General features: G+C 67.4%; 47 protein-coding genes and 1 pseudogene (2 of these 48 running past the window's edge). 34 read left to right on the top strand and 14 right to left on the bottom strand.

Annotation, left to right across the window (positions count from 1 at the left end):
* On the top strand, positions 1–775 hold the 3' portion of the coding sequence (sucD, locus tag DFO63_RS07480) for a succinate--CoA ligase subunit alpha (protein WP_005410793.1). Its footprint begins 101 nt before the window's first position; only the last 775 of its 876 coding nucleotides appear in the window; the start codon falls outside the window, past its left edge; its stop codon occupies positions 773–775.
* A gap of 203 nt (positions 776–978) precedes the next feature.
* Positions 979–2,613, top strand: a complete 1,635-nt coding sequence (locus DFO63_RS07475; protein WP_101766443.1) for an NAD+ synthase — start codon at positions 979–981, stop codon at positions 2,611–2,613.
* Positions 2,614–2,963: 350 nt separating this feature from the next.
* Here the strand turns inward: DFO63_RS07475 and DFO63_RS07470 are convergent, their stop codons facing one another.
* A complete protein-coding gene (locus DFO63_RS07470) occupies positions 2,964–4,166 on the bottom strand; it encodes a lipase family protein (RefSeq protein ID WP_119006710.1) in 1,203 nt (400 codons plus the stop codon).
* A gap of 189 nt (positions 4,167–4,355) precedes the next feature.
* Positions 4,356–5,243, bottom strand: a complete 888-nt coding sequence (locus tag DFO63_RS07465; RefSeq protein WP_101765979.1) for an outer membrane protein assembly factor BamD — start codon at positions 5,241–5,243, stop codon at positions 4,356–4,358.
* Positions 5,244–5,356: 113 nt separating this feature from the next.
* Here DFO63_RS07465 and rluD point away from each other — a divergent pair, with 113 nt between their 5' ends.
* Genes rluD through DFO63_RS07445 form a run of 4 tightly spaced genes read left to right on the top strand, consistent with a single transcriptional unit; the run spans position 5,357 to position 8,055 of the window.
* Positions 5,357–6,346 (top strand): 23S rRNA pseudouridine(1911/1915/1917) synthase RluD, encoded by a 990-nt coding sequence (gene rluD, locus DFO63_RS07460; RefSeq protein ID WP_119006709.1) that lies wholly within the window; start codon positions 5,357–5,359, stop codon positions 6,344–6,346.
* Positions 6,346–7,116, top strand: coding sequence for a peptidoglycan editing factor PgeF (gene pgeF, locus DFO63_RS07455; protein ID WP_119006708.1), 771 nt, complete (start codon positions 6,346–6,348; stop codon positions 7,114–7,116). The genes rluD and pgeF overlap by 1 nt, the downstream gene beginning before the upstream one ends.
* 20 nt (positions 7,117–7,136) lie before the next feature.
* Complete coding sequence (locus tag DFO63_RS07450; RefSeq protein WP_119006707.1) at positions 7,137–7,643, top strand: DUF4166 domain-containing protein; 507 nt, start codon at positions 7,137–7,139, stop codon at positions 7,641–7,643.
* Complete coding sequence (locus tag DFO63_RS07445; RefSeq protein ID WP_119006706.1) at positions 7,618–8,055, top strand: thiol-disulfide oxidoreductase DCC family protein; 438 nt, start codon at positions 7,618–7,620, stop codon at positions 8,053–8,055. The genes DFO63_RS07450 and DFO63_RS07445 overlap by 26 nt, the downstream gene beginning before the upstream one ends.
* 70 nt (positions 8,056–8,125) lie before the next feature.
* Here the strand turns inward: DFO63_RS07445 and otsA are convergent, their stop codons facing one another.
* The 4 genes from otsA to DFO63_RS07425 form a co-directional block, all read right to left on the bottom strand.
* Positions 8,126–9,490, bottom strand: a complete 1,365-nt coding sequence (gene otsA, locus DFO63_RS07440) for an alpha,alpha-trehalose-phosphate synthase (UDP-forming) (RefSeq protein WP_014038253.1) — start codon at positions 9,488–9,490, stop codon at positions 8,126–8,128.
* Complete coding sequence (locus DFO63_RS07435; RefSeq protein WP_119006998.1) at positions 9,487–11,268, bottom strand: glycoside hydrolase family 15 protein; 1,782 nt, start codon at positions 11,266–11,268, stop codon at positions 9,487–9,489. Before DFO63_RS07435 ends, otsA begins: the two co-directional genes overlap by 4 nt.
* Before the next feature lie 39 nt (positions 11,269–11,307).
* The gene (gene otsB / locus DFO63_RS07430) at positions 11,308–12,066 is read right to left on the bottom strand and encodes a trehalose-phosphatase (RefSeq protein ID WP_101765975.1); all 759 of its coding nucleotides are present in this window, start codon (positions 12,064–12,066) and stop codon (positions 11,308–11,310) included.
* Positions 12,067–12,232: 166 nt separating this feature from the next.
* On the bottom strand, positions 12,233–14,668 hold the full coding sequence (locus DFO63_RS07425) for a TonB-dependent receptor (protein WP_119006705.1): 2,436 nt from the start codon (positions 14,666–14,668) through the stop codon (positions 12,233–12,235).
* Positions 14,669–14,882: 214 nt separating this feature from the next.
* Between DFO63_RS07425 and DFO63_RS07420 the strand changes: the two genes are divergently transcribed.
* The 4 genes and pseudogenes from DFO63_RS07420 to DFO63_RS07405 all read left to right on the top strand — a co-directional run bounded on the left by DFO63_RS07420 (position 14,883) and on the right by DFO63_RS07405 (position 20,370).
* Complete coding sequence (locus DFO63_RS07420) at positions 14,883–15,365, top strand: DUF3574 domain-containing protein (protein WP_075676432.1); 483 nt, start codon at positions 14,883–14,885, stop codon at positions 15,363–15,365.
* Positions 15,366–15,401: 36 nt separating this feature from the next.
* Positions 15,402–16,259, top strand: a pseudogene (locus tag DFO63_RS07415) (SH3 domain-containing protein).
* Positions 16,260–16,391: 132 nt separating this feature from the next.
* Complete coding sequence (locus DFO63_RS07410) at positions 16,392–18,110, top strand: thiamine pyrophosphate-dependent enzyme (RefSeq protein WP_119006704.1); 1,719 nt, start codon at positions 16,392–16,394, stop codon at positions 18,108–18,110.
* Positions 18,111–18,765: 655 nt separating this feature from the next.
* Entirely contained in the window at positions 18,766–20,370 is a 1,605-nt protein-coding gene (locus DFO63_RS07405) for a hypothetical protein (protein ID WP_101765970.1), read from the top strand.
* A gap of 79 nt (positions 20,371–20,449) precedes the next feature.
* Here DFO63_RS07405 and DFO63_RS07400 read toward each other — a convergent pair whose 3' ends face one another.
* The gene (locus DFO63_RS07400; RefSeq protein WP_101765969.1) at positions 20,450–21,160 is read right to left on the bottom strand and encodes a glutathione S-transferase; all 711 of its coding nucleotides are present in this window, start codon (positions 21,158–21,160) and stop codon (positions 20,450–20,452) included.
* Positions 21,161–21,330: 170 nt separating this feature from the next.
* On the opposite strand from DFO63_RS07400, the gene DFO63_RS07395 reads away from it, so the two are divergent.
* Together DFO63_RS07395 and clpB are read left to right on the top strand one after the other, a co-directional pair.
* A complete protein-coding gene (locus DFO63_RS07395) occupies positions 21,331–22,152 on the top strand; it encodes a DUF3014 domain-containing protein (protein ID WP_119006703.1) in 822 nt (273 codons plus the stop codon).
* A 181-nt stretch (positions 22,153–22,333) separates the two neighbouring features.
* Entirely contained in the window at positions 22,334–24,919 is a 2,586-nt protein-coding gene (gene clpB, locus DFO63_RS07390) for an ATP-dependent chaperone ClpB (protein WP_101765967.1), read from the top strand.
* A gap of 72 nt (positions 24,920–24,991) precedes the next feature.
* Here clpB and DFO63_RS07385 read toward each other — a convergent pair whose 3' ends face one another.
* The 3 genes from DFO63_RS07385 to DFO63_RS07375 all read right to left on the bottom strand — a co-directional run bounded on the left by DFO63_RS07385 (position 24,992) and on the right by DFO63_RS07375 (position 27,956).
* Entirely contained in the window at positions 24,992–25,792 is an 801-nt protein-coding gene (locus tag DFO63_RS07385) for a MipA/OmpV family protein (RefSeq protein WP_014038243.1), read from the bottom strand.
* Positions 25,793–25,932: 140 nt separating this feature from the next.
* Positions 25,933–27,222 (bottom strand): ATP-binding protein, encoded by a 1,290-nt coding sequence (locus tag DFO63_RS07380; protein WP_119006702.1) that lies wholly within the window; start codon positions 27,220–27,222, stop codon positions 25,933–25,935.
* Positions 27,219–27,956: a response regulator transcription factor gene (locus DFO63_RS07375; RefSeq protein WP_075676450.1), complete on the bottom strand. Its 738-nt coding sequence runs from the start codon at positions 27,954–27,956 to the stop codon at positions 27,219–27,221. The genes DFO63_RS07380 and DFO63_RS07375 overlap by 4 nt, the downstream gene beginning before the upstream one ends.
* Positions 27,957–28,136: 180 nt before the next feature.
* Here DFO63_RS07375 and DFO63_RS07370 point away from each other — a divergent pair, with 180 nt between their 5' ends.
* Positions 28,137–29,423 (top strand): aminotransferase class V-fold PLP-dependent enzyme, encoded by a 1,287-nt coding sequence (locus tag DFO63_RS07370; RefSeq protein ID WP_049443066.1) that lies wholly within the window; start codon positions 28,137–28,139, stop codon positions 29,421–29,423.
* 481 nt (positions 29,424–29,904) lie between these two features.
* Here the strand turns inward: DFO63_RS07370 and ybaL are convergent, their stop codons facing one another.
* Together ybaL and DFO63_RS07355 are read right to left on the bottom strand one after the other, a co-directional pair.
* Positions 29,905–31,602 (bottom strand): YbaL family putative K(+) efflux transporter, encoded by a 1,698-nt coding sequence (ybaL, locus tag DFO63_RS07360; protein ID WP_049443065.1) that lies wholly within the window; start codon positions 31,600–31,602, stop codon positions 29,905–29,907.
* Between the two features lie 152 nt (positions 31,603–31,754).
* Positions 31,755–34,142 (bottom strand): TonB-dependent receptor, encoded by a 2,388-nt coding sequence (locus tag DFO63_RS07355; RefSeq protein ID WP_119006700.1) that lies wholly within the window; start codon positions 34,140–34,142, stop codon positions 31,755–31,757.
* Between the two features lie 336 nt (positions 34,143–34,478).
* On the opposite strand from DFO63_RS07355, the gene DFO63_RS07350 reads away from it, so the two are divergent.
* Complete coding sequence (locus tag DFO63_RS07350) at positions 34,479–36,344, top strand: ABC-F family ATP-binding cassette domain-containing protein (protein WP_075676456.1); 1,866 nt, start codon at positions 34,479–34,481, stop codon at positions 36,342–36,344.
* A gap of 74 nt (positions 36,345–36,418) precedes the next feature.
* On the opposite strand, the gene ampR is transcribed toward DFO63_RS07350, so the two are convergent.
* Complete coding sequence (gene ampR / locus DFO63_RS07345; protein ID WP_119006699.1) at positions 36,419–37,285, bottom strand: LysR family transcriptional regulator AmpR; 867 nt, start codon at positions 37,283–37,285, stop codon at positions 36,419–36,421.
* A 175-nt stretch (positions 37,286–37,460) separates the two neighbouring features.
* Here ampR and blaL2 point away from each other — a divergent pair, with 175 nt between their 5' ends.
* From blaL2 to DFO63_RS07325, 4 genes are all read left to right on the top strand, one after another.
* Positions 37,461–38,375 carry a L2 family extended-spectrum class A beta-lactamase gene (gene blaL2, locus DFO63_RS07340; RefSeq protein WP_119006698.1) on the top strand — a complete coding sequence of 305 codons (915 nt, stop codon included), beginning with the start codon at positions 37,461–37,463 and terminating at the stop codon, positions 38,373–38,375.
* Positions 38,376–38,460: 85 nt separating this feature from the next.
* Positions 38,461–39,690: a cation:proton antiporter gene (locus DFO63_RS07335; RefSeq protein ID WP_049442647.1), complete on the top strand. Its 1,230-nt coding sequence runs from the start codon at positions 38,461–38,463 to the stop codon at positions 39,688–39,690.
* A 104-nt stretch (positions 39,691–39,794) separates the two neighbouring features.
* On the top strand, positions 39,795–41,351 hold the full coding sequence (locus tag DFO63_RS07330) for a glycosyltransferase family 39 protein (protein WP_119006697.1): 1,557 nt from the start codon (positions 39,795–39,797) through the stop codon (positions 41,349–41,351).
* A 59-nt stretch (positions 41,352–41,410) separates the two neighbouring features.
* Positions 41,411–42,052: a hypothetical protein gene (locus DFO63_RS07325; protein WP_014038233.1), complete on the top strand. Its 642-nt coding sequence runs from the start codon at positions 41,411–41,413 to the stop codon at positions 42,050–42,052.
* A 139-nt stretch (positions 42,053–42,191) separates the two neighbouring features.
* Here DFO63_RS07325 and DFO63_RS07320 read toward each other — a convergent pair whose 3' ends face one another.
* Positions 42,192–42,938: a DUF3011 domain-containing protein gene (locus DFO63_RS07320; RefSeq protein WP_119006696.1), complete on the bottom strand. Its 747-nt coding sequence runs from the start codon at positions 42,936–42,938 to the stop codon at positions 42,192–42,194.
* Between the two features lie 159 nt (positions 42,939–43,097).
* On the opposite strand from DFO63_RS07320, the gene aspS reads away from it, so the two are divergent.
* The 16 genes from aspS to ybgF form a co-directional block, all read left to right on the top strand.
* A complete protein-coding gene (gene aspS / locus DFO63_RS07315; RefSeq protein ID WP_049442644.1) occupies positions 43,098–44,849 on the top strand; it encodes an aspartate--tRNA ligase in 1,752 nt (583 codons plus the stop codon).
* A 16-nt stretch (positions 44,850–44,865) separates the two neighbouring features.
* Positions 44,866–45,186: a hypothetical protein gene (locus DFO63_RS07310; protein ID WP_049442643.1), complete on the top strand. Its 321-nt coding sequence runs from the start codon at positions 44,866–44,868 to the stop codon at positions 45,184–45,186.
* 31 nt (positions 45,187–45,217) lie between these two features.
* Positions 45,218–45,739 carry a GNAT family N-acetyltransferase gene (locus tag DFO63_RS07305; protein WP_119006695.1) on the top strand — a complete coding sequence of 174 codons (522 nt, stop codon included), beginning with the start codon at positions 45,218–45,220 and terminating at the stop codon, positions 45,737–45,739.
* A gap of 75 nt (positions 45,740–45,814) precedes the next feature.
* Complete coding sequence (locus DFO63_RS07300; RefSeq protein WP_014038228.1) at positions 45,815–46,447, top strand: alpha/beta fold hydrolase; 633 nt, start codon at positions 45,815–45,817, stop codon at positions 46,445–46,447.
* A 162-nt stretch (positions 46,448–46,609) separates the two neighbouring features.
* Positions 46,610–47,341, top strand: coding sequence for a YebC/PmpR family DNA-binding transcriptional regulator (locus tag DFO63_RS07295; protein WP_119006694.1), 732 nt, complete (start codon positions 46,610–46,612; stop codon positions 47,339–47,341).
* A 105-nt stretch (positions 47,342–47,446) separates the two neighbouring features.
* Complete coding sequence (ruvC, locus tag DFO63_RS07290; protein WP_119006693.1) at positions 47,447–47,968, top strand: crossover junction endodeoxyribonuclease RuvC; 522 nt, start codon at positions 47,447–47,449, stop codon at positions 47,966–47,968.
* A gap of 13 nt (positions 47,969–47,981) precedes the next feature.
* Complete coding sequence (gene ruvA, locus DFO63_RS07285) at positions 47,982–48,575, top strand: Holliday junction branch migration protein RuvA (protein ID WP_014648163.1); 594 nt, start codon at positions 47,982–47,984, stop codon at positions 48,573–48,575.
* Positions 48,576–48,693: 118 nt separating this feature from the next.
* A complete protein-coding gene (locus tag DFO63_RS07280; protein WP_005418516.1) occupies positions 48,694–50,544 on the top strand; it encodes a potassium transporter Kup in 1,851 nt (616 codons plus the stop codon).
* 466 nt (positions 50,545–51,010) lie between these two features.
* On the top strand, positions 51,011–52,051 hold the full coding sequence (gene ruvB / locus DFO63_RS07275) for a Holliday junction branch migration DNA helicase RuvB (protein WP_014038223.1): 1,041 nt from the start codon (positions 51,011–51,013) through the stop codon (positions 52,049–52,051).
* Positions 52,041–52,472 (top strand): tol-pal system-associated acyl-CoA thioesterase, encoded by a 432-nt coding sequence (gene ybgC, locus DFO63_RS07270; protein WP_014038222.1) that lies wholly within the window; start codon positions 52,041–52,043, stop codon positions 52,470–52,472. Before ruvB ends, ybgC begins: the two co-directional genes overlap by 11 nt.
* A gap of 10 nt (positions 52,473–52,482) precedes the next feature.
* Positions 52,483–53,262 (top strand): protein TolQ, encoded by a 780-nt coding sequence (tolQ, locus tag DFO63_RS07265; RefSeq protein WP_006438802.1) that lies wholly within the window; start codon positions 52,483–52,485, stop codon positions 53,260–53,262.
* A gap of 24 nt (positions 53,263–53,286) precedes the next feature.
* Entirely contained in the window at positions 53,287–53,715 is a 429-nt protein-coding gene (tolR, locus tag DFO63_RS07260; RefSeq protein ID WP_006438804.1) for a protein TolR, read from the top strand.
* Positions 53,705–54,757: a cell envelope integrity protein TolA gene (tolA, locus tag DFO63_RS07255; RefSeq protein ID WP_049442640.1), complete on the top strand. Its 1,053-nt coding sequence runs from the start codon at positions 53,705–53,707 to the stop codon at positions 54,755–54,757. Before tolR ends, tolA begins: the two co-directional genes overlap by 11 nt.
* A gap of 285 nt (positions 54,758–55,042) precedes the next feature.
* Positions 55,043–56,362 (top strand): Tol-Pal system beta propeller repeat protein TolB, encoded by a 1,320-nt coding sequence (gene tolB / locus DFO63_RS07250; RefSeq protein WP_014038220.1) that lies wholly within the window; start codon positions 55,043–55,045, stop codon positions 56,360–56,362.
* A gap of 64 nt (positions 56,363–56,426) precedes the next feature.
* Positions 56,427–56,945 carry a peptidoglycan-associated lipoprotein Pal gene (gene pal / locus DFO63_RS07245; protein ID WP_014038219.1) on the top strand — a complete coding sequence of 173 codons (519 nt, stop codon included), beginning with the start codon at positions 56,427–56,429 and terminating at the stop codon, positions 56,943–56,945.
* A 3-nt stretch (positions 56,946–56,948) separates the two neighbouring features.
* Positions 56,949–57,482, top strand: partial view of a tol-pal system protein YbgF gene (ybgF, locus tag DFO63_RS07240; RefSeq protein ID WP_101765957.1) — the 5' portion only. The gene runs 285 nt beyond the window's last position; 534 of the gene's 819 nt are visible here — the first part of the coding sequence; the start codon lies at positions 56,949–56,951; the stop codon falls past the right edge of the window.

Here is a 57,482-nt window from a genome sequence, read left to right as displayed (position 1 = left end):
GGTTGTTGGCGGCGTGACCCCGGGCAAGGGTGGCACCACCCACATCGACCTGCCGGTCTTCAACACCGTTGCCGACGCCGTGCAGAGCACCGGCGCCAACGCTTCGGTCATCTACGTGCCGCCGCCGTACGCGGCCGACGCGATCCTGGAAGCCGCTGCTGCCGGCATCAAGGTCATCGTCTGCATCACCGAAGGCATCCCGGTGCTGGACATGCTGCGCGTCAAGAACGTGCTGACCCGTTCGCATCCGGACACCGTGCTGATCGGGCCGAACTGCCCGGGCGTCATCACCCCGGGTGAGTGCAAGATCGGCATCATGCCGGGCCACATCCACCAGCCGGGCAAGATCGGCATCGTGTCGCGTTCGGGCACCCTGACCTATGAAGCGGTCAAGCAGACCACCGAAGTTGGCCTGGGCCAGTCCACCTGCATCGGCATCGGTGGTGACCCGATCAACGGCCTGAACTTCGTTGACTGCCTGAAGCTGTTCAACGAAGACCCGCAGACCGAAGGCATCATCATGGTTGGCGAAATCGGCGGTGACGCTGAAGAAGCCGGCGCCGAGTACATCAAGAACCACGTGAAGAAGCCGGTCGTCGGTTTCATCGCCGGTGCGTCGGCTCCGGCCGGCAAGCGCATGGGCCACGCCGGTGCGATTGCTTCGGGCGGCAAGGGCACCGCGGAAGGCAAGTTCGCCGCGATGGAAGCCGCTGGCGTCGTCACCGTCCGTTCGCCGGGCGACCTGGGCGCTGCCATCGCCAAGCTGGTGAAATAAGATCGACTGCCTCTGGCAGACGATGCTGTAGAGCCGGCCGCTGGCCGGCTGCTGAAACAGAAAGGCCGCCTCCGGGCGGCCTTTCTGCGTCTGGTGCGGGGTCAGATCCCTTTCGCGCAGCAAAAGGGATCTGAGCCCAGGTACCCGGCGCGCGCATGGCGCGGCGCTACAATGGCGGCATTGCAACCACAGGCTGGATTCCCATGGCTTCGATCCGCATCGCGATGGCGCAGTTCGACTTCCCGGTCGGCGATGTCGCCGGCAACACCGAGCGCATCATCGAGATGATCGGCCAGGCGCGCGACGAGTACGGCGCCGAGCTGGTGATGTTCCCCGAGCTGGCGGTGAGCGGCTACCCGCCGGAGGACCTGCTGCTGCGCCCGGGCTTCCTGTACGAGTGCGAGCAGGCGATGGCCCGCATCGCCGCCGCCTGCCGTGGCATCACCGCCGTGGTCGGTTGGCCGCAGGCCGCCGGCGCGGTGGTCTACAACGCCGCCAGCGTGCTGCGTGACGGCCTGGTCGAGCAGACCTACCGCAAGCGCGAGCTGCCCAACTACGCCGTGTTCGACGAGCGCCGCTACTTCGATGTCGATCCGGACGGCGGCAGCTGCGTGTTCGAGGTCAATGGCATTCCGGTCGGCCTGCTGATCTGCGAGGACCTGTGGTTTGCCGAGCCGTTGGCCGACACCATGCGCGCCGGTGCGCAGCTGGTGGTGGTGCCGAATGCTTCGCCGTACGAGCGTGGCAAGCACGCCCAGCGCGACGCGGTGCTGGCCGCGCGTACCCGCGAAAGCGGGGCTGCGATCGCCTATCTCAACGTGGTCGGTGGCCAGGATGCGCTGGTGTTTGACGGCGCCTCGGTGGTGGCCGACGGCGACGGCACGGTGCACCCGGCCGCCGCCGCCTTCGTCGACCAGTGGCTGGTGGTGGAGTACGACGGTGAAACCCGCCGCTTCATGCCGCACGTGTGGATGGACGACGGCGACGAGAGCATGGACGCGCTGGCCTGGCGCGCCGTGACCCGTGGCATCCAGGATTACTGCCGCAAGAACGGCTTCAAGAAGGTGTGGCTGGGCCTGTCCGGCGGCATCGACTCGGCGATCGTGCTGGCCATGGCGGTGGACGCGATGGGTGCGGAGAACGTGACCGCCGTGCGCCTGCCCTCGCGCTACACCGCAGGCCTGTCCAACGATCTGGCGGCCGAGCAGTGCCAGGCGCTGGGCGTGAAGCTGGAGGCAGTGTCGATCGAGCCGGCATTCAAGGGCCTGATGGAAGCGTTGGCGCCGATGTTCGAGGGCACCGCGCCGGACGTGACCGAAGAGAACCTGCAGTCGCGCAGCCGTGGCGTGATCCTGATGGCGCTGGCCAACAAGTTCGGCGGCCTGCTGCTGACCACCGGCAACAAGAGCGAGTATGCGGTCGGCTACGCCACCATCTACGGCGACATGTGCGGTGGCTATGCGCCGCTGAAGGACCTGTACAAGACCGAGGTGTTCGGCCTGTCCAAGTGGCGCAACACGGTGGGCGGCGCGCCGGTGATCCCGCCGGCGGTGATCAGCCGCCCGCCGTCGGCCGAGCTGCGCGAGAACCAGCTGGACCAGGACTCGCTGCCGGCTTATGACGTGCTGGACGGCATCCTGTACCGCTACATCGACCAGGAGCAGTCGCGCACGGAGATCGTGGCGGCCGGTTATGACGCGGCCGTGGTCGACCGCGTGCTGCGCCTGGTGCGCATCAGCGAGTGGAAGCGGCACCAGGCCGCGCCGGGGCCGAAGGTCTCGCGCCGCGCCTTCGGCCGCGAGCGTCGTTACCCGATCAGCAACGGCTACAAGGGCTGAGGCAGCGGTTGGCGGTAGTGCCGGCCGCTGGCCGGCAACCCGTACACCGCGTATCCACGCATGGCGTGGATCTACCGGGATCGGTAGTGTCGGCCGCTGGCCGGCAACCCCGTACACCGCGTATCCACGCATGGCGTGGATCTACCGGGATCGGTAGTGCCGGCCGCTGGCCGGCAACCCCGTACACCGCGCATCCGCGCATGGCGTGGATCTACCGGGATCGGTAGTGCCGGCCGCTGGCCGGCAATCCCGTACACCGCGTATCCACGCATGGCGTGGATCTACCGGGATCGGTAGTGCCGGCCGCTGGCCGGCAACCCGTACACCGTGTATCCACGCATGGCGTGGATCTACCGAACGTCGTCGAGCAGTTGTTCGAGGCCGGCGGTTTCGGCAGCTTCATCGAACTGGCCGTCCCCCAGTCGTGCACGCACGAACGCCAGGCCATCGGCCGCTGCTGCGTCCAGCGTGCCGCGATGGTCGACCGGGTAGCGCTGGAACGCGACCGGCTCGCCACGCAGGGCCAGGCCTGCGGCATACAGCAGGGTGGTCAGATAGGGCACATCGCGATCCTCGCTGCCATGGCCGAGCATCAGCGGTTGGCCGAAGCCGCGGCGCGGTACGCCGAGATAGTCGTACAGCACCGCCCAGATGCTTGGCACGCTGGTCAGCGGTGCGGTGAACATGCTGCCGGTATCCGCGCCGTCCAGGGTGGCAGCCAGTTCGCCCAGGCACTGCTCGCGTGCCACTGCCACGCGGGCGCGGCCTGTGTCGCTGAGGACGCGATCGATCTGCGGTGCGACCTGCAGCAGCCCGTCGAGCAGATACGCGTGATACGCATTGAGTGCGCCAGGATTGGCGGTGCGGTTGTCCGGCGTCATCACCAATGCGGTCAATTCAACCGCCGTGGGCGTGCCGGTGGTGAAGCTGCCACGGTACTGCAACGACGGCCCACCGTAGCTGGACGCCAGATGCCCGGCCGTGAGCGCGGCGGCACCGCCCTGCGAATGGCCGACCGAGACCCAGCGCGGCGACAGCGTTGCGTTGCCCAGGTACTGGCGGCTGGCCTTGACCAGATCGATGGCGTTGCGTGCCGCCGTGCGGACATGCAGATAGGCATGGTTGCCCGGACTTCCTAGCCCCTGGTAGTCCGCGGCGACCACGGCATAGCCCTGGGCCAGGAACTGATCGAGGAAACGCCCATCGCGTTCGGGTTGGTAGGGTCCGGACACCGAGGGCGCACAGCGATCCGCAATGCCCTGGGTGCCATGTGCCCAGGACACCACCGGCCACCCACCTGCAGGCGCCGCGCCGGCGGGCAGGTACAGCAGGCCCGTGCCTTCGGCCAGCTGGCCGCGATGATCCGGGGTGCGGTAGTGCAGCTTGTAGGCCTGCGCGGCCTGGGTCGGAACCCATGACGCGCGATAGGGAGAGGCAGACAGGAGGTCGCCCGGTGCGACCGGTGCAGCTGTCAGGGGGCCCGAGGACAGCGCCAGCAGGGCGGTGGCGAGGACGGACGAGAGAGGCCGGAAACGCAGGGGCAGTCGGGACATGGGCGCTCCTTGACGGCCGGGATGACCGTTGCGCCGCAGTGTGGAGGGCCTCGCCCGGGCGGGCTGCGACCGGCGTCGCATCCGCCGGGGATTCGTAGAACTCCTAGTGTCGTGGTCCATCTGCGCCCGAACCATCCACGCATGGCGTGGATCTACCGATAAAGAAAAGGCCCCTTTCGGGGCCCTCTCTTACTTCTTTTCCAGTCGCGCGTTGCGCTGGCCGGTGCTGGCGGACTTCTCGCCGGCGAACGGGTTCAGCTTGCGGACCATCCACGGGTACTTCGGCCACTTGCCTTCCAGCCACGGGTGGTCCGGCTGGTTCAGCTGCAGGACGCGACGGGCGTCGTCGGCCAGGGTCTTGTTGCCCAGGTGGGTGTAGGAATCGGCCAGCACGGCCACGGCGTCGTACTGGAAGGCGCTCTGCGGGTAGGTTTCCAGCAGGTAGTTGGCGCGACCCACGGCCGAGACCCAGGCGCCGCGGCGCATGTAGTACAGGGCGTTGTCCAGCTCGTGCTGGGCGAACACGTCGCGCAGCTCCAGCATGCGCTGGCGCGCATCGGCGGCGTAGCGGCTGTTCGGGTAGCGATCAACCACGATGTTGAAGTCCGAGTACGCCTGGTGCGGCGTGGACAGATCGCGGCGGCTGGCGTCCAGCGACCATACGCGGCGCAGGAAAACCGTACTGCGGTTGGAGTTGGCCAGGCCGCGCAGGTAGTACAGGTAGGCGATGTTGCGGTGCGTCGGGTAGGTACGGATGAAGCGGTCGATGCTGGACACCGCGTCATCGTGCTTGCCGGCCTTGTACTGGGCGTAGGCGGTTTCGATCATCGCCTGCTCGGTGTAGGGGCCGTAGGGGTACTGGGCCACCAGGCGGCGGAAGCTGGCTTCGGCGCCGCTCCAGTTGCCGCCCTGCATCAGCTTGTGGCTTTTCTCGTACAGCTGTTCGACCGGCGTCCCTTCATCGGGGCGATCACCCTTCTTGGCGCCGCGATGGCAGCCGGTTGCGGCGATGACCAGCACCAGCAGCAGGGCGGTGAGGCGGACGGGCGCGGAGAGCATGGCGGAGCGTCGGATCATGGGGTCGAGGCGGGACGCGGCTGGAATACGAAGGGTCGATGATAGCCTAGTGTCCTGTCCAGCGACTGAAACCGGCCGCCGGGACCCCAAAATTTCAAAGAATGCCCCCTGCCATGTCTGAACAACCCTCTGAATCGGCCCGCCAGGCCATCGTCCCCGACACCGCTGCCGGCCGCCGTTTCGACGCCGTCGTGGCCGAACTGTTCCCCGAATACTCGCGTTCGCGCCTGACCGAGTGGATCAAGTCCGGTGACGTCCTGCTGGACGGCGCCCAGGTGCGCCCGCGCGATCCGCTGCGCGGCGGCGAGGTGGTGACCCTCCATGTGGTGCTGGAAACCCAGACCGACGCGCAGCCGGAGGACATTCCGCTGGACGTGCTGTTCGAGGACGAGCACGTGCTGGTGATCAACAAGCCGGTCGGCCTGGTGGTCCATCCCGGCGCCGGCAACCACAGCGGCACCCTGGTCAACGCCCTGCTGTTCCGCGACCCGTCGGTGGCGGTGCTGCCGCGCGCGGGCATCGTGCACCGCCTGGACAAGGACACCAGCGGCGTGATGGTGGTGGCCAAGACCCTGGAAGCGCAGACCGCGCTGGTCGAGCAGCTGGCGGCCCGTGACGTGCACCGCCAGTACCTGGCCATCGTGATGGGCGCGCTGGTGGCGGGCGGTACCGCCGATGCCCCGATCGACCGCCACCCGCGTGATCGCCTGAAGATGGCGGTGCGCGAGGACGGCAAGGAAGCAGTGACCCACTACCGCCTGCGCGAGCGCTTCCGTGCGCACACTGCGCTGGAGTGCCGCCTGGAAACCGGCCGTACCCACCAGATCCGCGTGCACATGGCGCACGTGCGCCACCCGATCATCGGCGACCCGCTGTACGGCGGCGCGCTGAAGCTGCCCAAGGGCGCGAGTGACGAGCTGGTGGCCGCGCTGCGCGGCTTCAAGCGCCAGGCCCTGCACGCCGAGACCCTGGAGTTCATGCACCCGATCACCGGTGAGCCGGTGCGCAATACCGCGCCGGTGCCGGAGGACATGCTGTACCTGATGAAGGTGCTGCGCGAAGACAGCGAAGCCTTCGCCGCCCGCGAGCGGGACCGCTGGTGATGGCGGCCGCGCTGCCGTTGCTGCAGGCGGACTGGCCGGCGCCGGCAGGCGTCCATGCGCTGACCACGCGCCGGCACGGTGCGGGCATTTCGCCGGCGCCGTTCGCGCAGTTCAACCTGGGCAACCGGCACGCGGCCGATGGTGATACCCCGGCCAACGTGGAGCACAACCGCCAGCTGCTGCAGCAGGGGCTGGCGCTGCCCTCGGCACCGCACTGGCTACGCCAGGTGCACAGCAGCACCGTGCTGCGCTTCACCGCGCCGCCGGTGGCCGGCGCCAGCGAACCGGTGGCCGACGCCGCGGTGACCTCGGTGCCGGGCGTGGTGCTGGCGATCCTGACCGCCGACTGCCTGCCCGTGGTGTTTGCCGCGGCCAATGGCAGCGAGGTGGGCGCGGCCCATGCCGGCTGGCGTGGGCTGGCCGACGGCATGCTGGAGGCCACGGTGGCCGCCATGCAGACGTCGCCGGCGCAGCTGCGCGCGTGGCTGGGCCCGGCCGCCGGGCCGGCCGACTACGAGATCGGCGAGGAGGTCTACCACGCCTTCGTCGGCCATGATCCGGCCGCCGAGGCGGCGTTCGTGGCCACCCGCGCCGGCCACTGGAAGGTGGACCTGTTCGCGCTGGCGCGGCAGCGCTTGCAGGCGGCGGGAATGGACCCGGCGCAGGTGTATGGCGGCACGGTGTCGACCATGGCCGATCCGGACCTGTATTCGCACCGGCGCGACCGTCGTACCGGGCGCATGGCGACCCTGGCCTGGATCGCGCCCTGACGCCGCCGCTGTTCGCGCGTGTGCTGGGGCCGGCCTTCGCCACCCTGGCAGCGCCGGTGCAGGCGCTGCATGCCACACCGTTGCCCTGCCGCTACGTGGGGCAGGCGCGCATCGAGCGTGGGCGGCACTGGCTGGTGCCGCTGCTGGCCGCGCTGGCGCGGTTGCCGAAAGACGGTGACGCGCTGCCCACCGAAGTGGCGTTCAGTGCATGCGGGCAGGGCGAGCAATGGGCGCGGCGGTTTGGCCGCTGGCCGATGGTGTCGCGGCTGTGGGCGCACGAAGGGTATCTGCGCGAGCAACTGGGTGCAGTGCGCTTCGAGTTCGACCTGCAGGCCCGCGACGGTGGCATCGAATGGTCGGTGCGGCGGGTCTGGGCCTTCGGGCTGCTGCCGCTGCCGACGCGCTGGTTTGGCGGTGTGCGCTGCCGTGAAGCCTGGCAGGGCGAGCGTTACACTTTCCTGGTCGATGTGACGCTGCCCTGGGCCGGAGCCCTGATCCGCTATGAAGGCTGGCTCGAACCGCAGTGAGGCTGCCGCCGAGGCGGGCAGCGCGGTGATCGTGTTCGATGGCGTATGCGCGCTGTGCAACCGCTGGGTGCGCTTCCTGCTGCGTTTCGACCGCAAGGGGCGCTACCGCTTTGCGGCGATGCAGGGGGAGCAGGGCAGCGCGATGCTGCGCGCGCATGGGCTTGACCCGCAGGACCCAATGTCGTTCCTGCTGCTGGACGCACAGGGCGCCTGGACCGATACCGATGCCATCCTGCGCGTACTGGCTGGGCTGGGTGGCGTCTGGCGCCTGAGCGCCGTGCTGAAGGTGCTGCCGCGCGGCCTGCGCGACGTGGCGTACCGCGCGCTGGCGCGCAATCGCTATCGCTGGTTCGGACGGCATGACGCCTGCCATCTGCCTCCACCGGAACACGCCGCGCGGTTCCTGGATTGAAGAAAAGGGGACGGAGGGGATCAAGTCGCTTGTGCACAAACGACTTGATCCCCTCCGTCCCCTTTTTTCCTCAACCTTCCAGTGCGTCCAGGTAGCTGCGTCGCCAGTGGTTGATGTCGTAGGTGCGCAGGTGCTCCATCATCGCGTGCCAGCGTTCCTTGCGCCGGCGCAGCGACATTGTTGCCGCAGTGGCGATGGCGTCGGCCACGCCGTCCAGGTCGTGCGGGTTCACCAGCAGCGCCTGCTTCAGTTCGTCGGCGGCGCCGGCCAGCAGTGACAGCACCAGCACGCCGGGATCTTCCGGATCCTGTGAGGCCACGTATTCCTTGGCCACCAGGTTCATGCCATCGCGCAGCGGCGTGACCAGGCCGACTGCCGCCGCACGGTAAAAACCGGTGAGGGTGGCATGGGTGAAGTTCTGGTTGACGTAGCGCAGCGGCGTCCAGTCCGGCTCGGCGTGGCCACCGTTGATGTGGCCGGCGATCTGCTCCAGCTGGCTGCGCAGCTGCCGGTACTCGGTGACATCGCCGCGCGAGACCGGGGCGATCTGCAGGTAGGTCAGCGAGCCGCGCTGGTCGGGATGGCGCTCAAGATACCGTTCGAAGCCGAGGAAGCGCTCGGGCAGGCCCTTGGAATAATCCAGGCGATCGACGCCGATCGCCAGCTGGCGATCACGCAGGCTGGCGCGCAGGTTCTTTACGGCGGCCTTGGTGGCGGCGGTACCGGCCTGGCGCGCGATCAGCTCGGTGTCGATGCCGATCGGGAAGGCGGCCGCACGGAAGCGGCGGCCGCCCGGTGCTTCCAGCTCGCCGTTGTCGAGTACGCGACCGCCGCCGAACAGGCGCAGGTAGGTCTGGAAGCGATCCGCATCGCGCTGGGTCTGGAAGCCGACGAGGTCGTAGGCGTACAGCGCCGAGAACAACCGCAGGTGGTCGGGCATGGCCTGCAGCAGGTCGGCCGACGGCATTGGGATATGCAGGAAGAAGCCGATGCGGCAGCCGATACCACGCTCGCGCAGCAGCGCGCCGAGCGGGATCAGGTGGTAGTCGTGGATCCAGACGATGTCATCTTCGCGCAGCAGCGGCGCGAGCTTGTCGGCGAACAGCGCGTTGACCTTGTGGTAGGTCTCGCGGGTGCCACGGTCGTAGTCGACCAGATCGAGGCGGAAGTGCAGCAGCGGCCACAGCGTGCGGTTGGCGAAGCCGTTGTAGTAGCCATCGACCTCGCGCTTGCTCAGGTCCAGGGTGACGAACTCGATGTCGCCGTCCTTCTGCGTGTGCAGCGTGCCACTGCCGTCGCGCACGCTCTTGCCGCTCCAGCCGAACCACATGCCGCCGCGTTCCTTCAACGCGGCCAGCAGGCCCACCGCCAGGCCACCGGCACGGTTCTCGCCCGGCACGGCCACGCGGTTTGAAACCACAACCAGACGACTCACGATGCCTCCTGCCAGGACCGCGACAGGCGCATCGCGGCGGTGATCAGGCCGACGTGCGAATAGGTCTGCGGGAAGTTGCCCCAGGCTTCGCCGCTGTCGAAGGCCAGATCCTCCGACAGCAGGCCCAGATGGTTGCGCTGCTTCAACAGCAGTTCGAACATCCCGCGTGCCTCGTCGAGGCGCCCGATGGCGGCCAGCGCATCGATGTACCAGAAGGTGCAGATAGTGAAGCTGGTTTCTGGCTCACCGAAGTCATCTGGTGCGACATAGCGGTACAGCGAATTGCCATGCTTGAGGTCGCGGCCGATGGCTTCGACGGTGGCGATGAAGCGCGCGTCCAGCGCATCGATGAAGCCGATGTCGGCCAGCAGCAGCAGCGAAGCGTCCAGCCGATGGCCGCCGAAAGTATCGGTGAAGTGGCCCAGCTCTTCACTCCAGGACTCGGCCATGATGCGCGCGTGGATGGTGTCGGCGCGCTCGCGCCAGTAATGGGCGCGGTCATCGCGCTTCAGGCGTACAGCGATCTTGCACAGGCGGTCGCACGCCGCCCAGCACATCGCGCTGGTGTAGGTATGCACTTCGGTGCGGCCGCGGAACTCCCACAGGCCGGCATCGGGTACGTCGTGCAGGGCGAACGCCTGTTCGCCCAAGGGTTCCAGACGGGCAAAGGTGTGCGCATCCCCCGGGTCCTGCAGGCGGCGGTCGAAGAACAGCTGGGTGGAGGCCAGCACCACGCTGCCGTAGACATCGTGCTGGCGCTGCACCCAGGCCAGGTTGCCGCGCCGCACCGGGCCCATGCCGCGGTAGCCGGACAGGCTGGGGACTTCGTCTTCGTCCAGCTTGGCCTCGAAGCCGATGCCATACAGCGGCTGCAGCGTGCCGTCGGTGGTTGCCAGGTTGAAGATGTAGCCGAGGAACTGTTCCATCGTGCGCGTTGCACCGAGGCGGTTCAGCGCACGCACCACGAACGCCGCATCACGCAGCCAGCAGTAGCGGTAGTCCCAGTTGCGCACGCTGCCGGGGGCTTCCGGAATGGAGGTGGTCATCGCCGCGATGATCGCGCCGCTGTCCTCGTACTGGCACAGCTTCAGGGTGATCGCGCTGCGGATCACCGCGTCCTGCCATTCCAGCGGAATGGACAGGTAACGCACCCATTCGCGCCAGTAGTCGCGGGTGCGCTGGAAGGCCTCCTGCACGTAGCCGCTGATCGAGCGGTTGAGCGACTCATCCACGCCCAGGATCAGGTGGATGGGATGGTTGAGCACGAACGGCAGGCCATCGCGGATGAAGCGCACCGGCACATCGGTGGTCAGCCGCAGCACGTGCTCGGGCAGGATCCAGCGCACGTGATTGCTGCCCCAGGTGGACTCGGGCACGCGCGCGCCCCAGTCCGCCAGCGGCCGTGCGCGCACGGTGATGCGTGGGCTGCCGGCCAGCGGGCGCACCTGGCGGATCAGGCTGACCGGGCGGTAGAAGCGGTCGTTCTGCCGCCAGCGCGGGGCGAAATCGAGGATTTCCAGTTCACCGCCGTGCGCGTCGCGCAGCACTGTGCGCAGGATAGCGGTGTTGGTCAGGTACTCCTGCTCGCTGCTGGCGAAGTCCTCCAGCTCGATAGCGAAGTCGCCACCGGCCTGCTGGTTGGGGCCGAGCAGGGCACAGAAGGTGGGGTCGCCGTCGAAGGTGGGCAGGCAGCTCCAGACAACGCGGGCACGTTTGTCGACCAGGGCGCCGAAGCTGCCGTTGCCGACCACGCCCAGATCAAGATCGGGTTGGGTCATCACGCGGTACATCTCGGTTGCGGCCGTGGGGTGGCCGGGTCAATAGGCATTCTCACGCAGCCAGGCGTGCACGCTGCGTATGTCGGGCAGCGCGAACACCGCCTTGCTGGGTTCACGTTCGCCCACCAGCACGCTCCAGCCATGCTGGCCGTTGGCGGCGTCGAAGCCGAACTCATCGGTCAGGTCATCGCCGAGGAACACCGGCAGGCGGCCACGGAAGGGCAGGTACTGCATCATCCGCCGCACGGCGCGGCCCTTGTCGGTGCCAACGGGAACGAACTCGACCACGTGGTCGCCCGGTTGCAGGCGGTAGCTGGCACGGCCACGCACATGGCGGTCGGCGAAGGCGCGCACATCACTTGCTGCATGCGGCGCACCGCGCCAATGCAGCGCCAGGCCGACGCCCTTGTCTTCCACCAGCACGCCGGGATGGCCGTGGGCAAAGCGCATCGCCTGCTGGTGCAGCGCGTGCAGCCACTCGGCGGTGTCGTCGTCGTGTTCGTCGCGCAGCACACGACCGTCCTCGCCACGCAGTTCGTGTCCATGCAGGCCGGCGGCGGGCAGCTTCAAAGGTGCGAACAGTTGATCCAGCTGTGCAAGCGGGCGACCACTGACCAGTGCTACGGCACCTTCCAGGCGGTCGCTGATGCGGCCGATGGCTTCACGCACATCCGGCAGCAGCTGCACGGCATCCGGGCGTGCAGCGAATTCGATCAGGGTGCCGTCGACATCGAGGAACAACGCGCAGGCGTCGTCCAGCAATGGCGGTGGCGGACGCAGGGGGAGCGGTTCAGCCATGACGCCCAGCTTGCCAGCGTGGGCGTGTACGTGGGGTCGAGGGCAGGCTACGACCCTGCTTCGGTGGGTGCCGACCGTTGGTCGGCACGGCAGGTCACCCTGCATCGAGCCCAGGCAGTGCGGACCAACGGTCCGCACCCACCCAAGGCAATCACACCCAATGCAATCAGAACGTATAGCGGACGCGGCCGTAGTAGTACGCGCCGTTGCTGCCGATCGGCGACAACACGTCGTACGGCAGATTGCCGAAGTAGTGGATATCGCTGTTGGATCGATCCGGGTAGTTGTCGGTCAGGTTCTGGCCGCCGATGGCCACGCTCCAGCGCGGGGTGATGCGGTACTCCACTTCCGCATCCAGCTGCCATTCGGCCTGGTAGGTCTGGCGCGGGATGTAGCCATCACCGAAGTTGAACACGCGGGTGGCGCTGCCATAGCGGTTCACGCGGGTGCTCAGCGACCAGTGGTCGTTGCTCCATGCGGCCGAGAAGCTGCCGCGCGTACGCGGGGTGGCATCGGTGAGGGTGTTGGTCTCTTCGATGCCGAACAGCACGTAGTCCGGGTTCAGCGAGCGCAGCTGCGCCGGCGTGGCCAGCACGTTCTTCAGCGTGGTCTTGGTGTACGCATAGGTGCCGGTCAGCAGCAGCTGGCCATCGCCCAGCGACTGGCGCCAGTTGCTCACCAGCTCGGCGCCGCGGGTGCGGGTATCGGCGGCATTGACGAAGAAGCTGGCGCTCTGCAGGCCGCTGACGCCGTAGTTGGCCGCCACGTAGTCGGTCAGCGCATCGCCGGTGATGCTCTCCGACAGCGCGATGCGGTCGTCGATGTCGATCTGGAAGAAGTCCAGCGACAGGTCGAAGTGCTCACCGATGCGGCTGGTGAAGCCCAGCGAGGTGTTGATCGATTTTTCCGGCTTCAGGTCCTGCGCACCGAGGCCGCGTGCGATCGGATTGTTGACCGACAGCAGGCGGCCCTGCACCAGCTGTCCGCCGGCGTTGTAGCCGGTCGAGGTGGACTCGTAACCGATCTGCGCCAGCGACGGCGCGCGAAAATTGTTGGAGATGGCACCGCGCAACGCGAACGCCGGGGTGAATTCATAGCGCAGGCCGAGCTTGCCGGTCAGTTCACCGCCGAAGTCGTCGTTGTGCTCGTAGCGCGCGGCCAGATCGGTGGAGAACTTCTCGCCGAACTGGCTGGACAGGCTGGCGTAGGCACTGGCCACGTCGCGCGACAGGCGGGCCGCATCCTGCGGCGTCAGGCCACCACCGGCCTGCGAGCCGGTCGGGCGATCGGTGTAGGGGCCGGCGGCGTAGCTGGCCGGGTCGCCGGGACGGGTCTGGTAGCGCTCATGGCGCGCTTCCACGCCCAGGCCCAGGGTGTGGCTGATGCTGTCGCTCTGGGTGAACACGCGGCTCAGGTCGAGGTTGCCCACGGTCTGCGCGTACTCGTAGTCGGCGGTCTTGAAGCGGGTCGGGCTGGTCGGGCCCAGCGAGGCGTTGAGCGAATCACGCAGGCGGTAGGTGAAGTCATTCTGGCCGTAATCCAGGCTGCCGTCGTAGCTCCATTCACCCCACTGGCCGCGCACGCCGGCCACGGCCTGCACGTCGCGGTTCTCGCCCTCGGAGATCGGCCGGTAGCCGTTCGGATAGACCTGCTTCCAGTTGGCATCGCCATCGGGATAGCGGAAGTAGTTCGCGCCTTCGGTATCCCGCTGGTTGAAGGTGCCGAACGCGTAGAACGTCGACGTCTGGCCCACCGGAATCTCGGTGTTCAGCCACAGGTTGATGTCCTTGCTCTTGCCATCGCCCAGCACATAGTTGCGCTTGCCCTGCAGCGCCAGGTTGTCCGGCGTCTGGTCCCACGGCGGAATCTGGTCGAAGCCGGCGCGGTTGGTGCCGTTGCGGTGCTTGTATTCCAGGCCGACGCGCAGGAAGCCTCCGTCCTCGCCCAGCGAGGTGCCGACCTTGGCGCTGATGTTGCCGGTCTGGCCGTCGGTGAGGGTGCGCCCGATCGGCTTGAGGTCGGTGTGGTTGGCACCGTAGCTGGCCTCGATCTCGCCGCCGTCGCCGCCGTTGTCGAGGATCACGTTGATCACGCCGGCCACGGCGTCCGAGCCGTACAGGGCACCGGCGCCGTCGCGCAGCACTTCGATGCGCTTGATCGCGCTGACCGGGATCGAATTGAAGTCGACCGGCGTGGTGCCCTTGCCGATCTTGCTGTCGGTGTTGACCAGCGCGGTGTGGTGGCGGCGCTTGCCATTGACCAGCACCAGCACCTGGTCCGGCGACAGGCCACGCAGCTGCGCCGCGCGCACATGGTCGGCGCCGCCGGAATTGGACTGGCGCGGGAAGTTGAACGACGGCAGCAACGCCTGCAGCGCACTGCCCAGTTCACCATTGACCACGCCGGCCTTGCGGATGTCCTCGGCGGTGAGCACATCCACCGGCGAGGTGGATTCGAGCACGGTGCGGTCGGCGGCACGGGTGCCGGTGACGATCACCGTGTCCAGGTTGGTGGCGTCCTGGGCCAGGGCCGGGACGGCAGCGGAGGAAAGCGCGAGGGCGATGGCGAGGCCGAGCGGCGACGCGGGCAGGCGGGCGGACATGGGGGCTCCAGCAACAACGACGACGGGGAAGGGGGAGATAGTTTCACTTACATCCATCCGGATGAAGCGATATATTATCTTCGCGTGATGACCGGTGCCGATGCAAGCCCCTATCGGTCCGGCATGAGCTGATGCCCTGTTGGCATCAGCACGCCGGGCCGGTGGCGCTGTACGCTGCCGGCTCGCCTTGTCCCCCTTCCCCGGAGCTGTACCGATGAAACACCTTGGCCTCGTCTTCGCCGTGCTGCTGGCCACCAGTGGCTGCGCCAGCCTGTCCTCGCAGGCGCCCAGCGCCTATGCCACGGCCACCACCGCCGAACTGAAGGGCGATGCCGCACGCCCGTCCGCCGGCCACGGCTGGGTGCGCAGCGAGCTGTACTTCGGCGTGGGTGAAGAGCAGGGCGCCGGCAACCGCCCGCAGGCCGACACCATCAGCGAGACGCAGTGGCGCACCTTCCTGGACAAGGAAGTCACCCCGCGCTTCCCGGATGGCCTGACCGTGTTCGATGCCTACGGCCAGTGGCTGTTCCGCGGCGATGCCTCGCCCAACCGCCTGCGCACCAAGGTGCTGGTGGTGCTGCACGAGGACACCCCGCAGCGCCGCGCAGACATCGAGGCGATCCGCCTGGCGTGGAAGCAGCAGACCAAGCATCAATCGGTGCTGTGGTCGCGGCAGCCGGTCGAGGTATCGTTCTGAGGTGAAGGTGCCAGCGCGGTGCCGCAGGGAGCGATGATGAACTACAGGGAATGCATGCTGGGCCTGGTGTTGGCAGGCGTGCTGGCACCGACGGCGCAGGCGCGTGGGGATGACGGCGAAACGCTGCGGTTCCAGGTGGCCGCTCACGTGCAGGCGCACGCCGATCCCCAGCAGGACGGCAGCATCGTGGTGTAGCTGTCACCGTCGGGCAAGCGCCAGACGCTGGCGGGTGCGGCGGATGCCGACGGCAATTCGCAATGGTCGCTGGAAGACGTCGATTTCGATGGCTACCCGGAACTGGTCGCGCGCGCCTCGGTAGGCATGGTCAACGAGGCGGTGGCGGTGTACCGCTTCGATCCGGCCAGTGCCGGGTTCCGCGCGCTGCAGGCCGACACCCATGGCAAGGACAGCTGCGGTGACCTGATGGGGCTGAGTGTCGACCGTCCGAGCCGCACCCTGACCAGCAGCTGCCGCAGCGGCCCGATGTGGTACACCGACCAGTACCGGTTTTCGGGTGCAACGCTCTACCTCTACCGCAGCGAGACTGTGCTGATGCTGGGCGACACGGTGAACGCCGCGCTGCATTGGGAACAGACCGACGAGCAGGGCCCGCTGGCGGTCTGGCGCACCTATGATCCTGCTGGTCGTGTGTTGGAGAGCGCCATCGGCGATTGCCTGGGCGCACCGCCGGATGGGCCGCTGCGTGGCCAGCAGGCCACCGTGGTGCCAGCGCGGTTGTTCCTGTTCGACCGACCCGGCGCATCCAGCACCAAGCGTTACCTGGTGCACGGCGACCGTGTGGAAATGCTGGATGAACAGGATGGCTGGATGAAGCTGCGCTATCGCAATCCGAAGCAGGGCGCGGTGGAAGGTTGGATCAACGTCAACGATTGAAGAAAAAAGGGGACGGAGGGAATTAAGTCGTTGACGGCACAAACGACTTGATTCCCTCCGTCCCCTTTTTTTGCGGTGGCATCACTTCACCGGGTCTAGCCTCGGACGTTCCCCCGTTCGAGGATGTATCCGATGAGCAAGCGCGTGGCCGAAATCGTGGTGGACGCCCTGCAGCAGGCTGGTGTCCGCCGTTGCTACGGCATCGTGGGCGATACGCTCAACCATGTGACCGATGCGATGCATGGCAGCGAGATCGCGTGGGTGCACGTGCGCCATGAGGAAGTGGCAGCGTTCGCTGCAGGCGCCGATTCGCTGGTGAGCGGCGAGCTGACCGCCTGCGCCGGTTCCTGCGGCCCCGGCAGCCTGCATTTCATCAACGGCGTGTTCGAGAGCAACCGCAACCGCGCGCCGATGGTGTTGATCGCCAGCCAAGTGGTGACCAGCGAGCTGGGCATGGAATTCCCGCAGGAAGTGGACTTCAAGGCGGTGTACGCCAGTTGTTCGGTGTTCTGCGAGCAGGTGCACAGCGCCGAACAGGCGCGCCGCGTGGTCACGCTGGCCTGCCAGGCCGCGATCAGCCGCCGCGGCGTGGCGGTGGTGATCCTGCCCGCCGATATCAGCCAAGCCGAGGTGAAGCACGATGTGCCGTTCTCGGTGCACTACGCCCAGCCGGTGCTGCGCCCGTCGGATGCCGAGCTGCAGCGCATCGCTGAGCTGCTGGGGCAGGGCAAGCGCATCGGCATCTATGCCGGTGCCGGTTGCCAGGGCGCACACCCGCAGTTGCTGGAGCTGGCCCGGCGCCTGCAGGCCCCGATCGCGCACACCTCGCGCGCCAAGGACTTCGTCGAGCCGGACAACCCTTACAACATGGGCATGACCGGCATCTTCGGCATCGAATCCGGCTTCCACACGCTGATGGAGTGCGACACGCTGCTGCTGCTCGGCGCCGATTTCGCGTGGGGCCAGTTCTATCCGGACAAGGCCACGATCATCCAGGTCGACCGTGATGGCAGCCACCTCGGCCGCCGCCATCCGGTGAACCTGGGCGTGGTCGGTGACATCGCACCGACGCTGGACGCCTTGCTGCCGATGCTGCCGCCGCGCGAGGACAGCAGTTTCCTGGACGAGTGCATCGAGCGCCGTGACAAGGCGCTGAAGAAGCGCGAACAGGAAGAACAACCGGGCGAAGGCGAGTTGATCCACCCGCAGCACCTGACCGCGCTGCTGTCGAAGTACGCGACAGACGACGCGCTGTTCACCGCCGACGGCGGCTCGCCGATGGTGTGGGTGCTGCGGCATATCCGGGTGAATGGTCGCCGCCGTACGCTGACCAGCCTGCTGCACGGCACGATGGCCAACGCGATGCCGCAGGCACTCGGCCTGCAGAAGGCGTTCCCCGGCCGCCAGGTGATTTCGCTGTCCGGTGACGGTGGCCTGGCAATGCTGCTGGGCGACCTGCTGACGGCGGTACAGGAGAATCTGCCGATCAAGGTGGTGGTGTTCAACAACGGCTCGCTGAATTTCGTCGAGCTGGAGCAGAAGGTGGAGGGCCTTCTGGACAACTACACCGACCTGAAGAACCCGGACTTCGGCCGCCTGGCCGAGGTGATCGGCTTCCACGGCCGCACGGTGACACGCAGCGAGGATCTGGAGGAGGCGGTGCAGGACTTCCTGGTGCAGCGCGGCCCGGCGCTGCTGGACGTGCATACCAGCCGCGCCGAGCTGGTGATGCCGCCGCAGATCGAGGCGAAGCAGGTGGCCGGTACGGCGCTGTACGCCGCCAAGGCCGTGTTGAACGGCCGCTTCGACGACGTGAAGCATCTGCTGGTGGACAACTTCCTGAAAAAGTAGGGGGTTGGTCGATGCAGGGCTGCGCCCTGCACCCGCCGAAACCACGGCAACCGCCGAAGCAAGATTAAAAGCAGGTTTGGCGTGGGTAGGCGAGGTGGATCCGGTTGCGGGGGACGCCGTAAACCCGTCCCTGGGGGCTTGGCCGCGGCATCCATGCCGCGGACACCCCCGCAACCGGACCCACCCCGCCTTCGACAGTTTCCTGCGATCTGTCGGAACGGCATATTGCACTGGTGGGTGTCGACCTTGGTCGACACGGTGGATCCACGCCATATGTGGATAACGGAAGAACGATCGAAATGATCTTCTGTAGGGCCGAGCCATGCTCGGCTCAGCGCGAAGCGACCCGCTTTTGCTTTTTGATCTTTTGATTCTCTTCCGTGGCTGGCACGCGCAGGAAACTGTCAGGGGCCGGTCGGGATGGGCTGCGCAGGACCGTTGGCGCCATGGATGGCGCCATCGAGCCCCCAGGGATGGGTTTACGGCGTGTCCTGCGCAGCCCATCCCGACCGGCCCAACCCAGAAATCGCTGTCCGCGACCAACCCAGCCACGAGGGGCCCCGCCGTTGGCTGGAACCCATCATTCCACGACGGAATTGGCGCGCTGGCCCCGCTGGGCCTACCATCGGCGGTCCCCACCCCCACCGCCCCTTCCATGTCCGCTCCCGCTTCCGCCGCACCGCGTCGCTGGTTCGTCGCTGGCGACTTCAACGGCTTCTTCGGCCTGGTCGTCGACAACCTCTCCATCCTCGGCTTCATCGCCATGGCCCTGGTCGGGATCTTCCAGTTCCCCGCCGACGTGGTGTTCGGCCGCATGTTCCCCGGCACCGCCTTTGGCGTGCTGGTCGGCAACCTGCTGTACACCCTGATGGCGCGCCGGCTGGCCGCGCGTACCGGCCGCGACGATGTCACCGCCATGCCGCTGGGCCTGGATGCACCCACCAGCATCGGCATGGCCCTGCTGGTGCTCGGCCCGGCCTTCCTCGCGTTCAAGCAGCAGGGCATGGATCCGCATGCCGCGGGCATCGCTACCTGGCAGCTGGGCATGGCTGCGCTGGTGATCATGGGCGTGCTCAAGTTCGTGCTGTCGTTCTTCGGCGAAGCGGTCACCCGCGCGCTGCCGCGTGCCGCACTGCTGGGTTCCATCGCCGGCATCGCGCTGGTGCTGATGGGCCTGCTGCCGCTGCTGGAAACGCTGCGCTCGCCGCTGGTCGGCTTCACCACGCTGGGCCTGCTGCTGTACGTGCTGATCGCCAAGGGCAAGCTGCCGGTGCGTGGCCCGGGCGTGCTGCTGGCCTTCGTGTTCGGCACCGTGCTGTATTACGGCCTCGGCCTGGCCGGCTTGGGCGCACCGGGCTTCCATGTGCCGGCGTGGGTGCCGCCGCAGGTGGTGCTGCCGCTGCCGACGCTGGGCTTCCTCGACGGCCTGCCCACCGCGATGACCTACCTGCCGCTGCTGCTGCCGTTCGGCCTGCTGATGGTGGTCGGTGGCATCAACGTGTCCGAAAGCGCGCGCGCGGCCGGCGATGACTACCGCACCCGCGACATCCTGCTGGTGGAAGCGGTGGCCACGCTGGTGGCCGGTGTCTGCGGCGGCGTGGCGCAGACCACACCGTACATCGGCCAGCCGGCGTACAAGCACATGGGCGCCCGCAGCGGCTACACGCTGCTGACCGGCCTGTTCGTCGGCATCGGCGGCATGCTCGGCATCATCTCCGGGCTGGTGCAGTGGCTGCCGTTGGCGGTGCTGGCACCGATCATCGTGTACGTGGCCATCGACATCACCACCCAGGCCTTCCAGGCCACGCCGCGCCACCACACCGGCGCGATGGTGTTCGGTTTCCTGCCGTCGGTGGCGTACCTGCTGGCGATCAAGGCGCCGGGCTGGATCGCGCCGGACCAGCTGCCGCAACTGCTGACCAAACTGGATGGCCACGGATTGCCTGAGCTGGCGGTGATCTTCACCCTCGGCAACGGCTTCATCATCACGTCGATGCTGTGGATCTCGGCGGTAGCCGCGATGGTCGATGGCCGCCTGCGCCGTGCCTGCGGCTTCCTGCTGGTGGCCGCAGGTCTGACCCTGTTCGGCCTGATCCATTCGGTGGATCCGCGTGGTGGCATCTACCTGCCGTGGGACCTGGACGGGCTGGCACGCATCATCAGCTGGCAGTTCGCCGGTGCCTACGTGGCATTGGCGCTGCTGCTGGGCCTGCTGTCACTGCAGAAGCAGGCGGTGAAGCCGCTGGGTGAGAACCGCTGACCCCACGGTAGTGCCGGTCGCTGGCCGGCATGCTCATGGACCTCGGACGCAGTGTGCAGTTGCCGGCCAGCGGCCGGCACTACCGCTCCGCATCCAGCTCGGGGTAGTGGCGGAAGATGCCGTTGGTGTTGAACGGCAACCGCCGCGCCGAGGCCAGATAGGCGGCAATGTTGGGTCGTTTCGCCACCCGCTCCTGCAGCGCGCGCAGCCGGGGCAGGGTGGGGCCGAGCGCCTGCATGCGGCGCGGGAACATGTAGTCCAGCCCGCTCAGCAGCTGGAACAGCGACAGATCCACATACGAATGCTCGCGCAGTGCATGGCGGCCACCGTTGGCGGCCAGCACGTGTTCGAAGTAGCCCAGGAACTTCGGCAGTCGTTCGCTGCGCAGGGACGCGGCGCGTGCCTTGGCTTCGGTCTTCTGCTCTTCGTAGTACTTCGACGCGGCGATCGGATGGTGGGTGTCGTGCACCTCGGCCACCAGGTCGGCGATGGTCAGCTGCAGTTGCAGCGCCTGCAGCCGGCGTGAGGCGGCCTGCGGCACCAGGTCCAGCGACGGGCCGAGGAAATCCAGGATGGCCGCGACCTGTGCGATGACCTGGCGGCCCGCTTTAAGGAACGGCGGCGCGAAGGGCTGCGGGCCCTCGCTGCTGCCATCCAGGAATGGCTGCATCACCGCATCGCCGTGCACCCGTGCCATGTCGATGTAGTCGGCGCCGGCATCTTCCAGCGCCAGGCGCACGAACTCGCCACGGCCCTGGATGCCGGTCCAGTAGTACAGCGCGTACTGCATGGGAGTGCCTCCACAGGACAGAACTCATAGCCTCGCGCGGGCAGTGCAAAGCAGGCGTGAGCGCGGTTCTGGTGCAGGTCCCAACCCGAACGGCAGCGGAACAGGCGGGGAACCGGCTGCAATCGATGGGGTCACACCTTTTCCATGCGTGTGAAACGAGGTGCTGCATCATGCAGAGTGGAAAGGCGGTTTGGCCCTGGGTGCTGGGCGTGGTGGTGATCGGTGGCGCGGGTGGTTGGTTGTTCCGCGATCAGCTGAAGAGCCTGGCAGACGGTGTTTCGGTGCCGGTGCAATCAACCCCCGCCAGTACCGGCACACCGCCACAACCGACGGCAGCTGCAGAGCCCGCGCCGGCACCACCATCAATCAGGCATCCGCTGGATACCGAGGCCGCGGCGGATCCGGCACTGCCGAAGCTGGCTGACAGCGATGCCGCGGCCTGGGGCGCATTGAGCCAGCTGTTCCAGGGCGAGGGGCCGCTGACCCTGCTGCTGCGTGATCATCTGATCCAGCGCCTGGTCACCCAGGTCGACAACCTGGACAAGCCCAGCGTGCCGCCGACCGCGTTGGCCGCGCGCCCGCTGCCGGGCAACCTGCAGGTCGAGCCGGGCGAGGGTGGCGAACGCATCGCCGCCAGCAATGCGGCGCGCTATGCGCCCTACGTGCAGGCGTTCACTGCGCTGGACCCGGCGGCAACGGCTACCGCTTACAAACGCTTCTATCCGCTGATCCAGCAGGCCTATGTCGACCTTGGGCGGCCCGAGGGCTATTTCAACGACCGCCTGGTCACGGTGATCGACCACCTGCTGGAGACCCCGGAACTGGCCCAGGCGCCACTGGTGCAGCGCGATGAACGCGGCCGCTATCGATTCGTCGATCCCACCCTGCAGTCACGCTCGATCGGGCAGAAGGCCCTGCTGCGCATGGACCCGGCGCAGGCGCGGGCGGTCAAGCAGCAGATGCGGGCGATCCGCAGCGCGATCACGCGCTGAGCCCGTCCACCGCACGGAACTGATCGGGATCAACGCGCCGACCACACCCGTTCCGGCATGCTGGCCACAGGCTGACTGGCCTCGGGGTGCAGTCGCAGCCACCCTTGAAACGGGGTGGGGCAACCGCATCTTTCCAGCATCGCCGGCGCGGGCCGGCCCTGATGACCGATGAGGATTCGCAATGCGGATGGACAAGCTCACCTCGCGTTTCCAGCAGGCGCTGGCAGACGCACAGTCGCTGGCCGTGGGCCGCGACAACAGCATCATCGAACCGGTTCACCTGTTCAGCGCACTGCTGGACCAGCAGGGCGGCAGCACGCGCCCGCTGCTGGCCCAGGCCGGGGTGAACGTGCCGGTGCTGCGCGAGCGCCTGACCGAGGCGCTGGACGCACTGCCCAAGGTGTCCGGGCAGGCCGGCAACGTCTCGATGGGCAATGACCTGGGGCGCCTGCTGAACCAGACCGACAAGCTCGCCCAGCAGAATGGCGATGCCTTTATCGCCAGCGAGTGGTTCGTGCTGGCGGCGCTGGACGACGGCGGCACGCTGGGCATGGCGTTGCGCGCCGCCGGTGCCGACAAGACCCGCCTGCAGGCCGCGATCGACAAGCTGCGTGGCGGCGAGAACGTGCAGTCGGAGAATGCCGAGGAACAGCGGCAGGCGCTGGAGAAGTACACCATCGACCTGACCGCGCGTGCCGAGAGCGGCAAGCTCGATCCGGTGATCGGCCGTGACGAGGAAATCCGCCGCACCATCCAGGTGCTGCAGCGCCGGACCAAGAACAACCCGGTGCTGATCGGCGAACCTGGCGTTGGCAAGACCGCGATCGTGGAAGGCCTGGCCCAGCGCATCATCAACGACGAAGTGCCCGAGGGCCTGCGCGGCAAGCGCGTGCTGTCGCTGGACATGGGCGCGCTGATCGCCGGCGCCAAGTTCCGTGGCGAATTCGAGGAACGCCTGAAGGGCGTGCTCAACGACCTCGCCAAGAGCGAAGGGCAGATCATCCTGTTCATCGATGAGCTGCACACCATGGTCGGCGCCGGCAAGGCCGACGGTGCGATGGATGCCGGCAACATGCTCAAGCCGGCGCTGGCACGTGGCGAACTGCACTGCGTGGGCGCCACTACGCTGGATGAGTACCGCAAGTACATCGAAAAGGACGCTGCGCTGGAGCGCCGTTTCCAGAAGGTGTTCGTGGGTGAGCCGTCGGTGGAGGACACCATCGCCATCCTGCGCGGGCTGAAGGAAAAGTATGCGGTGCACCACGGGGTGGAGATCACCGACCCGGCCATCGTTGCCGCTGCGACGCTGTCCAACCGCTACATCACCGACCGCCAGCTGCCGGACAAGGCCATCGACCTGATGGACGAGGCCGCCTCGCGCCTGCGCATGGAGATCGACTCCAAGCCGGAGGAGCTGGACCGCCTGGAACGCCGGGTGATCCAGCTGAAGATCCAGCGCGAGATGCTGAAGAAGGAGAAGGACGAGGCCTCGCGGCAGCGCCTGGCTGACCTGGAGAACGACATCGATGCGCTGGAGCGCGAGTTCTCCGACCTCAATGAAATCTGGAAGTCGGAGAAGGCCGCGCTGCAGGGTGCAACGAAGATCAAGGAGCAGGTCGAGCAGGCCAAGCTGGAGCTGGAATCGGCGCAGCGCCGCCAGGATTTCGCCAAGATGAGCGAGATCCAGTACGGCCTGCTGCCGCAGCTGGAAAAGCAGCTGGCCGCTGCGCAGGAGGCCGAACACAAGGACTTCAAGCTGGTGCAGGACCGGGTCACCGACGAGGAAATCGCCGAGGTCGTCTCGCGCTGGACCGGCATTCCGGTCAACAAGATGCTCGAAGGCGAGCGCGACAAGCTGCTGCGCATGGAAGAGGTGCTGCACAACCGCGTGGTCGGCCAGGAAGAAGCGATCAGGGTCGTCTCCGATGCCGTGCGCCGTTCGCGCGCTGGCCTGTCCGATCCGAATCGCCCGGCCGGTTCGTTCCTGTTCCTCGGCCCGACCGGCGTCGGCAAGACCGAACTGTGCAAGTCGCTGGCCGAGTTCCTGTTCGACAGTGCCGACGCGATGATCCGCATCGACATGAGCGAGTTCATGGAGAAGCACAGCGTCGCCCGCCTGATCGGTGCCCCCCCGGGCTACGTCGGCTACGAGGAAGGCGGTTACCTGACCGAAGCGGTGCGTCGCCGTCCGTATTCGCTGATCCTGCTGGACGAAGTGGAGAAGGCGCATCCGGATGTGTTCAACATCCTGCTGCAGGTGCTGGACGACGGCCGCCTGACCGATGGGCAGGGCCGTACCGTGGACTTCCGCAACACCGTCATCGTGATGACCTCGAACCTGGGTTCGCACCAGATCCAGGACATGAGCGCCGACGACAGTCCGGAGGCCTACACGCAGATGAAGGCGGCGGTGATGGGCGTGGTGCAGGCGCACTTCCGCCCGGAGTTCATCAACCGCCTGGACGACATCGTGGTGTTCCACCCATTGGACAAGCAGCAGATCAAGCAGATCGCGCGCATCCAGATGCGTGGCCTGGAAAAGCGCCTGGCCGAGCGTGGCTTGAAGCTGATGGTGTCCGACGCAGCGTTCGACCTGCTTGGCAACGTTGGCTTCGATCCGGTGTATGGCGCGCGCCCGTTGAAGCGCGCGATCCAGGCGCAGCTGGAAAACCCGTTGGCGCAGAAGATCCTGTCCGGCGCCTTCGTCAACGGCGACACCATCGAAGTCGGCAACGACGGTGGCCATCTGGTGTTCGCCAAGGCGTGAGTCCATCGGGGCGCTGCCTGACCGCAGCGCCCCGTTTCCTGTGAGTAACGCCGGGCCCGGCCCGGCGCGTCCTCAGAAGCGGTGTGTGTACCCGCTCATCAGCCCGAACTGGTTGGGTTTCTGCACGATCGGGCTGTTGGCCGCATCGCCGAGCAGGCGCGTGCCTTCGGCCGAGATGTACCAGTTGCCGTTGCGGCCCGCGCGGTGGCTCCACTTCAGGCCGACACCGGCGCTGACCAGGCCGGCCTTCGGTTTGTGCTCGGCGAAGCCCGTGCGTTTGGCCTGTTCCGGGCTGACGCCGTACCAGGTCTGCATGTAGCCACGGTTGCCGTAGTCGGTGGACACGCTGCCGCTGACCACGCCTCCGGCTAGGTCGAACAGCGGCAGGGTCAGGTTCAGGTGGATCTGCTGGGTGGCCAGGCCGTTCTCGGCCTTGTCCTCGTCCTTGCGGGTGAACTGCCAGGAGCCGCTCAGCACGGCTTCGCCCAGCGTATAACCAGCCGAGACACCGACCAGGGGACGGGTATCGATATCGCCCATGCCGCGCAGGAAGTCCGAACCGCCGAGCAGCGAGTCCTTGTCCTTGCGGATGCCGCTGGCGCCGACGTAGGCGCGCACGCGGGTGTGCTCGCCGAGGGCGGTGCCCCAGCCGATGCCACTGGTGCCCAGAAACCAGCCCCCCGGCGAGGTGACATCGAAGGACAGCGACGGCGTCGCACGATACTCCTCGCTGCCGCTGTAACGCGGGGTCACGCCACCACCGGCGGCGAGCTCGAAGGTCCAGTGGTCATCCTTGGCGTGGGCGATCGGCGTGGCAAACAGCGGCAGCAGGGCCAGGCAGAGCAGGGTGGGGGAACGGCGAAGCTGGGACATGGAAACTCTCGGCAATGGGAGGAAAGCAGCGCGCGCATCCGGCGAGTGCTGCAGGGTCGCCAGCGTGGCGATACGCCGGCGACCGATCCGTCCGCAGTTGTGCGGGAGTTGTAATCAACTGTAATCGCGGCCCAGCGCGTTCAGCTGGCAGCCAGCGGCCAGTGCATTTCCAGGCGTGCGCCGCCCAGCGTGGCGCGACTGATGCGCAGCTCGCCGCCGTGGCGGGCTGCAATGCGGCCGACGATGGCCAGGCCCAGGCCGAAGCCGCCGGTGTCGCGGCTGCGGCTGTCATCCAGGCGGGTGAACGGGCGCATCACCTTTTCGTGGTCGGCCTCGGCGATGCCCGGGCCGTCATCGTCCACGCGCAGGCAGGCGCGTCCGCCCACACCCACCAGCGACACTTCCACCTGCGAGCGCGCGTGGCGCAGCGCATTGCCGACCAGGTTGCTCAGCGCCAGCTGCAGCAGGCGTGGCTCGGCATCCACGCGCTGCAGGGCGCTGGGCTGCACGCGCAACACCAGGCCGGCACGTTCGGCATCGCGGCGGGCATCGGCCAGGCAGGCCTGCAGCCAGTCGTTGGCTTCAATCCGCTGCATTGGTTCGCCTTCGCTGGGATGCTCCAGCCGTTCGTAGGCCAGCAGTTCGCTGACCAGCCGGTTGAGCTCGGCCAGGTCGCCGTGCAGGCCTTGTGCCAGCCGTACGCGGCGATCGCGATCATCGCTGTCCTGCATCAGGTCCAGGCCGAAGGCCACGCGTGCGATGGGCGTGCGCAGTTCGTGCGAAATGGCATGGGTGAGGTCGCGCTGGCGCTGCACCAGCTCGGCCACGCGCGCGGCCATGCGGTTGGAATGGTCGACGATGACGCGTATCTGCGAGCGTGGCGAAACCTGCGCGCGCGCCTGCAGATCGCCGGCACCGATGCGATCGGCGTGCCGGCGCAGGGCTTCCAGATCGCGCCAGAGCAGGCGTACCCAGGCATACAGGCTGGCGCCGACCAGCAGCAGGATGCTGAGGTAGGCCGCGATGGTCATGTACATCGTCATCTGCACCGCGCCGGGCAGGCGCAGGTGCAGCCAGCGGCCGCCGATGCCCTCGATGGGCAGCAGGACCTGCTGGTACTGATCGCGCACGATGAAGCCATCGGCCTGCACGGCCGCCTGTTCCTGCGGTGTGAGCGCGGGAGGATTGTCGAGCAGGGTCAGGGCGATGCCGTAGTGTGGTTGCAACTGCTGCAGGCGCTCACGCTGCTGGCCGGCGTCCAGGCCCGCAAGGCCACTGCGCAGGGCGTACACCTGCCCGCGTACCTGCTCCACGAACACGCGATCCTGCACGGGCGTGTAGATGCCATCCAGGATGTGGTTGAGGAAGAACACCGAGACCAGGAAGCAGGCGCCGGTGACGAACCACAGCCACAGGAACAGCCGCTTCATTCCGACCAGGCCGCAGGATTGAACTGGTAGCCGCGCCCCCACACGGTCTTGATCCGCCGCGGTTCGCGCGCATCGTCGCCGAGCTTGCGGCGCAGCTTGCCGATGCAGACGTCAACGCTGCGGTCCAGGCCGTCGAAGCCGATGCCGCGCACCGCCTGCAGGATCTGGTCACGCGACAGAATCTGCCCCGGCTGGCTGGCCAGCAGCCACAGGATCTCGAACTCGGTGGTGCCCACATCCACCGCCGCACCGTGCAGATGCACTTCACGCTGCATGCGATCGATCAGCAGTTGCCCATGCATCAGCCGGCTGGGCGTGCCGGTGTTGCTGCTGCCATGGCGGCGGCGCAGCAGGGCGCGCAGGCGGGCCAGCAGCAGGCGTGGTTCGATCGGCTTGTGCACATAGTCATCGGCACCCGATTCCAGGCCCAGCACCTGTTCGATGTCGTCCTCGCAAGCGGTCAGCATCAGGATCGGCACATCGGAGAAGCTGCGGATCTGCCGGCACACATCGATGCCCCCGAGGCCGGGCAGCATCAGGTCCAGCACCACCAGTTCCGGGGCATGCTGCCGGCAGGCCGCACCGGCAAGGTCACCACGGGGCACGTGCTGCACGGCGAAGCCATGTTCGTGCAGGTAGTCGCTCACCAGTTCGGCCAGGCGACGGTCGTCCTCCACCAGCAGGACCGACGTGGGCGAACTGCTGGCAGGGGGAGTCCAGGGGGATGGCTGCATGCGTGGGGCCTCCGTGCCCGGGCAGGAGCGCCCGGCGGCGAAGCCTAGCAACGGCCCATGACGGCTGCCTGAATCGCGGCCAACCTGATAACCGCGGGTACGGACGTCATCGCCAGCGGCTTTCAGCGGCCGGCCCCGGCTGGCCTATGGTGGCGGTTTCCCCGGATGGAGCCTGGTGCAATGAGCGACCCGCAGTGGCAACTGGAAACCTTGGCCGTGCACGGCGGCTACCGTCCCGACCCGACCACCCGCGCGGTGGCGGTACCGATCTACCAGACCGTAGCGTATGCGTTCGATGACACCCAGCACGGTGCCGACCTGTTCGACCTCAAGGTGCCGGGCAACATCTACACCCGCATCATGAACCCCACTACTGACGTGCTGGAGCAGCGCCTGGCCGCGCTGGAAGGCGGCATCGGCGCGCTGGCGCTTGCCTCGGGACAGGCCGCGATCACCTATGCCATCCAGACCATTGCCGAGGCCGGCGACAACATCGTCGCCTCCAGTGCGCTGTACGGTGGCAGCCTCAACCTGCTGGCGCACACGCTGCCGCAGTACGGCATCCAGGCGCGTTTCGCCGATCCGGCCGATCCAGCCGCGTTCGCCACCCTGATCGACGAACGCACCAAGGCGGTGTTCGTCGAATCCATCGGCAACCCGCGCGGCAACGTCACCGACATCGCCGCCATCGCCGAGGTCGCGCATGCCGCCGGCGTGCCGCTGATCGTCGACAACACGGTGGCCACGCCGTTCCTGCTGCGCCCGTTCGAGCACGGTGCCGACATCGTGGTGCATTCGCTGACCAAGTACCTCGGCGGCCACGGCACCAGCCTGGGCGGCGCGATCATCGATTCCGGCCGCTTCGACTGGGCCGCGCAACCCAACCGCTTCGCGCGCCTCAACCAGCCAGACCCCAGTTACCACGGCGTGGTCTATACCGAAGCACTGGGGCCGGCGGCCTACATCGGCCGCGCGCGCGTGGTGCCACTGCGCAATACCGGCGCGGCGCTGTCGCCGTTCAATGCCTTCCTGATCCTGCAGGGCATCGAGACCCTGGCCCTGCGCATGGAACGCATCAATGCCAATGCGCTGGCCGTCGCGCAGTTCCTGAAGGCGCATGCCAAGGTGGCCTGGGTGCGCTACGCCGGACTGGCCGACGACCCGGAGCATGCCGCCGCGCAGCGCTACCTGGGTGGGCACGGCTCGGGCGTGTTGACCTTCGGCCTGCCCGGTGGGCGCGAGGCCGGCGCGCGCTTCCTCGATGCACTGAAGCTGTTCACCCGCCTGGTCAACCTGGGCGATGCGAAGTCACTGGCCACCCATCCGGCCTCGACCACCCATCGCCAGCTGGATGCAGCGGAGCTGGCAAAGGCCGGTGTCAGCGAGGACACCGTGCGGCTGTCGATCGGCATCGAACACATCGGCGACCTGCGCGCCGACCTGGAGCAGGCCCTGGCCGGCGCCTGATAGCCGCACGCTTGGTGCATATCCCCACAGGCGATCACCACTGGCAACGCGATGCGCTACGGTGGAACTGCCTCTCCAAGGCAGTGGCAACGTGGCGATCCAGATCCCCGGTCGATGCGGGTCGACCGGGGATTTTTTGTTTCCCATGCACCGTTGGCCGGCATCCAACCCGGTAGATCCACGCCATGCGTGGATGTATCTCCATCGGAATCGAACATTCCGACATTTCATCGAACAGCATCCACGCATGGCGTGGATCTACTGCAGATCGCAGGAAATTGTCGAAGGCGGGGTGGGTCCGGTTGCAGGGGCGTGAGCGCCATGGATGGCGCGACCGAGCCTCCATGGACGGATTCACGGCGTCCCCTGCAACCGGACCCGCCCCGCCATCCCACGGAATGCCAGCTTTTGCTGTTGCCGTTGCCGTTGCAGTTGAAGTTGTCTCGGCAGGTGCAGGGCTGCAAGCCCTGCCGCACCACCCTCACACCACCGGAATGCTGTGCTGCCCCAGATTCCGGTACGGCGGCGTGGACATGATCATCTCCGCCAGCGAATACGCCAGCTCGCGCTCGGCCATCACCGTGCCATCGGCGCCGTGCTCCAGCAGATGCTTCACTTCGGCATCGCTGTGCGCACGCGCCAGCAGGGTCAGCTCCGGGTTGATCGCACGCAGCTTGGCCAGCGCCTCGCCGGCTTCCAGCGGCTGCGGAATCGCCAGCACTGCGATCTTCGCGCGCTCGGGATGGGCCTCGGCCAGTACCCGGTCGGCGGCGGCGCTGCCACGGATCGCCGCGATGCCATTGGCATGCGCTCGCTCCACGTGGTCCTTGTTGTCATCGATCACCAGCACCGGTACGCCGCGATCCCGCAGCACCTGCGCCAGCTCGCTGCCGACCCGGCCGTAGCCGATCACGATGGCGTGCGCGTTCAGGTCACGCGACGGGCCGATGGCTTCTTCCGGCTCGGCCGGCTGCGGCTGCTGTTCCTGCTTGGCCTGCCAACGGTCCAGCAGGCCGAACACCAGCGGGTTGAGCATGATCGACACCAGCGCACCGGCCAGCACCAGCGACTGGCCTTCCTTCGGCAGGATCTGCAGTGCCACGCCGAGGCCGGCGATGATGAAGGCGAATTCGCCGATCTGCGCCAGGCTGGCCGAGATGGTCAGTGCGGTGCTGGTCGGGTGGCCGAATGCACGCACGATGAAGAAGGCGGCGGCCGACTTGCCGAACATGATGATCAGCACGGTGGCCAGCACCTGCCACGGGTGCTGGATGAGGATGTTGGGGTCGAACAGCATGCCGACCGAGACGAAGAACAGCACCGCGAACGCATCGCGCAGCGGCAGCGAATCATGCGCGGCCTTGTGGCTCAGCTCCGATTCGTTGAGCAGCATGCCGGCGAAGAACGCGCCCAGCGCGAACGAGACGCCGAACAGCATCGCCGAGCCGAACGCCACGCCCAGCGCGATCGCCAGCACCGACAGGGTGAACAGTTCGCGCGAACCGGTACCGGCGATACGTTCGAGGATCCACGGAATGACCCGGCGCCCGACCACCAGCATCACCGCCACGAACAGGCCCAGCTGCACGAAGGTCCAGCCGATGTCGGCCAGCACGCTGCCCAGCGAGTGCGATTCCTTGGCCGCGTCGGGCCCGAACACACCGGCCATCACCGGCATCATCACCAGCGCCAGCACACAGGCCAGGTCTTCCACGATCAGCCAGCCGACCGCGATCTTGCCGCGCATGGTCTCCAGCAGGCGGCGTTCCTCCATCGCCCGCAGCAGTACCACGGTACTGGCGGTGGCCAGCGAGAAGCCGAAGATGACGCCATGGATGGCCGGCCAGCCCATCAGCGAGGCCACGCCCCAGCCGAGCAGGGTGGCCACGGCGATCTGGCCGATGGCACCGGGGATGGCGATGGCCTTGACCGCCATCAGGTCCTTCAGCGAGAAGTGCAGGCCGACGCCGAACATCAGCAGCATCACGCCCAGTTCGGCCAGCTGGTTGGCCAGCGCCTGGTCGGCGACGAAGCCGGGAGTGAACGGACCTACGCAGATGCCAGCAACCAGGTAACCGACCAGGGGAGACAAGCGGAGCTTGTTGGCCAGCGCGCCGAAGATGAAGGCGAGCCCGAGGCCAACGGCAACGATGTTGATCAGGTCGGTGTCATGGTGCATCGGCACTCGCAGGCAATCGGGGGTATCCCGATTTTCACCGATGAGGCCAGATACGGCAAACCTTAAATGCGAATGGGGTCAGATCCCTTGTCCCGAAGGAAAAGGGATCTGACCCCACCAGGGGATTGCCGGCCAGCGGCCGGCGCTACCACTTACCAGGTGTACTTGATCCGCCCGTAGACGTACGCGCCGTTGAAGCCGAACGGCGAGTAGTTGCTGTACGGCAGCATGCCGAAGGTGGAGTTCTGCAGGTCTTCGGTGCGGTCCGGGTACTCGTTCAGCAGGTTGTCGGCACCGACGGTCAGCGTCCAGTTGCTGCTCGGCTTGTAGCTGGCCGAGGCATCCAGCACCCACTTGTCACCGTAGGTCTGGTCGCGCAGCGCGGTGGCCGAGTTGCGCACGGTGAACTTGCCGTAGCGGGTGGCGGCCAGGCCCAGTTCCCAGTGGTCCGAACGCCAGGTGCCGCTCAGGATCGCCTTGTCGCGTGGGTAGCTGTCCTCGATGCGGCCGATCTCATCGCGGCCGATCAGCGACTGGTTCAGGCCCAGCGTGCCGAATACCGCCGGGGTGCCGCCGACGCGGCGCACTTCAGTGTCGTTGTAGCTGTACGCGGCGGTCAGTTCCAGGCTGCTGGCACTGAACGGCACCGTGTAGCTGGACACGAAGTCGACGCCACGGGTGCGCGTATCCAGGCCGTTGGTGAAGTACGAGAACGCGGTCACCTGCGGCAGGCCGAGCGTGGTCAGCAGCGCGCTGCTGGCGGCATTGGTGGTGATGCTCGATGACAGCGCGATGCGGTCGTCGATGTCGATCTGATACGCATCAACGGTGATGTACATGCGGTCGACCGGCTGCAGCACCAGGCCCAGGCTGTAGGAGGTGGAGGTCTCGGCCTTCAGCGGCGAGGCGCCCAGTGCCTGTGCGGCCTGGCTGGTGGTCGGGAAGGTACCGCGCTCGACGAACACGCCGTTGGTGAACTGGCTGGTGACCGCCTGGTAGCCCTGCTGCGCCAGCGACGGAGCACGGAAGCCGCTGGAGGCAGTGGCCCGCAGCGCGACCTTGTCGGTGAACGCGTAGCGCGCCGACAGCTTGCCGGAGAAGCGGTCGCCGAAGTCCGAGTAATCCTCGTAGCGGCCGGTGATGCCGGCCGAGAACTTCTCGGTCAGGTCCGCTTCCAGACCCGCATAGACCGCGTAGTTGTGGCGGTCGGCATGCACTTCATTGGTGGGGGTGAAGCCACCGAAGCCCTGCGCGCCACTGCCGGTGTACGAGTTCAGCTCGCCCGGCTTCTGGTCCCACTTCTCCTTGCGGTATTCACCACCGAAGGACAGCGTGACCGGGTAGGCCAGGCCCCAGTCCAGCGACTTGGTCAGATCGGCGTTGAAGATGTCCTGCTGGTACTTCAGCGTGCCGTCGTAGAACGAGCGCGGGCTGGTTGCGCCGAGGCTGTAGTTGATGCTGTTGCGGGTGTGGAAGTCGAGGGTGTTCTCGCCGTGGTTCAGGCTCAGGTCCCAGGTCCAGCCGTTGTCGGTGTTGCCCTTGACCCCGGCCACCAGCGAGCGGTCCTTGGAGTACTGGTTGATCTCCGGCACGAAGCCGTCCGGGTAGGTCTGCGCCAGCAGCGCGGTCTGCCCGTTGTGGTTGCGCGAGCGGTAGAACGCGAACGAGGTGATGTCGCGGTTGCTGAGCAGCGCGCTGGCGTAGCCGGTCACGCGGTCGCTGAAGTCGAAGCTGGCATTGACCGAGGCAGCGGTGGCATCCACGCGCGGGTCGCCGACGATGAAGGTCTTCTGGCCGATGCTCGGGTAGTTGCCGGTGTTCGGGGTGGTGCCGCGGTACGGGCCGGCACGGTTGCTCTCGTCCTGCTGGCTGATCTGGCCGGCCACGTGCACGCGGCCACGGCCGTTGCCGAACTCGACGCCGGTATCGCCGGAAAGCTGGTACTTGTTGCCGTCACCGGCCGAGTACTGGCCGTAGTCCACCGCCAGGCTGCCGCCACTGCCGCTGCCTTTGAGCACGATGTTGATGACGCCGGCGATGGCGTCCGAGCCGTACTGCGCCGACGCACCGTCGCGCAGCACTTCCACGCGCTCGATGGCGGCGATCGGGATCGCGTTGATGTCCACTGCCGACGAACCACGGCCGATGCTGCCGTTGACGTTGATCATCGCCGAGGTATGGCGGCGCTTGCCGTTGACCAGCACCAGCACCTGGTCCGGCGACAGGCCGCGCAGCTGCGCCGGGCGCACGCCGCTGGTGCCGTCGGTCAGGGCCGGGCGCGGGAAGTTCAGCGAGGGCAGCGCGCGCGACAGCGCGGTGGCCAGTTCGCTGGTGCCGGTGGACTGCAGGGCTTCGGGGGTGATGATGTCGATCGGCGACTGCGATTCGGCGACCGTGCGGTCGGCCACGCGGGTGCCGGTGACGATAACCGTGTCCAGGGTGTTGGCGGCGGTGCCGGTCTGCTGGGCAGCGGCGACGAACGGAGAGCCACCGAGTGCGACAGCGACGGCGGCGGCGATCAGGCTGGTCTTGCGGGTCATCGGGATGGGGCTCCGGTTGGCGGGGGGCGGCACCGGAATCGACATCACGGGGGTGAGGCGGACGGCGGTTGTTGCGGTGCGCAAAGCAGGAATTAACGGGATATTCAGTGGCTGTCAAATGCCGGTCATCGGGAAAAACGTTGCAGCAGCAACCATTTAGCCCGGATCGGCACTCGTGGGGAGGGGGCCCGGGAGGCGCGCGGCGAGGACGTGGGAGAGAGGAACGCCGGCCGCCGCGCATCCCGGGGCGCGTCAAGTATTCGTTAACGCTAGAATTGCGTCGCAGGAACAGTGCTCACCAGCACATTCCATTCGGTTATATGGACGCCTTCCCCCATGATTTCGCTTCGTAATTTCGCCTTGCGCCGCGGCGAGCGGCTGCTGTTGTCCAATGTCGACCTGACCCTGCATGCCGGTTACCGGGTGGGTGTGGTCGGCCGCAACGGTGCTGGCAAGTCCAGCCTGTTCGCGGCGGTGAAGGGCGAGCTGGAGGCAGACAAGGGCGATGTCGACCTGCCCGGCAAGGTGCGCATCGCCAGCGTTGCCCAGGAAACCCCGTCGCTGCCCGACCCGGCGCTGAGCTTCGTGCTGGGCGGTGACATCGAGGTGGCCGCGGTGCTGGCCGCCGAGGCCGACGCGACCGCCCGCGAAGACTGGGAAGCGGTGGCCGAGGCGCACACCAAGATGGCCGAGCTCAATGCCTACGACGCCGAAGCGCGCGCCGGCAAGCTGCTGCACGGCCTCGGTTTCCCGGCAGAGACCCACCACCGCGCGGTGTCCTCGTTCTCCGGCGGCTGGCGCGTGCGCCTGAACCTGGCCCGCGCGCTGATGATGCCAAGCGACCTGCTGCTGCTGGACGAACCGACCAACCACCTGGATCTGGACGCGGTGTACTGGCTGGAGCAGTGGCTGCTGAAGTATCCGGGCACCCTGCTGCTGATCTCGCATGACCGCGAGTTCCTCGACAACGTGGCCACCCACACCCTGCACCTGCACGGTGGCGGCGCCAAGCTCTATCCGGGCGGCTACACCGACTTCGAGCGCCAGCGCGCCGAACAGCTGCGCCAGCAGCAGATCGCGCACGAGAAGGAACAGGCCGAGCGTGCCCACCTGCAGAGCTTCATCGACCGCTTCAAGGCGCAGGCCAGCAAGGCCGCGCAGGCGCAGAGCCGCATGAAGCGCCTGGCCAAGCTGGCCGGCACCGAAGCGGTGCGTGCCGAGCGCGAGTTCCGCATCGAGTTCGCGCCGCCGGCCAAGCTGCCGTTCTCGCTGATCCGCCTGAACCACGTCGAGGCCGGCTACGGCAAGGACGCGGTGATCCTGCACAACGTCGGCTTCGGCCTGGAAGCGGGCCAGCGCATCGGCCTGCTCGGCCCCAACGGTGCCGGTAAGACCACCCTGGTGAAGACCCTGGTGGGCGAGCTGGCGCCGATCGTCGGCGAGCGCATGGCGCACCCGGACCTGAAGATCGGCTACTTCGCCCAGCACACGGTGGAGTCGCTGCACGAAGGCCAGTCGCCGATGGAGCATTTCCGCGAGATCGCGCCGGACGCACCGAACCAGTCGTTCCGCGATTTCCTTGGCAAGTGGAACTTCCCGGGCGACCGCGCGTTCGAGCCGGTCGATGGTTTCTCCGGCGGCGAGCGCGCGCGCCTGGCGCTGGCGCTGATCGCCTGGCAGCAGCCGAATGTGCTGCTGCTGGACGAACCGACCAACCACCTTGACCTGGAAATGCGCGAAGCGCTGGCCGAAGCACTGGCCACCTTCGAAGGCGCGATCGTGATGGTCTCGCATGACCGCCATCTGATCGGCCTGGTCTGCGATACCTACTGGCGCGTGGCCGATGGCGTGGTCGAGCCGTTCGACGGCGACCTGGATGCGTACGCCGCATGGCTGCGCACCCGTCCGCAGGCGCAGGGCACCAAGGCGCGCATGGAACAGGTGGAAGAGCCGGTGGTGGTCAAGACCGCCCCGGTGGCGCAGGTGGTGCAGAAGAAGCCGGTGAACCCGCACAAGCTGGCTGCCGCCGAGGCCAAGGTGGCCGAGCTGGAAGGCGCGGTGGCCGAGCTGGACCGCCAGCTGGCCGACCCGGCCAACTACGCCGACGCCACCCGCATGGCAGTGATCGGCCGCGACCGCGAAACCGCCGCCGCGCAGCTGGAAAAGGCCGAAGCCGCCTGGATGGAGCTGCTGGAGTCCTGACTCCGCGAAAAAGGGGACGGAGGGGATTAAGTCGTATGTGCACATACGACTTAATCCCCTCCGTCCCCTTTTTGTTATGTGCCCTGCGCCTGCAGCCACTCGCGGAAGCGCTTGGCCGGCTCGCGCTCGGCGCGCGAGCGCAGCCGCGTCAGCCAGTAACGGCCCAGCTCCAGGGTGGTGCCGAAGGGCTGCAGCAGGCGGCCTTCGGCCAGTTCCTGCTCGAACATGCGCAAGGGCAGCAAGGCCACGCCGGCACCCCCGGCGGCAGCCATCGCCACCGTCAGCGACGAATCAAACACCGGCCCGCGGGCTTCCACGCCGCTGACCCCGGCTGCCTGCAGCCAGCGCGGCCATTCGTCGCTGCGGTAGGAACGCAACAACGGCAGTGTGGCGAGGTCGCGCGGTTGCTTCAGTCGCCGCGCCAATGCCGGGGCGCACAGCGGTGTGAACGGCGCATCGAGGATCGCCGTGCAGGCCTGACCCTGCCAGTCGCCATCGCCGAAGCGGATCGCCAGGTCCAGCCCTTCGCCGGCCAGGTCGATGCGGTTGTTGTGGGTCTGCAGGCGCAGCTCGATGTCCGGGTGCGCGGCCTCGAACGCCGCCAGCCGTGGCAGCAGCCAACCGGTGGCGAAGGTGCCGACCACGCCCAGCGTCAGTACTTCGCGGGCCGGCCCGCCGGTGTAGCGCGCGATGCTGGCCGAGATGCGCTCGAACGATTCGTTGAGTACCGGATACAGCGCCGCGCCCTCGTCGGTCAGCGCCACGCCGCGCGGCAGGCGATGGAACAGGCGGATGCCGAGTCGGTCCTCCAGCCCCCGGATCTGGTGGCTCAGCGCGGCCTGGCTGACGCACAGCTCGAGCGCGGCACGGGTGAAGTTCTGGTGGCGGGCGGCGGCTTCGAAAGCGCGCAGCGCGTTCAGCGGCAGGGTCGGGTGCAGCATCGGAAAGCCGTGAGCCAGGGTGATGGCTGATCCTACCCGTTCACTGAGGAATTTCGTAAATCTCAATGAGTTGATTGCGACAGGTATGAATTCAACTTATGGCTTGCCTTGATTTTTCGCGCTGGTCGGCTGCAGTGGAGGCGCCAATAATCGAGCGGTCACCAGGAGAACCCCTATGCTCGCCCGTCGCCGATTCCTGCAGTTCAGTGGTGCTGCCGTTGCTTCCTCGCTGCTTGCCCCGGCGTTGGCGCGAGCTGTTGCCCCTTCGTCCGGCACACCCGCCGCGAACGCCGCCATTGCCGGCGCCGCCGATTTCGCCGCGCTGGAGAAAGCCAGCGGTGGCCGCCTGGGCGTCACCGTGCTGAACACCGGTAATGGCCGTCGCATCGGCGGGCATCGGCAGGACGAGCGCTTCCCGATGTGCAGCACGTTCAAGTCGATGCTGGTTGCCCATGTGCTGAGCCTTGCCGATGCAGGCCGCGTTTCGCTCGACACCCGTGTGCCCATCGCCGAGCAGGATCTGCTGTCCTACGCCCCGGTGGCGCGCCGCCATGTGGGCAAGGACCTGACGGTGCGCGACCTGTGCCGGGGCACGCTGACCACCAGCGACAACACCGCGGCCAACCTGCTGCTGGACCTGGTGGGCGGGCCGTCGGCGCTGACGGCATTCCTGCGCGGGCAGGGCGACAGCGTTACCCGCAATGACCGCAACGAGCCGGACGTGAATCTGTTCGCGAAAGGAGACCCGCGCGATACCACCAGCCCGGCCGCGATGGCCACCAGCCTGGCCCGCTTCGCGGTGGGCAATGGCCTGCAGCCGGCATCGCGCCAGCAGTTCGCCGATTGGCTCATCGACAACCAGACCGGCGATGCCTGCCTGCGCGCCGGGCTGGGCAAGCGCTGGCGGGTGGGGGACAAGACCGGCAGCAACGGTGATGACACGCGCAACGACATCGCCGTGCTGTGGCCGCATGCGGGCGGCGCGGCGTGGGTGGTCACCGCCTACCTGCAGGGCGCATCGGTCGATGACGATCAGCGTGCAGCGGTGCTTGCACGGGTGGGGGCGCTGGCCGATGCGATGATCGGATGAGGTAACCGGGGTCATTCGAAAATGGCTTGCCGGATCGGTCGGGCACGCGCATCCTGCGCGCGTTCGAACCCCACGGAAGACCCCGATGAGCCATGAGTTGATCTACCTGCTGCTGATCTTCGCGCTGCTGGTGATCCCGCGCGCGCTGCAGCGCTTCAGCCTGCCGGCGCCGTTGACCTGCCTGCTGTTCGGCATCATCGGCATGCTCTGGCTGGGCGACCAGGCACACGACGCGGTGATCGGTCTGCTGGCCACGCTGGGCATTTCCTCGCTGTTCCTGTTTGCCGGCCTGGAAGTGGATCTGCAGGCGTTGCGCCGTGGCATGTGGCCGCTGCTGGCGCACCTGGTGATCCGTACCGGCACGCTGTTCGGCGTGGGCTGGCTGGCCTGGCGCTACGCGGGGCTGCCGTGGCAGGCCGCCGGGCTGCTGGCGCTGGCGCTGCTGACGCCCTCCACCGGCTTCATCATGGATTCGCTGTCGCGGCTGGGCCTGAGCGAAGACGAGCGGTTCTGGGTGACCAGCAAGGCCATCGCCGGCGAACTGCTGGCGCTGGCGGCGTTGTTCATCGTGCTGCAGGCCGGCGACCCGGGGCACATGGCGCTGTCCAGCCTGGCCCTGCTGGCGATGATGGTCGGCCTGCCGCTGCTGTTCATCGCGCTGGGCCGCTGGGTGGCGCCGCACGCGCCGGGTTCGGAGTTCTCGCTGCTGGTCATGGTCGGCATGGTCGCGGCGTACATCACCTATCTGCTGGGTGTGTATTACCTGGTCGGTGCCTTCATCGCCGGCCTGGTCGCGCGCCTGCTGCACCAGCGCATGCCGCTGCTGGCCTCGCACGAGAACCTGCATGCGCTGCGCCTGTTCGCCTCGTTCTTCGTGCCGTTCTATTTCTTCAACGCCGGCACCAAGGTGCCCAGTGAAGCGCTCAGCTTCGAGGCGCTGGGGCTGGGCATCGTGATCACCCTGGTGGTGCTGCCGCTGCGCATCGGCGTGGTCTGGCTGCAGCGCCGGGTGATGTTCGGCGAGAGCTTCCGCAGCAGCCTGCGGGTCTCGCTGGCGCTGGCCCCGACCCTGATCTTCACCCTGGTGCTGGCGGCGATCATGCGCGAGCGTTTCCAGATTCCGGCGGTACTGTTCGGCGCGCTGCTGCTGTACGCCGCACTGACCACGCTGCTGCCGTCGCTGGTGTTCCGCACGCCGTTCGACGTCGATCCGGTGGAGCAGGAGCCGGCGGGCGAGGGCGAGGCCGCGCCGGTCGCGGCCACCGAAGTCATCCACGCCGCGCCGCTGAAGGCGTCGCTGCCACCGCAGGGCTGAGCCGCAGCCGCGCGCAGCGGCTTGCACTCGCGTGCGCCAACACAGACACTGCGCGCCCGTGAAGCGCGCCCTGTCGTGGGCGGCCACAGTCAGGAGCAACAGGCGTGACCCAGGAAAGCAACCCAGACCGCAGCCTGTTGCCGGGCAAGATCCTGTTGTGGTTTTCGGCGGTCGCGCTGCTGATCCTGCTGGTCTGCAGCTGGTCGATGCCACCGGTCGATGCTTCCGGTTTCCGGCAGACGCAGACTGCACTGTCGATCGACTGGTTGCTGCGCGGCGGCCCCTGGCTGGACTACGTGACCCCGGTGCTGGGTGCGCCCTGGTCGATTCCATTCGAGTTCCCGTTCTACCAGTGGTTGGCGGCATTGCTGTCCAGCATCACCGGCATGAGTGCCGACAACAGCGGGCGGCTGGTCTCCACCGTCTTCCATGTCGGCTGCATCTGGCTGGTCTACCGCACGCTGCTGGCGTGGCGCCCTGACCGCACGCTGGCGCTGTGCGTGGCCGGCGCCTTTGCCGTCTCGCCGTACGCGCAGTTCTGGGGGCGCTCGGTGATGATGGAGTCCAGCGCCGTGTTCTTCGGCCTGCTCTTCGTCTGGGCGATGGCACGCCTGCGTAGCCAGTCGCGCGCGTGGGTGGGCCTGGTCGCCATCGTCGCAGCCGTGCTGTCGGCGGCCATCAAGGTCACCTCGTTCTTCGGCTTTGCCGCGTTCGTTGCGCTGGCCTTCCTGTGGCTGGCCCTGCGCGAGCATGGCTGGCGCCCGCAGTGGCTGCAGCAGCATTGGCGGCTGCTGTTCTGGGGTGGCCTGTCCGCGCTTGCCGTGCTGGCCACGCTCAGCCTGTGGCTGCAGCATGCCGACGCGCTGAAGGCGCAGTCGGCGCTGGGCCAGCACATCACCTCCGATGCGCTGTCCGCGTGGAATTACGGCACCCTGCAGCAGCGCCTGGATCCGGCCACCTGGTGGGGCACCGTGTTCAAAAAGCGCTTCTCCGGTGCGATCGGCTCCAACTGGATCTTCCTGATCTTCGTCATCGCCGGGCTGTGGCAGAAGCGCACGCGCGTGGCGGTGGGGATCCTGCTGCTGGCCTACCTGGCGCCGTTCCTGGTCTTCACCAACCTGCACATCGCCCATCCCTACTACCAGGCGGCCAACATCGTGTTCGCCACTTCGATCATCGGCCTGGTGCTGTGGTCGACGGTGCTGGCGGCCGAAGCGGCGGGCAAGCCTCGCCGTGGCGTCGCCCTGGCGATCTTCCTGTGCGTGCTGTCGGTGGGCTTTGGCCTGGTGAAGTCGCTGAAGGACATCAAGGAAGCACGCCAGCCGACACCGGTTTCGCAGATCGCCGATGTCATCCGCGCCGGTACGACGGCGCAGGGCGTGGTGATCGCATTCGGACAGGACTGGTCCTCCGAACTGCCGTATTTCTCCGGCCGCCGCGCCGTGATGATTCCGGACTGGGCATCGGACGACGTACTCGCATCGCTGGCTGCAGATGACGCGGCACTGGGTGGATTGCCGCTGGCCGCACTGGTCAACTGCCCCAACCAGCTGGGCAGCAGCCCCGAGCGCGTGCAATGGCTGGCCGAGATCACCCGCCGCTATGCCGCCGGTGGCCAGAAGCAGGAGCTGGGTGGCTGCGAGGTCTGGCTGCACCCCTGAGGTGACGTGGCCGGTCCGCGCGGTTTGCGTGCTCCGGCCCGGGTGGTTAGGGTTGGGGCATGAGACTGCCTGCCGTTGTTACCGCTTCCGCCCTCCTGCTCAGCCTCGCTGCCTGTTCGCAGCGTTCCGATACGGTCGCCCATGATCTGGCGACCGCACCGGCCGATGCCTTCATGGCCGCCATCGCCGCCCATTGCGGCCAGGCCTATGAGGGCCGTGTGGTGGAGGACACGCCGGCACCGACCGGCAAGGACCCGTTCGCCGGCCAGCGCCTGGTGATGCATGTGCGCGGCTGTGCCGATCCTGCCCATGAATTGCGGATTCCCTTCCATGTGGGGGATGACCACTCGCGCACCTGGGTGCTGACCCGCACCGAAAACGGCCTGCGCCTGAAGCACGATCACCGCCATCAGGATGGCAGCGCGGATGCGATCACCCTCTACGGCGGTGACAGCACGCCACCGGGCACCGCCGAGCGCCAGCAGTTCCCGGCCGACGCCGACTCGGTGGCGATGTTCCGTCGTGCCGACATGCTGGCCTCCACGCACAATACCTGGGCGATGGAGATCGACCCCGACCAGACCTTCGTCTACGAACTGACGCGCCCGGAGGGCCGCCGTTTCCGCGTGAAGTTCGACCTGAGCAAGCCGGTCGACCTGCCCCCCGCACCGTGGGGCGACGAGAAGGCGCCCGCACCCTGATCCCGGGGTCGGATCCCTCCCGAGGAGGGCTCCGAGCCCGGAAAAATTCCCAGTAGAGCCATGCCATGCGTGGATGCGGGATACCTGGCCGGGGCCCTGGCCGTCGGCCAGGGATCCGACCCCATGCTCAAACCAGCACTCAGCGCGCGCCGAAGCGTGCCCGGCAGCCGTTGCTCACCCACACCTGGCCGCGTGCGTAGCCCCAGCTGCGGCCCTCCTGGCAGGCGCTGCCGGACAGCTGCTGCTGCAGCACCGGCCGACCCTGGCGCTCATCCCAGTCGCAGTTCTGCGTGCGGTTGTTGTTGCTGCTGCAGGTGATCGAGTAGTTGCTGTTGCCGCCGCCCCAACCACCACCGCCGCCACCGCCCCAGCCGCGGGCCTCGGCGAATTCGGCGCGGCAGCCGCCACTGACCCAGATCGCGCCATTGCGCACGCCCCAGGTGCGGCCTTCGTTGCAGGGGCTGCCGGACAGCTGGCGGACCAGCCGGGCATTGCGCCAGCCGACCGGGCAGCTGCGCTCGCGGTTGTTCTGGCTTTCGCAGCGGATGGTTTCGCCGGGCCGGCCGTTGTTGCCTCCCCAGCCACCGCCATTGCCGCCGCCCCAGCCACCACGGGCCTCGACGAATTCGGCACGGCAGCCATTGGTGACCCAGATGCTGCCATTGCGGCTGCCCCAGGTGCGGCCTTCGTCGCAGGCGCTGCCGGACAGCTGGCGGACCAGCTGCGCATTGCGCCAGCCGGTGTTGCAGACCCGTTCGCGGTTGTTCTGGCTCTCGCAGCGGATCACCCCGTCCTGCGCGGCGGCCGGGGCGGAGGGCAGGGCGAGCGTGGCGATGGTGCCCAGGCTCAGGGTCACGGCCAGGCTGGCCAGGGACAGCGGTTTCATGGCGGCATCCCATACGGTGGCAGGTGCCTGACTATAGGGAAGGGGGCGATCAAGCCGGTGTGACTGGCCGGATTTGCCCCGGCCGGGGCCTCGGCCGCAGAATACGAGGCTTTCCGGCCCCCATCCGGTGCCGGCGTTCTCCAGCGGAGCTTCCCCCCAATGCGTACCCACTTCTGCGGCCTGGTCGACGAGACCCTGATTGGCCAGACTGTCACCCTCGCCGGCTGGACCGACGTGGCCCGTAACCAGGGCGGCGTCTGCTTCATCGATCTCCGGGATCATGAAGGCATCGTGCAGGTGACCGTGGAGGTCGACAACGCCGAAGTGTTCGCCGTGGCCGCGTCGCTGGGCTATGAGGACGTGCTGCAGGTGGAAGGCGTCGTGCGCGCCCGCCACGCGGTGAACGACAAGATGCGCACCGGCAAGGTGGAAGTGATCGCCACCGCCATCACCGTGCTGAACAAGGCCGCGCCGCTGCCGTTCCACGCCCACGAGAACCCGGGCGAGGAAACCCGCCTGAAGTACCGTTACCTGGACCTGCGCCGCCCGGAAATGCAGCGCATGCAGCGCACCCGCATCAAGCTGGTGCAGGCGCTGCGCCGCCATCTGGACGAAAAGGGCTTCCAGGACATCGAGACCCCGATCCTGACCAAGGCCACTCCGGAAGGCGCGCGCGACTTCCTGGTGCCGGCGCGCATGCACCCGGGCGAGTTCTACGCCCTGCCGCAGAGCCCGCAGCTGTTCAAGCAGATCCTGATGGTGGCCGGCTTCGACCGCTACTACCAGATCGCGCGCTGCTTCCGCGATGAAGCCCTGCGTGCCGACCGCCAGCTGGAATTCACCCAGCTGGACATGGAGTTCGCCTTCGTCCGCGAACGCGACGTGCAGGACTTCGTCGAAGACATGATCCGCGCCATCTTCAAGGAAGTGGTCGACGTGCAGCTGGATGCCAGCTTCCCGCGCATGACCTGGGCCGAGGCGATGCGTCGCTACGGTTCGGACAAGCCGGACCTGCGCATCGCGCTGGAGCTGGTCGACGTGGCCGAGCTGGTCAAGGACAGCGAGTTCCCGGTGTTCACCGGCCCGGCCAATGATGCCGAAGGCCGCGTCGCCGCGCTGCGCATCCCGGGCGGTGCGTCGCTGAGCCGCAAGCAGATCGACGAGTACGCCGCGCATGCCGCCAAGTACGGCGCCAAGGGCCTGGCCTACATCAAGATCGCCGACAACGGCGAAGTCAGCTCGCCGATCCAGAAGTTCTTCAGCGAGGAATCCTTCGCTGCGCTGGTGGCCCACGTCGGCGCCGGCAACGGCGACATCGTGTTCTTCGGCGCCGGTGGCTACAACAAGGTCTCCGACTTCATGGGCGCGCTGCGCCTGAAGGCCGGCAAGGACTTCGGCCTGGTCGCCGACGGCTGGGCCCCGCTGTGGGTCACCGACTTCCCGATGTTCGAGTGGGACGAGGAAGAACAGCGCTACGTCGCCCTGCATCACCCCTTCACCGCACCGGCCGTGGACGACATCGCCGATCTGCGCGCCAATGCCCGTACCGCCGTCTCGCGCGGCTACGACATGGTGCTCAACGGCAATGAAATCGGCGGCGGTTCCATCCGTATCCACCGTCCGGACATGCAGAGCGCGGTGTTCGAGCTGCTCGGCATCGGTGCCGAGGAAGCCCGCGCCAAGTTCGGCTTCCTGCTCGACGCGCTGAACTACGGCGCGCCGCCGCACGGTGGCATTGCCTTCGGCATCGACCGCATCGCTGCGCTGATGGCCGGCACCGAATCGATCCGCGACGTCATCCCGTTCCCGAAGACCACCGGTGCACAGGATCTGATGACCGACGCGCCGTCGCCGATCGTCGATACGCAGCTGGCCGAAGTGCACATCCAGGTTCGCCCCAAGACCAACTGATCAGGAGATCCAGGCAATGACCGAGTTTGCGTTTTCGCTGGAGTGGGAAAAGCTGGGCAATGAAGGCTCCGAGGCCACCCTGGTCACCGAGCGTGCACGCGTGTTCGGTGGTTGGCTGGTCCGCGTCGGTACCAACCCGGCGGCGATGGCCCTGACCTTCGTCGCCGACGGCGAAGGCCGTTGGGACGGTGAAGACTTCGGCGTCGAGGATTACGAGGACGACGAAGAGGAAGAGTACGACGAGGACGAGGAAGGCGAGGAAGAAGAGGACGAAGACGAAGAGGAATACGAGGAAGAGGACGAGGAAGAAGCAGCGGAATCGTCTGAAAAGGCTTGACCCGCGCTTCGCCCTGACGTCAACTTCCTGCATGTATTCGATCCGCCGCGCCACTGTGGACGACGCGCCGACCCTGTCGGCGCTGGCCGCGCGCACGTTCACCGAAACCTTCGGCCATCTGTATCCGCCGCAGGACCTGCAGGCCTTCCTCGAGGAGGCCTACACGGTCGAGCGCCAGCGCGTGATCCTGGCCCACCCGGACTACGCGGTGTGGCTGCTGGAACTGGATGGGGAGGCGGTCGGCCACGCCGCCGCCGGCCCCTGTGGCCTGCCGCATCCGGATGTGAAACACGGTGACGGCGAACTCAAGCGCCTGTACCTGATCAAGACGCAGCAGAGCTGCGGCTGGGGCAGCCGCCTGCTGGAAACCGCGCTGGCCTGGCTGGAACACGAAGGCCCGCGCACGCTGTGGCTGGGCGTGTGGTCGGAGAACTTCGGCGCGCAACGCTTCTACGCCCGCTACGGTTTCGAGAAGGCCGGCGAGTACCTGTTCCCGGTCGGTGACACCCAGGACCTCGAATTCATCCTGCGCCGCGCGCCGCGCGCGGCCTGACGTTCACCGCCGCTTGCTGCGCGCGCGTGTTCAATCACCTCACGTTCCTGCCCCGCTGACCGCCAGGCTGTTTGCATGACTCCCCCCGTATTGCTGCTGCATGGCATCTGGAATGCCCGTGCCTGGGTCGGGCCGCTGGCCTGGCGCCTGCGCGCGCGTGGTTTCCAGGTGCACGCGTTCGGCTATTCCTCGGTGTTCGGTGGCCCCGACGTGGCCGTGCCGCAGCTGCTGGAACGCCTGGCCGATGCCGGACCGCTGTCGCTGGTCGGTCACAGCCTGGGCGGATTGCTCGCGCTGGAGGCCTTGCGCCGCCAGCCGCAGCTGGATGTGCAGCGCGTGGTCTGCCTGGGCTCGCCGCTGCGCGGCAGCGGCACTGCGCGTTCATTGTCCGAGCACGGGTGGGGCCTGGCGCTGGGCCGCAGCAGCGAACTGTTGCTCGATGGCCTGCCGGACTGGCAGGGCAAGGCCGAAGTCGGGCTGATCGCCGGCTCGGTACCGCATGGGCTGGGCAGCCTGCTGGGGGCGATCGACGATGCCTCTGATGGCACCGTGGCATTGGCCGAGACCCGCCTGCCGGGCCTGGCCGACCATTGCGTGGTGCGTACCAGCCACAGTGGCCTGGTGGTGTCGCCCGATGCCGCGCGGCAGACCGCGCATTTCCTGCGCCACGGCCAGTTCGACCACAGCCGCGACGCCGCCGCCGCATGATTGAGTGGGTGCGACCGGCCTGCCTCGGTGGGTGCGAACCGTTGGTTCGCACGCTCTCCGCCGGGCATGACCTGGCGGCATCCTTCCGCCCTAGACACGGTTGCAGCGCCCGATCAGGTAGAATCCGCGCCTTGATCCTGAAGCAGCCAGACGGTAGCACCCATGGGTAGAGGCCCCTCCATCGAAGCCCGCAAGAACGCGTCCGACGCGAAGCGCGGCAAGATTTTCACCAAGATCATCCGCGAGATCGGCGTTGCCGCGCGCGGCGGTGGAGGCGACCCCAACAACAACCCGCGCCTGCGCGTGGCCATGGACAAGGGCCTGGCCGTGAACATGTCCAAGGACGTGATCGAGCGCGCCATCAAGAAGGCCACCGGTGAACTGGAAGGCGTCGATTACGAGGAAATCCGCTACGAGGGCTACGCCCCAGGTGGCGTGGCCGTGATCGTCGACTGCCTGACCGACAACCGCGTGCGCACCGTGGCCGATGTCCGCCATGCGTTCAGCAAGTGCGGCGGCAACATGGGCACTGAAGGCTCGGTCGCCTTCATGTTCAAGCGCCTGGGCGTGCTCAGCTTCGCCCCGGGTGCCGACGAGGAGGCCATCACCGAAGCGGCCATCGAGGCCGGCGCCGATGACATCGTGGTCTACCCGGACGACGGCTCGATCGACGTGGTCACCAGCCCTGACGCGTTCAACGCGGTCAAGGACGCAATGACCGCCGCCGGCCATGTCGCCGACCACGCCGAGGTCACCTTCCGCGCGGACAACGACATCAAGGTCGAAGGCGACGTCGCCCTGCAGGTCAAGAAGCTGCTCGACATGCTCGAAGACCTGGACGACGTGCAGGACGTGTATTCCAACGCCGAACTCGGCGCCGACGCCTACGCCTGAGCCGTCCTCGACGGCCTGGGCGCGGGCCGTTGAACGGTCACCGCGGACAGTCATGAGCCCATACGCCTGCCAGCGCACCCCGTTCCGCCCCGCCAGGAGTGCCGCATGACCCGCATCCTCGGCATCGACCCCGGTTCGCAGCGGACCGGGGTCGGCATCATCGATGTCGACGCCACCGGCCGCGTCAGCCACGTGCACCACCAGCCGCTGGTGCTGCTGGGTGCCGACGACTTCCCGCAGCGCATGAAGCTGCTGGTGCTGGGCCTGGCTGACCTGTGTCGCGAGTACGAGCCGCACGAAGTGGCCATCGAAAAGGTGTTCATGGCCCGCAATCCCGATTCGGCGCTGAAGCTGGGCCAGGCCCGCGGCGCGGCGATCTCGGCCGTGGTGCTGCGCGACCTGCCGGTGCACGAATACGCCGCCAGCGAGATCAAGCTGGCCGTGGTCGGCCGTGGTGGCGCCGAAAAGCAACAGGTTCAACACATGGTCGGGCTCATGCTCAACCTGAAAACCAAGCTGCAGGCCGACGCGGCCGACGCGTTGGCGGTGGCGATCACCCATGCCCACGTAAGGGCAACGGCCAACCGCCTGGGGCTCAGCGCCCGCCAGGCGTGGGGCCGCAAATGAGGAGCTGCACGCAATGATCGGTCGACTGCGCGGCATCGTCGCCTACAAGGCGCCGCCGTGGCTGGTGGTGGACGTGAACGGAGTGGGCTACGAACTGGAGGCGCCGATGAGCACCTTCTACGACCTGCCCGAGCTCGGCCGCGAGGTCACCCTGTACACCCATTACTCGCAGAAGGAAGACAGCGTCTCGCTGTACGGCTTCCTGCGCGAGGGTGAGCGGCGCCTGTTCCGCGACGTGCAGAAGGTCAGCGGCATCGGCGCGAAGATCGCGCTGGCCGTGCTGTCCGGTGTCAGCGTCGAGGAGTTCGCGCGCATGGTCCAGGCCGGCGACATCACCGCGCTGACCCGCATCCCCGGCATCGGCAAGAAGACCGCCGAACGCATGGTGCTGGAGCTGCGTGACCGCGCCGCCCAGTTCGGTGCCGGCGGCGCGCTGCCCACCGGCAGTGGCCCGGCCCCGGCCGATCCGCTGTCCGATGCCACCGTGGCCCTGCAGCAGCTGGGCTACAAGCCGGCCGAAGCGGCACGCATGGCCCGCGACGCCTTCAATGAAGGCGACGAAGTGGCCACCGTGATCCGCAAGGCGCTGCAGTCGGCGCTGCGCTGACCCGCCTCCCTTTCCCTCAACGAACCGCCTGAGCTTCGCCAGGAGTCCCATGTCCAGCAGTCAAACCCCGCACGCAGCTGCCCCCGGCGGCCACGGTCACGCCCCTCCCGCCGGAGGCATGGCGCTGATCATCGGTGCGATCGGCGTGGTCTTCGGCGATATCGGTACCAGCCCGCTGTACACCCTGAAGGAGGCGTTCTCGCCGCACTACGGGCTCAACAGTGACCACGACACCGTGCTGGGCGTGCTGTCGCTGGCGTTCTGGGCGCTGAACATCGTGGTCACGCTGAAGTACGTGACCATCATCATGCGCGCCGACAACGACGGCGAGGGCGGCATCATGGCGCTGATGGCGCTGACCCAGCGCACGCTGCGCAACGGGTCGCGCTCGGCTTACGTGGTCGGCATCCTCGGTATCTTCGGTGCCTCGCTGTTCTTCGGTGACGGCGTGATCACCCCGGCGATTTCCGTGCTTGGCGCGGTCGAGGGCCTGGAGGTGGCCGCGCCCGGCCTGCATGCCTTCATCGTGCCGATCACCGTGGTGGTGCTGCTGATGGTGTTTGCCGCGCAGCGCTTCGGTACCGAAAAGATCGGCAAGGCGTTCGGCCCGATCACCTCGGTCTGGTTCATCTCGCTGGCCGCGATCGGCATCTACAACATCGTCGACGCGCCGGAAGTGCTGAAGGCCTTCAACCCGTGGTGGGCGATCCGCTTCTTCATGGAGCACAGCTGGCACGGCATCTTCATCCTTGGCGCGGTGGTGCTGGCGGTGACCGGTGGCGAGGCGCTGTACGCCGACATGGGCCACTTCGGCGCCAAACCCATCCGCCACGCCTGGTATTTCTTCGTGCTGCCGTGCCTGGTGCTGAACTACCTGGGGCAGGGCGCACTGGTGCTCAACCACCCCGAGGCGCTGAAAAATCCGTTCTTCGAGGCAGTGCCGCCGTGGGCGCTGTACCCGATGATCATCCTGGCCACGATGGCGGCGGTGATCGCATCGCAGTCGGTCATCACCGGTGCGTTCTCGGTCTCGCGCCAGGCCATGCAGCTGGGTTACATCCCGCGCATGCGCATCAAGCACACCTCGCACGACACCATCGGCCAGATCTATATCCCGGGCATCAACTGGGGTATCGCGGTGATGGTGATCGGCCTGGTACTGGCCTTCCGCAGCTCGTCGAACCTGGCCGTGGCCTACGGCATCTCGGTGTCGGCCACCATGCTGATCGACACCCTGCTGCTGGCCCTGGTCGCGCGTTCGCTGTGGCCGAAGGCCCGCAAATGGATCCTGCCGTTGTGCGTGGTGTTCTTCATCATCGACCTCGGCTTCGTCATCGCCAACGGTGCCAAGCTGCTGCAGGGCGCCTGGTTCCCGGTGGTGCTGGGCATCTTCCTGTTCACCATGATGCGTACCTGGCGGCGTGGCCGCGAGTTGCTGCGCGATGAGATCCGCAAGGACGGCATCCGCCTGGACACCTTCCTGCCGGGCCTGATGCTGGCGCCGCCGGTACGCGTGCCGGGCACCGCGGTGTTCCTCACCGCCGACCCGACCGTGGCCCCGCATGCGCTGATGCATAACCTCAAGCACAACAAGGTGCTGCACGAGCGCAACGTGTTCCTGCACGTGGAAACCCTGCCGATCCCGTATGCGATGGAAGGGCAGCGGCTGAAGATCGAATCGGTGGGCGACGAGTTCTACCGCGTCTACGTCCGCTTCGGCTTCATGGAGACCCCGGACGTGCCACTGGCGCTGATGCGCTCGTGCGACCACGGCGGCATCTATTTCGACCCGATGGACACCACCTTCTTCGCCAGCCGCGAGACCATCGTCGCCACCGCCAACCGCGGCATGCCGATCTGGCGTGACAAGCTGTTCGCGCTGATGCACCGGAATGCCGCCCCGGCCACCGGCTTCTTCCGGATTCCGGGCAACAGATTGGTGGAACTGGGCGCCCAGGTGGAGATCTAATCTCCACCTGCGCTACGTCCCACGATTTGCTGCGCAAACCGTGGGCCCCGCGCGCATTCCACCTTATCCCCGCGCCTGTCGGCGCACCCCCTTGAACAACAAGGGGGCTCCGCTTGCGGAGATGCCGCGTGCTTGAAGCTTGGCCCACTCTGCTCTCCAGTTTCCTCCACGCCTGGATCTACCGTGCCGACCAACGGTCGGCACCCACCAAAGCAGAACGCCGTTCCGACAGACCGCAGGAAACTGTCGAAGGCGGGGTGGGGCCGGTTGCGGGGGCGTGAGCCGCATGGATGCGGCGACCGAGCTTGCATGGACGTACTTGCAGCGTCCCCCGCAACCGGACCCACCCCGCCATTCCCCAGGAAGCCCGCTTCGGCTGTTGCTCTGGATGTTGCCGTTGCCGTTGCCTCTGCGGGTGCCGGGCGCAGCCCGGCCGAAACCCGCGCTTTTGCCGCATAATCAGCACATGACCGACGACCGCATCATCGGCGCCGGCGCCACCCGCGAGGATGACGCCGCCGACGCCAGCATCCGCCCCAAGCGCTTGGCCGACTACCTCGGCCAGGCCCCGGTGCGCGAGCAGCTGGAGATCTACATCGAAGCGGCCAAGGCCCGTGGCGACGCGCTCGACCATGTGCTGATCTTCGGGCCGCCCGGCCTGGGCAAGACCACCCTCAGCCACGTCATCGCCAACGAACTGGGCGTGGCCCTGCGGGTCACCTCCGGCCCGGTGATCGAGAAGGCCGGCGACCTTGCCGCACTGCTCACCAACCTGCAGCCGCACGACGTGCTGTTCGTGGACGAGATCCACCGCCTGTCGCCGGTGGTCGAGGAAGTGCTGTACCCGGCGATGGAAGATTTCCAGATCGACATCATGATCGGCGAGGGCCCCGCGGCCCGTTCGATCAAGATCGACCTGCCGCCGTTCACCCTGATCGGCGCCACCACCCGCGCCGGCCTGCTGACCGCGCCGCTGCGCGACCGCTTCGGCATCGTCCAGCGCCTGGAGTTCTACAGCGTCGAAGAGCTGACCCGGATCGTGCGCCGCTCGGCCACCATCCTCGGCATCGACTGCACCGCCGATGGCGCCGGCGAGATCGCTCGCCGCGCGCGTGGCACCCCGCGTATCGCCAACCGCCTGCTGCGCCGCGTGCGCGATTATGCGCAGGTGAAGGCGGGCGGCCACATCGACGAGGCCGTGGCACAGGCCGCGATGAAAATGCTCAAGGTTGATCCGGAGGGCTTCGACGAGCTCGACCGGCGCCTGCTCAAGACCATGGTCGACTACTTCGACGGCGGTCCGGTCGGCATCGAATCGCTGGCCGCGGCGCTGTCCGAAGAGCGCGGCACGCTGGAAGACGTGGTCGAGCCCTACCTGATCCAGCAGGGCTTCCTGGTGCGCACCGCGCGTGGCCGCATGGCCACCCACAAGGCCTACCGGCACATGGGCCTGAAGCCCAAGAACCCGCCGCAGGACCTGTTCGCGGAGGTTCCCGATGTCGGTTGAGCCCCGATTCAGTTGGCCGACACGCATTTACTGGGAAGATACCGACGCAGGTGGCGTGGTCTACCACGCCCGCTACGTGGCCTTCATGGAACGGGCCCGGACCGAATGGATGCGTGCGCTGGGCTACGGCCAGGAGCGCATGCGCGCCGAGCACGGGATGGTCTTCGCGGTGCGCTCGATGCAGATGGATTTCATCAGGCCGGCACGGCTGGATGACACCCTGCAGGTGAGCGCCCGCCTGGTCCAGCTGAAGAAGGCCAGCATGGTCTTCGACCAGCAGATCCTGCGCGACGGCGAGCTGCTGCTGTCGGCGCAGGTCCGTATTGCCGCACTGGAAGCGGCCAGTTTCCGCCCGCGTGGCATGGACGACGCCGTCCTTGCCGTGCTGCAACCCCACCTCCACCCCGAATCCGAACACTGAGGAACAACGGATGATCGCAACGCTCCTGGCCCTGCAGGCCACGGTCACCGAGGCACTGCCGGCCGACGTCAGCAACGCCGCGACACAGACCCTTGCCCAGGCCACCACCGGCGGCGGCATCAACTACCTCGAACTGATGGCCAAGGCCAGCCTGCCGGTGAAGATCATCGTGCTGCTGCTGCTGGTCGGCTCGTTCGTCAGCTGGGTGATCATTTTCCGCAAGGCCCGCGTGTTCAAGCAGGCCACCCGTGAAGCCGACGAGTTCGAGAACCGCTTCTGGTCCGGCGCCGACCTGGGCAAGCTGTACAGCTCGGCCACCGACCGCAGCCGCAATGTCGGCGGCCTGGAAGCCATCTTCGAAGCCGGTTTCCGCGAGTACACCCGCCTGCGCGACAAGCGTCGCCTGGATGGCCGTGCGCAGCTGGAAGGCGCGCAGCGCGCCATGCGCACCACCTACACCCGCGAAGTGGACCAGCTCGAGCGCAACCTGGAGCTGCTGGCCAACATCGGCTCGACCGCGCCGTACGTGGGCCTGGTCGGTACCGTGTTCGGCATCATGGTGACCATGCACGACATGATCAGCAGCGGTGCGCAGGCCGGTATCGCCGCCGTCGCGCCGGGCATCTCCGAAGCGCTGTTCGCCACCGCCATCGGCCTGTTCGTGGCGATCCCGGCGGTGTGGGCCTACAACCGCTTCACCACCCGCGTGGAGCGCATGTCGGTGCGGTTCGAAACCTTCGCCGAAGAGTTCAGCTCCATCCTGCAGCGCCAGAGCGCTGGCGACGAGTAAGCGCCTGACCCGGGAGTCCAAGCCATGTCCGCTGCCATCGGTCGCCGCAAGCGCCGCAAGCTGAAATCGGAAATCAACGTCGTTCCCTACATCGACGTCATGCTGGTGCTGCTGATCATCTTCATGGTCACCGCACCGCTGCTCACCCTGAGCTTCGACGTCGACCTGCCGCAGTCCAACGCCAAGGCGCTGGAGAGCAAGCAGGACCCGGTGATCGTCTCGGTGCGCCAGGACGGCCAGCTCAGCCTGAAGCTGCCCGACGCCAAGGAACCGGCCGCCGTGTCGGCCGAGGAACTGGAAGGTCGCCTGGCCGGCATCGCCGCCCAGGACAAGGGCGTGCGCGTGATCGTCGCCGCCGACCGCGCCGTGGCCTATGAAAAGGTCATCGCCGCGATGGATGTGATCAAGCGCGCCAAGGTAGACAAGGTAGGCCTGGCCACCGATGCACGCTGACGCCCTGCCACCTCCGCATCAGCGCGAACCCGGCTGGGGCCTGCCCCTGGCGCTGGCGTTGCTGGTGCACCTGCTGGTTGCGCTGGTCTTCATCGGCGCCTGGCTGTGGTCGCCCGAGCGCAACACCGATGCCGCCGCCGGCGATCCCTCGGTCGAGGCCAGCCTGGCGCTGTCCGCATCCGAGGCCTCCGCTGCGCGCCAGGCCCTGCGCCAGTCGGAAAAGCTGGAGGACCTGCCGCCGCCGGTCGCCGAGCCGATTCCGGTCCCTGAAGACACCATTCCGCCGCCGCAGCCGATTCCCGAACCGCGCCCGCAGGACGCCCCCACGCCGCAGCAGCAACAGGCGCAGGAGCGTGTCGCGCAGCCGGATACCAAGGACCAGGAAGCGGTGAGTGCGCTGGCCATCTCGCAGGAGAAGGCCAAGCAGGAACAGGAAGCCAAGCGCCGCCAGGAGCAGATCGACCTGACCGAACGCAAGCGCCAGGAGGAAGCGGAGCAGAAGCTGCGCCTGGCCAAGCAGCAGGAAGCCGACGAGAAGAAGAAGCAGGCCGAGCAGGAGCGCGTGGCGGCTGACAAGGCCGAGGCCGAGAAGCAGAAGAAGATCGCCGAGATCCGTGCCCGCCGCGAGCAGGCCGAGAAGGAAGCCAAGCTGGCCGAGCGGAAGCTGCGCGAGGTCGCCGCCGCGCGCAACGCGGCCGGCAGTGCGGCTGCCGGTGCCACTGGCGCCTCCCGGCCGGCCGCCGGTGGGGGCGGCAGCAGCGATGATCTGACCGCCAAGTACGCTGCGGCGATCCAGGCCAAGGTGCGTGACACCTGGACCCGCCCGGACAGCGTGCCGCTGGGGCAGAAGTGCCAGGTGACCATCACCCAGATCCCGGGTGGGCAGGTGCTGCAGGCCAAGGTCGGCGCGAACTGCCCCTATGACGAGGCCGGCAAGCGCTCGATCGAGGCCGCCGTGCTCAACGCCCAGCCGCTGCCATACCGGGGCTTCGAGTCGGTGTTCAACCGCACGCTCAACCTGACCTTCACTGCACAGGATTGATCGAGTGGGGCAGGGCGGTCATCAGGCCGCCCGCGCCCACGGCTGTCGCGCTTGCCTCTGGTGCGCTCGGTTTCGACCGGGCAGGCTGTGGGCTGCTGTCGAACACTGCCTGCTAGGGGCGGTGTGGCCGGGGCAGGCAGGTGCGATGTTAGCCACGACGTTAACGGTACGTGAGAAGACGGGCTGGAACTGACCCGGAATTCACGTACCCTTGGTTCATGATTGCGAAGCGGTTCACTCCCGCTTTGTTATCCCTCGTTCCGGTTTCCCCCTATTGAGCGCTCCATGAAAAAGATGCCTCGCTGGCTTGCCGTGTTTGCGGCCCTGTTGCTGCCCTTTGCTGCCGTCGCGCAGCAGAAGGGGCTGGATATCGACATCATCGGCGGCAATGCCTCCGCCCTGCCGATCACCATCGTGCCGATGCCCTACCAGGGTTCGTCGGCCGCTCCGCAGACCGACGTCGCCGGCGTGGTCCGCGCCGACCTGGAGCGCTCGGGCCAGTTCCGCACGCTGCCGGAAGCGCAGATCGTCGAGAAGCCCGTGCGTGGCGGCGACATCCAGTTCGCCACCTGGCGTGCGCTGAAGCAGAATTACATCGTGGTCGGCCGCGTGCTCGACGCCGGTGCCGGCGCCTATCGCGTCGAGTACGAACTGTTCGACGTGCCCAAGGGCGAGCGCCTGCTGGGCCTGGCGATGACCGCCCGTGGCAACGCCATGCGCGACGTCGCCCACCAGATGGCCGACGCCATCTACGAAAAGATCACCGGTGTGCGCGGCGCCTTCTGGACCCGCATCGCCTACGTGACCGCCAGCGGCAAGGGCGACGCCATGCGCTATGCGCTGATGGTGGCCGACTCCGACGGCTACAACCCGCAGACCATCGTGCGTTCGGCCGAGCCGCTGCTGTCGCCGTCGTGGAGCCCGGATGGCAGCAAGCTGGCCTACGTCAGCTTCGAGCGTGGCAATTCGGCGATCTACATCCAGAACATCGGCACCGGCGCGCGCGAGCTGGTCACCAGCTTCCGCGGCATCAACAGCGCCCCGGCGTTCTCGCCGGACGGCCGCAAGCTGGCCCTGACCCTGTCGCGTTCGGGCAATCCGGAAATCTACGTGATGGACCTGGGCAGCAAGCAGCTGACCCAGCTGACCAACCACTTCGCCATCGATACCGAGCCGACCTGGGCGCCGGATGGCAGCGCGGTGTACTTCACCTCCGACCGTGGCGGCCGTCCGCAGGTCTACAAGGTCGGTGCAGGTGGCGGCAGCGCCGAGCGCGTGACCTTCCAGGGCAACTACAATGCCAAGCCCTCGGTGTCCTACGACGGCAAGAAGATCGCCGTCGCGCAGGGCTCGGGCAACAGCTACAAGATCGCGATGATGGACAGCTCGCTGGGTTCGCCCCGCTGGAGCACGCTGTCCCCGGGTTCGCTGGATGAATCTCCGAGCTTTGCGCCCAACGCAAGCATGGTGTTGTACGCCGCCCGCGAGGGTGGCCGTGGTGTGCTGTACGCCGTTTCCGCCGATGCGCGCGTGCGCCAGCGGTTGGTTCTGGCTGACGGAGATGTGCGCGAACCGGCATGGTCCCCATACCGTACCCAGCGCTAAAAGAGTGTTAATATTTTCGCTGTCTTGAACCCCTCATCGGCCTAGGAGCCACAAAGGTATCGCCATGAACAAGTCCACCCGCGTTCTGCTTGTTTCCCTGCTGTCTGTGGCCGTCCTGGCCGGTTGCTCGAAGAAGGTCAAGGAAGAAGTGCCGGCTCCGGTCGACACCGGCACCTCGACCACCACCCCGACCGGTCCGTCGACCTCCGGCCTGTACGGCCCGGGCGACCTGGACACCGACGCTTGCCTGCGCCAGCGCGTTGTCTACTTCGACCTGGACAAGGAAGACGTGAAGCCGGAATTCCAGGCCATCATGGCTTGCCACGCCAAGTACCTGCGTGACCGTCCGTCCTCGCGCATCACCCTGCAGGGCCACACCGACGAGCGCGGTTCGCGCGCGTACAACCAGGCCCTGGGTGAGCGTCGTGGCAACGGCGTCAACTCGGCCCTGCAGGCCAACGGTGGCTCGGCTTCGCAGCTGACCGTCGTGTCCTACGGTGAAGAGCGTCCGGTCTGCACCGAGTCGAACGAGTCCTGCTGGTCGCAGAACCGTCGCGTCGAAATCGTCTACACCGCGCAGTAATCCATGCGCATTGGCATCAAATTGATGCTGGTCGTTGCGGCAGCCCTCGTGGCTGCCGCACCGGCGCATGCACAGCGACAGAGCCTGGCCGATCGTGTCGGCGCGCTCGAGCAGCAGATGTACAACAACAGTGCCAACCAGGACCTGTTGAACCAGATCAATCAGCTGCGGCAGCAGGTCACCAGCCTGCAGGCCTCGATCGAGCAGTTGCAGCACGACAACGCCCAGCTCAAGCAGTCCGCCCAGGACCAGTACCTGGATCTGGACAGCCGCCTGAACCGGTTGGAAGGGGGCAATGCCGCCCCGGCCCTGCCGCCCGTTCCGGCGAGCGCGCCGAAGGCCGCCCCGGCCCCGGTAAAACCCGCAGCGGCGGCCACTTCCGAGCGGCCGCCTTCCGTCCATGGTGATGCCGGCAGCCTTGCCGCCACCGGCGACGAGCGCACCTCCTACAACGTTGCCTTCGAATCACTGAAGGCCGGCAAGTACGATGATTCGGCGCAGTTGTTCCTGAGCTTCCTGCAGCTGTACCCGAACGGC

The sequence above is a fragment of the Stenotrophomonas sp. AG209 genome, from assembly GCF_003550055.1.
GTDB lineage: Bacteria > Pseudomonadota > Gammaproteobacteria > Xanthomonadales > Xanthomonadaceae > Stenotrophomonas.
The sequence above is the reverse complement of the archived record's forward strand: the minus strand, read 5'-3'. Positions and strand labels throughout refer to the sequence as shown.

Bases quoted from the DNA above. Each gene is read 5' to 3' on its own strand.
- DFO63_RS07425 (WP_119006705.1), bottom strand. From the start codon at position 14,668: ATGTCCGCCCGCCTGCCCGCGTCGCCGCTCGGCCTCGCCATCGCCCTC.
- tolQ (WP_006438802.1), top strand. From the start codon at position 52,483: ATGATCGCAACGCTCCTGGCCCTGCAGGCCACGGTCACCGAGGCACTG.
- DFO63_RS07295 (WP_119006694.1), top strand. From the start codon at position 46,610: ATGGGTAGAGGCCCCTCCATCGAAGCCCGCAAGAACGCGTCCGACGCG.
- aspS (WP_049442644.1), top strand. From the start codon at position 43,098: ATGCGTACCCACTTCTGCGGCCTGGTCGACGAGACCCTGATTGGCCAG.
- pal (WP_014038219.1), top strand. From the start codon at position 56,427: ATGAACAAGTCCACCCGCGTTCTGCTTGTTTCCCTGCTGTCTGTGGCC.
- DFO63_RS07305 (WP_119006695.1), top strand. From the start codon at position 45,218: ATGTATTCGATCCGCCGCGCCACTGTGGACGACGCGCCGACCCTGTCG.
- DFO63_RS07350 (WP_075676456.1), top strand. From the start codon at position 34,479: ATGATTTCGCTTCGTAATTTCGCCTTGCGCCGCGGCGAGCGGCTGCTG.
- DFO63_RS07475 (WP_101766443.1), top strand. From the start codon at position 979: ATGGCTTCGATCCGCATCGCGATGGCGCAGTTCGACTTCCCGGTCGGC.
- DFO63_RS07420 (WP_075676432.1), top strand. From the start codon at position 14,883: ATGAAACACCTTGGCCTCGTCTTCGCCGTGCTGCTGGCCACCAGTGGC.
- DFO63_RS07465 (WP_101765979.1), bottom strand. From the start codon at position 5,243: ATGATCCGACGCTCCGCCATGCTCTCCGCGCCCGTCCGCCTCACCGCC.
- tolR (WP_006438804.1), top strand. From the start codon at position 53,287: ATGTCCGCTGCCATCGGTCGCCGCAAGCGCCGCAAGCTGAAATCGGAA.
- DFO63_RS07380 (WP_119006702.1), bottom strand. From the start codon at position 27,222: ATGAAGCGGCTGTTCCTGTGGCTGTGGTTCGTCACCGGCGCCTGCTTC.
- DFO63_RS07405 (WP_101765970.1), top strand. From the start codon at position 18,766: ATGTCCGCTCCCGCTTCCGCCGCACCGCGTCGCTGGTTCGTCGCTGGC.
- ybgC (WP_014038222.1), top strand. From the start codon at position 52,041: ATGTCGGTTGAGCCCCGATTCAGTTGGCCGACACGCATTTACTGGGAA.
- DFO63_RS07300 (WP_014038228.1), top strand. From the start codon at position 45,815: ATGACTCCCCCCGTATTGCTGCTGCATGGCATCTGGAATGCCCGTGCC.
- DFO63_RS07280 (WP_005418516.1), top strand. From the start codon at position 48,694: ATGGCGCTGATCATCGGTGCGATCGGCGTGGTCTTCGGCGATATCGGT.
- ampR (WP_119006699.1), bottom strand. From the start codon at position 37,285: ATGCTGCACCCGACCCTGCCGCTGAACGCGCTGCGCGCTTTCGAAGCC.
- DFO63_RS07470 (WP_119006710.1), bottom strand. From the start codon at position 4,166: ATGTCCCGACTGCCCCTGCGTTTCCGGCCTCTCTCGTCCGTCCTCGCC.
- ruvB (WP_014038223.1), top strand. From the start codon at position 51,011: ATGACCGACGACCGCATCATCGGCGCCGGCGCCACCCGCGAGGATGAC.
- DFO63_RS07410 (WP_119006704.1), top strand. From the start codon at position 16,392: ATGAGCAAGCGCGTGGCCGAAATCGTGGTGGACGCCCTGCAGCAGGCT.
- DFO63_RS07395 (WP_119006703.1), top strand. From the start codon at position 21,331: ATGCAGAGTGGAAAGGCGGTTTGGCCCTGGGTGCTGGGCGTGGTGGTG.
- DFO63_RS07385 (WP_014038243.1), bottom strand. From the start codon at position 25,792: ATGTCCCAGCTTCGCCGTTCCCCCACCCTGCTCTGCCTGGCCCTGCTG.
- ybaL (WP_049443065.1), bottom strand. From the start codon at position 31,602: ATGCACCATGACACCGACCTGATCAACATCGTTGCCGTTGGCCTCGGG.
- otsB (WP_101765975.1), bottom strand. From the start codon at position 12,066: ATGGCTGAACCGCTCCCCCTGCGTCCGCCACCGCCATTGCTGGACGAC.
- DFO63_RS07375 (WP_075676450.1), bottom strand. From the start codon at position 27,956: ATGCAGCCATCCCCCTGGACTCCCCCTGCCAGCAGTTCGCCCACGTCG.
- tolA (WP_049442640.1), top strand. From the start codon at position 53,705: ATGCACGCTGACGCCCTGCCACCTCCGCATCAGCGCGAACCCGGCTGG.
- DFO63_RS07335 (WP_049442647.1), top strand. From the start codon at position 38,461: ATGAGCCATGAGTTGATCTACCTGCTGCTGATCTTCGCGCTGCTGGTG.
- DFO63_RS07400 (WP_101765969.1), bottom strand. From the start codon at position 21,160: ATGCAGTACGCGCTGTACTACTGGACCGGCATCCAGGGCCGTGGCGAG.
- blaL2 (WP_119006698.1), top strand. From the start codon at position 37,461: ATGCTCGCCCGTCGCCGATTCCTGCAGTTCAGTGGTGCTGCCGTTGCT.
- clpB (WP_101765967.1), top strand. From the start codon at position 22,334: ATGCGGATGGACAAGCTCACCTCGCGTTTCCAGCAGGCGCTGGCAGAC.
- tolB (WP_014038220.1), top strand. From the start codon at position 55,043: ATGAAAAAGATGCCTCGCTGGCTTGCCGTGTTTGCGGCCCTGTTGCTG.
- DFO63_RS07355 (WP_119006700.1), bottom strand. From the start codon at position 34,142: ATGACCCGCAAGACCAGCCTGATCGCCGCCGCCGTCGCTGTCGCACTC.
- DFO63_RS07320 (WP_119006696.1), bottom strand. From the start codon at position 42,938: ATGAAACCGCTGTCCCTGGCCAGCCTGGCCGTGACCCTGAGCCTGGGC.
- DFO63_RS07370 (WP_049443066.1), top strand. From the start codon at position 28,137: ATGAGCGACCCGCAGTGGCAACTGGAAACCTTGGCCGTGCACGGCGGC.
- pgeF (WP_119006708.1), top strand. From the start codon at position 6,346: ATGGCGGCCGCGCTGCCGTTGCTGCAGGCGGACTGGCCGGCGCCGGCA.
- DFO63_RS07310 (WP_049442643.1), top strand. From the start codon at position 44,866: ATGACCGAGTTTGCGTTTTCGCTGGAGTGGGAAAAGCTGGGCAATGAA.
- ruvA (WP_014648163.1), top strand. From the start codon at position 47,982: ATGATCGGTCGACTGCGCGGCATCGTCGCCTACAAGGCGCCGCCGTGG.
- ruvC (WP_119006693.1), top strand. From the start codon at position 47,447: ATGACCCGCATCCTCGGCATCGACCCCGGTTCGCAGCGGACCGGGGTC.
- DFO63_RS07445 (WP_119006706.1), top strand. From the start codon at position 7,618: ATGAAGGCTGGCTCGAACCGCAGTGAGGCTGCCGCCGAGGCGGGCAGC.
- DFO63_RS07435 (WP_119006998.1), bottom strand. From the start codon at position 11,268: ATGACCCAACCCGATCTTGATCTGGGCGTGGTCGGCAACGGCAGCTTC.
- rluD (WP_119006709.1), top strand. From the start codon at position 5,357: ATGTCTGAACAACCCTCTGAATCGGCCCGCCAGGCCATCGTCCCCGAC.
- DFO63_RS07325 (WP_014038233.1), top strand. From the start codon at position 41,411: ATGAGACTGCCTGCCGTTGTTACCGCTTCCGCCCTCCTGCTCAGCCTC.